The sequence below is a fragment of the Paenibacillus sp. FSL M7-0420 genome, assembly GCF_038002345.1.
Lineage (GTDB): Bacteria > Bacillota > Bacilli > Paenibacillales > Paenibacillaceae > Paenibacillus_AQ.
On record NZ_JBBOCJ010000001.1, the window covers coordinates 6,457,835 to 6,513,199 of the forward strand.

Below are 55,365 nucleotides of genomic sequence, written 5' to 3' on the forward strand. Positions count from 1 at the left end.
CAAACAAACGCATGAAGCCCTTCCTCAGATTATTGATAAGCTGCGCAGCCAGGGGTATGAGTTCGTAACCGTCTCGGAACTAATCAGCCAAAGCAGTGCAAACGGCAAGGAAGTCCGCGATTCCGCCTTGCTGGATAATGGCCTGGAAGACGCTGCAGGAATGTAACTCCCTTACCTGTGTATGGCATTAGTGGCGCGGTGAGATGAGCTGTGAGATATCAGGCGTCGGTGTATTCAGCTTCGGGTAGCTCAGGTCAAGCCCCTCCAGGGTTTTGACTATAATCTTGAGGGCCAGATAGTTACGGTACCAGCGGTGATTCGCCGGAATCCAGTACCACGGAGCCTTATCTATACTGCTCTCCTGGAAAACATCCTCATACGCCTTTTGATAATCGTCCCAGTATTCGCGTTCCTGCAGATCACTGGCATCGAATTTCCAGTGCTTCGCCGGATCTTCAAGCCGCTCCTTAATCTTCTCCAGCTGCTTCTCCTTGGAGATATGCAGAAAGAGCTTAATGACCGTCGTTCCCTCTTCCGCCAGCATTTCCTCGAACTGGCGGATGTAGCGGAACCGCCGCTTGGCATCCTCCTTGCTAAGACTGCCATGCACGCGGGGCACCAGTACATCCTCATAATGCGAACGGTTGAATGCGGCTATATAGCCTTTGGGCGGGGTCTTCATATGAACTCTCCACAGGAAATCGTGCGCTTCCTCCTCCAGTGAGGGCTTCTTGAAGCTGGTTACGATGAACCCCTGCGGATTAATGCCGGAGAATATATGTTTGACGGTTCCGTCCTTACCGCTTGAATCCATTCCTTGCAGGATGACCAGCAGCGAATGCTTTTTCTGTGCAAAAAGGATATCCTGCAGCTTAACCAGCCGTTCCTTCAGCTTCTCCATTTTGGCTTCGGCTTCTTCTTTGGATTTGAAGTCTCCCCGTTCATCAGGATCGAGGTCCTTCAGGCGTGTTTCACTTGTGTCTTTTATCATATAGCGCTTGATGTTCATATATTCCCTCCTCCACTCTGTTCTTTAAGATTAACCTCTTCATCTTCATTCTAACCGCTCCCCACAGGCAATGCCAAAACCCCGCCTCCCTGGTTGTATACAGAGGGGCGGGGTTTGGAGCATGATTGCTATGGTCAGATTGTGGCCGGCTTCAATACACGGTGCAGCATCAGAATCTGGAAGGCATTACAGGCGATAAGCGGTACAAGAATAAAGATGGTGGCGCTGTCCACGCCGATCCGCAGCACACCGATAATCTCCACTATAGTGATTGCTGTCATGAAGAAAAAGGTCGGGACCCAGGCCGATGAGTTCGTGCTGCGCATTTTGAGCCAAGATACAATAAGTGCAATGAACAGAATAGCCACGCCTAGCGTCAAATCCGTCCGGGCGCTCTGGTCTCCGCTGACAAAGGTGCGCAGGAACATCAGCTCAAACAACGCCAGCACGGCCAGCACCAGCTGTATGTAACGCCACGCCTTGCGCGGGAACACCCCGATGCCCGTATAGTTGAGGATCAGATATGCAAAAAATCCGAGCTGGGCGTATACGCTTACAAGCACTCCGTAGCCCAAAAGAATCAGGGAGTACAGGAGAAGATCGGCAGTGCCTTTAAACTCTATACCGCCATTCACTATCTGCAGAGCAAGTCCGGCAATGACAGCCCCGCCTGCACCGATCAAAAGCGTGGTCCAAAACAAATAAAACCATTTTCTCAAGCTCAGCGCTTTCACCTCCCCGTGTCAGATTTATTTTACCAAGGTTACCGTCAAAAAACCATTCCGCTTCAACATAAATGTTCCCTCGCGCGGCATACTACAAGCAGTAATTCTATAAAGGAGGGCAGCGCCAATGAAATGGAGGGCTATCTGGTCTGGAGGCTTGGCACTTGGCTTGATAATCACCTTGACGGCCTGCGGGGGCGAACAGAGCAGTTCTTCTTCGGGACAAGGCGGATATAAGGAAATGAAGACGATGGTTGTCGATATATTGAAAAGTGATGAAGGGAAAAAGGCTGTAGAGGAAGCCTTGTCGACTCCAAGCTCAGAAGAGGGCAGCGCCGTCAGCGGCTTAAGCATGAAAATGATGCCTATGCAAACGACGGAACAGATTCGGATCGCGGTTAAGGATACCCTCACCGCACCCGAGTATCAGAAGGAAATCGAAAAAATCATGACCGACCCGCAATTTGCCGGGGATTTTGCCAAAGCGATTAATAAAGAGAGCAAGGAACTTCATCTTCAATTGATCAAGGACCCCACTTATCAGAAGTCGGTTGGCGAAATTATGAAGTCGCCGGAAATGACGAAAATGTTCCTCGATCTTACGAAGACTCCGGATTACCGCAAGCAGTCCATGACGATTATGCAGGAGGCTATGCAGAACCCGCTATTCCGTATGGAAGTACTTACGCTTCTCAAATCCGTGGTCCAGGATGAACTGCAGCCTAAGGTTGAGAAAAAGGATGGTGGTAAAGGCGAAGGCAGCGGCGGAGAGGACAAGCAGGGCGGTGACAGCCAGAAGCAGGAAGGCGGAGACGATTCCGGTTCGGGTTCTTAATTAAAATAAGGCCTTGCCCCGTGAATGGGACATGGCCTTATTTGTTTATGTGTGTGCAAGGTCAAGGGGTGATTATTGCTCGTACTTGGCAATCAGCTTGTCTGCAATGTCTGCGAACAATACTCCGGTAGCCGTATCCGCCTTATATACTGATGGTGAGAAGTCCGGCTCGGAAATATGGTTGTCCGGGGCACCCAGCGGCACCTGGGCCAGCAGCTCTGTATGCAGCGTTTCCGCCAGACGGGCTCCGCCCCCTCTGCCGAAAATGTAATCCTTTTTGCCGCAGGAGGAGCATTCGTAATATGCCATATTCTCAATGACGCCAAGAATCTCATGCTCGGTCTGCAGAGCCATAGAGCCCGCTCTCGCCGCCACAAAGGCAGCCGTAGCATGAGGGGTAGTGACAATGATCTCCTTGCTGTGCGGCAGCATCTGGTGGACATCAAGGGCCACATCGCCCGTACCTGGAGGCAAATCCAGCAGCAGGTAATCCAATTCCCCCCAGCCGACATCACTGAAGAACTGGCGCAGCATTTTGCCAAGCATTGGTCCTCTCCAGATGACTGGACTATTCTCCCTTATGAAGAAGCCCATCGACATGACCTTCACACCGAAGCGCTCTACCGGGATAATCGTTCCTTCTTCCACAATCGGCCCTTCTTCAATTCCCATCATGTCCGGGATACTGAAGCCGTAAATATCTGCATCAATCAGGCCAACTCTCTTACCCTTGCGGGCCAGCGCCACAGCCAGATTCACGGTTACGGTTGATTTCCCGACTCCGCCCTTGCCGCTGGCGATTGCAATGAAGTTCACCCCTGAATTCTCATTGATCAGCTCATGCCCCTCAAGACCCGCTGCGTGTCCTTTGAGCTTCCCCTCTTGATCTGAATCCGGCTCGTCCCCGCCGCCTTCTCCGCGAAGCGTAGCCCGTTCATAATCGGTGGCATCACGCAGGCGGATATGAATCTGTTCTGCCCCGCCCTCCGTAAGCAGGTCGCGTACCTGCTGCTCCAGCTCCATCCGCTTCTTCTCATCCGAATCCAGACATACGATGGATAACGAAATACGGTCTTCCTTGATCATGATATCGCGGATTAACTGTAGTTCGATCAGGCTTTTTCCGGATTCCGGGTCTGTAAGCGGCTGTAAAAGTTCCTGAATTTGTTCCCTGGTCTGCATGGAAAGCACCTCTGTTCCTATCCGGCGGTAAGCCCCGGTATTTGTACCCATTATAGCATTACCCCCGGAGGGAAGAGTAGTCCCACCCTTTGCCGCTATCGCTGCTCGGAGCTGTACCGCAGGATGCCCCGGTAGATGCTGGTTGCCACCTTCCGCTGGTACAGATCATCTCCAAGGAGCAAGGACTCCTGAGGATGTGACAGAAAGCCTACCTCAACGAGCACGGACGGCATTTTCAACACTTTTAACAAATAAATGGTATTCGCTGTCTTCGCCACGCGGTCCGTATTCTCAAGTGTAGCTCTCAGCTCATCCTGAACCAGCCCGGCCAAGGCCTTATTCCTCTCGCTGCTTGGATAATAGAAGGTCTGCGCCCCGCTCCAGCGGTTGGAGGGAATACTGTTCATATGTACGCTGACAAACAGATCGGCGCCCTTCTCTTCAATGCTCCGCACCCGCTGCTTCAGATCCTCCGTCTTGCGTCTTGCGTACCCCTTGGTGCTGTCCTGGGCCAGATCATAGTCCCCTTCACGGGTCATCACCACAATCGCCCCAGCCTGCTGCAGATAATCGCGCAAGTACAGCGACACGGAGAGATTGATATCCTTCTCAATCAGGCCTGTGCGGCTCACCGCTCCCCCGTCCGCCCCCCCGTGACCTGCATCAATGGCAATCACCTTGCCGGAGAGCGGCAGGCTCCAATAATTGACCGTCTTGGCAGTCGGCATGTCATAGGCGATGATTCCGATCATTATAGTGAGCAGCACAGCGCCCAGGATACCTTTTTTGATGCCGCGCCAAGAGATCCAGACCGAGACTTTATGCTTCTGCCCTCCAGACATAACAAAGACCCCCTCGTCCCGATAGATTCTACTCATCTATATGGGACAAGAGGGCCAAATAGTACTGGCTATGCTCCCTATTCGATTAGGACTTCACAGCGGCTTCCGGTGACATGCCTTCAATCAGGATCTGCGCCACCTCAGGGCGTGTGAATTCAGGAGGCGGACACTGTCCATCACGCAGCAGCGCACGTACCTTCGTACCGGAGAGCGTCAAGTGCTGGTCAGACGGATGCGGACAGGTTTTGCTGGAAGCCATATTGCCGCATTTCACGCAGAAGAAGCTGTGCTCGAAGAACAGAGGCGTGATGCCCAGCTCCTCGGCGGTGAAGTTCGCAAAGATCTCTTGAGCTTCATACGTACCATAGTAATCCCCCACACCGGCGTGATCACGACCCACAATAAAATGGGTACAGCCGTAATTCTTGCGCACCATGGCATGGAAAATGGCTTCACGGGGGCCCGCATAACGCATCGCTGCCGGGAAGACGCCAAGGAAGGTACGGTTCTCCGGATAATAATTCTCCAGTAAAGCCAGATAACTCTTCATCCGCACGTTGGCCGGAACATCATCCGACTTGGTCTCACCAACCAGGGGATTGAGGAACAGAGCGTCCACAACCTCCATAGCGCATTTCTGGATATACTCATGGGCACGATGTACCGGGTTACGCGTCTGGAAGCCTACAACCGTTCTCCAGCCCTTATCGGCGAAGATCCGGCGGGTCTCGGCGGGGTCAAAATAGAATTCAGCGAACTTCTCCGGCTGCGGGCGGTTCAGCACCGTTATAGGTCCGCCTACATAGGTTGCCGGCCGGGACAGCAGCTTACTGACTCCGGGATGCGCGGGATCAGTGGTTTTGAATACATTGTGCGCCTCCACCTGCTGATCTACTGCGTAGATGCTCTCGATATCCAGCAGACCGTAGACAACACCGTCGTCTTCACCGATTAGTGAAACCCTGTCGCCTGTCTTAAGAGTTGCTGCAAGCTCATCACCTACAGCCAGCGTAACCGGTATACTCCATACGGTTCCGTTAGCCAAGCGCATATTGCTTACTACCGAGTGATAATCCTCTTCGTTCAGGAATCCGGTGAGCGGTGAGAAGGCGCCTACACCAATTAAATCCAAGTCAGATAAGGTCCATGTATTGAGGGCAATCGATTGATGGCCTGAAGCTTGCTTCAGCAGTTCTTCTCTCTCTGCTCCGTCTGCGATGCGCCGGATCAGTTTTCCTCCGTGAGGAAGTATTGAAGTCATCCCTGTTCTCTCCTCCTGTGCAATGCCTGTGTAGTGCGGTATAGAGTGCTGGTAGCTTAGTGCGTGCGGGTAAATTAATGATTAAGTGATTATGTCTGAGCGATACTTATTTAGGCGTATCTTATTTGTGTTTATTTATGCAGTCCGCACTCTGTCTTGTCCGAACCGGACCATCTGCCGGCACGCGGATCTTCACCAGGCATTACAGCTCGGGTGCATTGCTCGCAGCCGATACTCGGGAAATTGCGGTCATGCAGCGGATTGTAGACTACATCATTCTCGCGGATATAATTCCACACATCCTCCGTAGTCCAGTTGGCAATCGGATTGAACTTGACCAGCCCGAACTTATTATCATATTCTATCTTCTTCGCATTGGCCCGGGTAGGGGCCTGATCCCGGCGAATCCCGGTAATCCAGGCGTCGTATTGCGAGAGAATACGGGTCAAAGGTTCCACCTTACGGATCGCGCAGCACTGGTTAGGGTCAGTATTCCATAGCGCCTCCCCATACTGCAAGGCCTGCTCCTCTACCGTAATCTGCGGAGACACCCGGACGAACTCCATCCCGTACTTGTCAGCCATAATATCTCTAGTCTCATAGGTTTCCTTGAAATGATAATCCGTATCCAAGTAGAACACATCTGTCGAAGGACTCACCTTCTGGATCATATCCACCAGCACTACATCCTCCGCCCCGAAGCTGCAGGCAAAGGTTATATTCGGAAAGGTCTCCACCGCCCAGCGGATAATCTCCTCCGGAGCCGCATGCTCCAGCTCTTCCGCTTTCACTTTGATTAAATCCTCTTTCTCGAGCAGGTTCATCTTAGTTTCCTCCATCCGGATATCGTCAAGATCGAAACCTACGAGGTTAATCCCGACTAATTCTATAAGATATAGTATATCCGTTTATCCGGCGAAGTCAATGGGTTTTGTTCAATTTGGAATAAAGTCTTGTGAACATTAGTATTCTGGAGAAAAACAAAAAAGCTCCCAGCCATAAAGGCCAGGAGCTTCCATTCCTTGATAACAAGGGAATCTTAACGTTTCGAGAACTGAGGAGCACGACGAGCAGCTTTGAGGCCGTATTTCTTACGTTCCTTCATACGTGGGTCACGTGTCAGGAAGCCGGCTTTCTTCAGCGTACCGCGATATTCAGGGTCTACTTTGAGCAATGCACGGGAGATCCCGTGACGGATTGCGCCAGCTTGACCGGAAATGCCGCCACCATGTGCAAGCACGATTACATCGTAGCTGCCCAGAGTTTCAGTCAGGTTCAAAGGTTGTCTTACGATCATCTTCAGTGTTTCAACACCGAAATATTCGTCCATCTCACGTTTGTTAATGACAATGCGTCCTTCACCCGGTACAAGGCGAACACGTGCTACCGAATGTTTACGACGACCTGTCCCATAGTATTGTACTTGTGCCATGAAACTGTCCTCCTTTATTCTTATCCGCGAAGTTCGTAAACTTCAGGTTTTTGTGCTGCATGTGGATGTTCAGCGCCTGCATATACTTTGAGTCTCAGCTTCATGTGATTACCTTGACGAGTCTTAGGAATCATGCCATGAACTGCGAATTCAATCATACGCTCAGGTTTGGTCTTGAGCAGTTCTTCCGCAACGGTAACTTTCAAGCCACCTGGGTGCATCGAGTGACGGTAGTATTTCTTGTTTTGCATTTTCTTACCTGTGAGGTGAATCTTCTCAGCGTTGATAACAATTACGAAATCACCAGTATCAACGTGTGGAGTGAATTGCGGTTTGTGTTTGCCGCGGATCAGGGCAGCGGCTTCGCTTGCCAAACGGCCAAGTGTTTTGCCTTCGGCATCAATGATGTGCCAATTGCGTTCAACTTCGTTCGGCTTCGCCATGTAGGTGGTACGCATGAATGTTTCCTCCTTGTTCTCGTACGAAAATCATCTGTTTCGTATATCTTGTTTCGCGATTGAATTACAATTTAGTGAGTTAAAAAACTTATTTGTTGGCATTTCCTTGATCGGGGCTGTGGGATAGCCATCAAGAAAACACAACTTTTATATTACAGTATAAACATGACAAGCGCAAGCGATTTTTAAACAATCAGTACTTATTTTCATAAAAAATATAGTATCGGCCGTTTAGTCGTCTATCTCGTCATATTCCACACTCCAGAGTGCCAGCCCCTTAGACACAGCCGTAGGTCCGGCCGATGCACGATCACAAGCCGCAAGAATGACAGGCATTCTATCTGCGCTGATTTTACCTTGCCCCACCTGCATCAGCGTGCCCATAATAATGCGTACCATATGCTGCAAAAAGCCACTGCCTGTAATATAGGTATGGATCACTCCCTGGTCAGGAGAGCCCGGGCGGCACATGCTGCGGTCTACTTCAAGATAAGCCTCATAAATGGTCCGCACATGCGAAGTCTTGGTAGACTTCCTGGACGCAAACGAGGTGTAATCATGGGTACCCAGCAGCGCGCTTAGCCCCAGCTCCATCGCAGGAATGTTCAGCTTCATCGGATGATGATGCTGCCAGCGCCGCTGGAACGGGTCCGGGAACCGGTTGCCGTTAATTGTATAGCGGTAGGTTTTACGCTTCGCCCCTCTACGGGAGTGGAACGAGAGCGGAACCTCAGCAGCCTCAGTAACAACGATATCCTGCGGCAGCCTGGCATTCAGCGCCAGACACCAGCGCTCCAGCGGAATCTGTGAGGAGGTTATGAAGTTAAAAGGTTGGCCATAAGCATGCACCCCTGCATCAGTCCGTCCTGAGCCCGTGATTTTGAGCGTCTCACCGGTCAGATGCTGAATAGCATGCTCCAGCTTGTCCTGAATCGTATTGCCCTGAGGCTGGGTCTGAAAGCCATCATAATGGGTACCGTCATAATTGACTTTCATCAATAGATTGCGCATTTCATTCTCCTGTTGGTCCATATACTTAATTTATTCTCAAAAAAAAGAGCCCCGGCGGGAGCTCCTTCTACTCTATACAAGGTGATTCCCGCGGTTATTTGCACGGCAGGGTACTATGCCCTGCAGTACAATAACGTTAAATACGTAAAGCGTACATCCGGAAATCATGGCTTGTGAAACTACGCGCGGTCTACCAGTTCAAGATAAACCATAGGCGCAGCATCGCCACGGCGAGGTCCCAGCTTCAGGATACGAGTGTATCCGCCTGGACGCTCTGTGTAACGTGGAGCAATGTCAGAGAACAATTTTTGGATTGCATCTTGTTCACCATCTACAGTCTCACGACGAACAAATGCAGCTACTTGACGGCGAGCATGAAGATCGCCCTTTTTCGCTTTAGTGATCAGTTTCTCAGCGATGGAACGAACTTCCTTCGCTTTGGCTTCTGTTGTCTGAATACGTTCGTATAGGAACAGATCCGTTACCATATCGCGGAACAAAGCTTTACGCGCGCTGGAATCACGGCCCAATTTTTGGTATGCCATTTGTTTTCCCTCCTTCACTCAAGTCTCAAGAACTCCGGGGTCCTATTCTTCTGTACGAAGTCCCAAACCAAGTTCCTCAAGCTTCTCTTGAACCTCTTCCAAAGATTTGCGGCCCAGGTTACGAACCTTCATCATATCTTCTTCAGTTTTCGTAGTCAGCTCTTGCACAGTATTAATACCGGCACGTTTGAGGCAGTTGTAGGAACGGACAGAAAGATCAAGCTCCTCGATCGTCATCTCAAGTACTTTTTCTTTTTTGTCTTCTTCTTTTTCAACCATAATTTCGGCGTCTTTCGCTTCATCCGTAAGACCTACGAACAGAACGAGGTGCTCGTTCAAAATTTTGGCTCCAAGGCTAACGGCTTCTTCCGGTCGGATACTGCCATCTGTCCAAATTTCCAGCGTCAACTTGTCGTAGTTAGTCACTTGACCAACACGGGTATTATCAATACCGTAATTCACACGTGAAATAGGAGTGTAGATAGAGTCAACTGGAATTACACCAATTGGCTGATCGTCGCGTTTGTTCCGGTCCGCTTGGACGTAGCCGCGACCACGGCCTGCAAAAATGCGCATGTGCAGTCTCGCGCCAGGTCCCAGCGTTGCAATATGAAGATCCGGGTTCAGGATCTCAACATCGCTGTCCGCACGGATATCACCCGCAGTAACGATGCCTTCTCCTTCAGCATCAATCTCGAACACTTTCTCTTCATCCGAATGAATCTTCAGAGACAGAGCTTTAAGGTTCAGGATGATTTCCGTCACATCTTCCATTACGCCGGGAACGGTCGAGAACTCATGCAGAACGCCGTCAATTTGGACCGAAGTCACTGCGGCTCCCGGAAGGGAGGAAAGCAGGATCCGGCGAAGCGAGTTCCCCAGAGTCGTGCCATATCCACGTTCCAGCGGTTCAACTACGAATTTCCCATAGGTCCCATCATCATTGGCTTCTACGGTCTCAATCTTCGGCTTTTCGATTTCTATCACGAGTGTACCCCTCCTTCAAACGTCGCTCCTATATGAAACAGTCACCCCATCAGGTGTATCATGTAGTATGCCTAAACACCTATTATTAGCAGATGCGTCAGAATTATACCACAATCACAATTCTGATTGAATTATACGCGGCGACGCTTCGGCGGACGGCATCCATTGTGAGGAACCGGAGTAACGTCTTTAATGAGGTTTACTTCAAGGCCAGCGGCCTGAAGGGAACGGATGGCTGCTTCGCGGCCCGCGCCCGGTCCTTTAACCATAACTTCAACGGACTTCATGCCGTGTTCCATAGCTGCCTTAGCAGCTGTTTCGGCTGCCATTTGCGCTGCAAATGGAGTCGATTTACGGGAACCTTTGAATCCTTGACCGCCGGAGCTTGCCCAGGAAATTGCATTTCCGTGGGGATCCGTGATCGTAACGATAGTGTTATTGAACGTGGAACGGATATGTGCCACGCCAGACTCGATATTTTTCCGGTCGCGACGTTTCGTACGTACGACTTTTTTCGGTTTAGCCATTGTCTCTTATCACCTCTTCTTATTTCTTTTTGTTTGCTACAGTACGACGCGGGCCTTTACGGGTACGAGCATTGGTTTTGGTACGTTGACCGCGAACAGGCAATCCACGACGGTGACGAACACCGCGGTAACAGCCGATCTCAGTAAGACGCTTAATATTCAAGGAAATTTCACGACGAAGGTCACCTTCAACCTTAACCTCTTTGTCGATCGTTTCACGCAGTTTGCTGACTTCATCTTCCGTCAAATCACGGACACGTGTGTTAACGTCAATGCCTGTTTCATTAAGAATTTTCTGGGAAGTCGTTTTACCGATTCCGAAAATATAAGTCAAGGCGATCTCAACGCGCTTATCACGTGGCAAATCCACTCCAGCTATACGAGCCATTTTACGCTACACCCCCTTCTTAACCTTGTTTTTGTTTGTGTTTCGGATTTTCGCAAATTACCATAACAGTCCCTTTGCGGCGGATGACTTTGCATTTTTCGCAAATGGGCTTTACAGAAGGTCTTACCTTCATGTTAATTACCTCCTCAAAGTTTTGCGAAGCAAAACTTTTGTTGTAGTTCCCATCTATTTACGGTAAGTTATACGGCCTTTTGATAAATCATAAGGCGATAACTGCACGACCACTTTGTCTCCGGTTAGGATACGGATAAAGTGCATCCGCAATTTCCCGGACACATGGGCAAGTATTTGATGACCGTTCTCAAGCTCAACCTTAAAAGTTGCGTTAGGCAACGGCTCAATAACCGTTCCTTCTACCTCAATGACGTCTTCCTTAGCCACAGTTAGTCTCCTTTCTCATTAGCACTTTTTCCAGCGGGCTGGCCATACTTCATCACTGCAAACCGCAGCTTTCCGTTGGTGACCCGGCCGGTTTCTTCCAAACTGTCTACAATCTCACTGCTGATGAAGGGTATGAGCTCCAGATGCTGAATATTCTTCTTCTTTGGGCTGTCAAACTTACGTTTGTCTCCATCAGCAATATATACAAATCTGCTATCCACAACTGCGATAACAACGGCAGCCTCTCCGGCTTCCTTGCCTTTGAGAATTCTCACGATTTGACCAACCTGCGGGCTGCTCCCAGTATTCACGTGAAGATCACCTACGCATTCAGTTTTGTGAAAATTTCCATGCCGTCCGGTGTAACTGCTACTGTATGCTCGAAGTGAGCGCACAGTGAACCGTCTACCGTAACGACCGTCCAGTTATCATCCAGCGTTCTGACATAACGTTCTCCAGCGTTAACCATCGGCTCAATGGCGAGTACCATACCCGGCTTCAAACGTGGTCCGCGGTCCGCTATGCCATAGTTCGGAATTTGCGGTTCTTCATGCAGTTCTGCCCCAATGCCATGACCAACATACTCGCGGACAACGGAGAATCCGGCGTCTTCAATGTATGACTGAATTGCATGGGAGATTGTAAACAAGCGCACATCCGGTTTGACTAACGCCAGTCCAGCGTACAGGGAGCCTTCCGTGACGTCCAGCAGACGCTGAGCCTCTTCGGAAATGCTGCCCACCCCGTATGTCCAGGCGGAATCACCGTGATAACCACGGTACTCTGCACCGATATCCAGCGTAACGATATCGCCTTCTACCAGTTTGCGTTTCCCTGGAAATCCGTGCACCAATTGTTCGTTGACTGAAGCGCAAATGCTGGCAGGAAAACCGTTGTAGCCTTTGAAAGACGGCACAGCACCCTGACTGCGAATGTACCCATCGGCGATTCTGTCGAGCTCACCGGTAGTAATGCCTGGCTGGATAGCTTCAGCAATAAGACGGTGACTCTCGGCAACAATTCGACCAGCTTCCCTCATAAAGACAAGTTCCTGTTCGGATTTGCAAATGATCATTACATTAACCCCGCAGCATAGATACGATTTCAGAAGAAACGACATTGATTTCGTTTTCTCCGTTTACCTGACGCACAAGACCTTTATCGTCATAAAATGCAAGCAGAGGCGCTGTCTTGTTATCATACTCATCCAGACGCTTGCCTACACTTTCTTCGTTGTCGTCCGGACGCTGATACAATTCTCCGCCATCAATGTCGCAGACGCCTTCTTGCTTCGGCGGGTTGAAAATTAAATGGTAGGATGTTCCGCATACGGAGCAGATCCGGCGTCCGGTAAGACGTGCCATCAGCAGTCCGCGGTCCACATTCAAGTTAACAACGTGATCCAGTGAAGTTCCAAGCCGGCTGAGGATTTCTCCCAGCGCTTCCGCTTGCGAAAGGGTTCTTGGAAAGCCATCCAATAAAAAACCTTTTTCGCAATCGGACTGCTGCAGCCGTTCTTCGACGATTCCAATAGTCACATCATCAGGTACAAGCAACCCTTGATCAATATAAGATTTGGCCTTAAGTCCAACCGGTGTGCCTTGCTTAATAGCCAAGCGGAATGCATCACCAGTCGAAATATGAGGAATACCCAACTCTTTTACAACAACAGCGGCTTGTGTTCCCTTGCCTGCCCCAGGAGGGCCCATGAATAAAATGTTCACGATTCTCTTCTCCCCCCGAAAGTTCGCCACCAAGCAAGAAACAGCACAATAGGTACCGGGAAGTTTAAAGCCTTAGGTACTTCTCCGGAACCTATCGCCTATTTATTGATGAAGCCTTTGTAATGGCGTTTGATCAATTGGCTCTCGATCTGCTTCATGGTATCCAGTGCAACACCGATAACGATAAGCAGTGCCGTACCACCAATCTGCACTTGCTTCGGTAACCCAGACAACGATCCAAATAATACTGGCAGTACAGAGATTAATGACAGGAACAGCGCACCGGACATGGTCAGACGCGACATTACTCTAGTCAGATATTTCTCAGTAGCCTTACCTGGACGTATACCTGGAATGTATCCGCCATTCTTTTTCATATTGTCAGCCATTTGCTGCGGGTTCATCTGAACAAACGTATAGAAGAACGTGAATCCGATGATCATGACTACATACAGCAGCATGCCGAGCGGCTTGGTATGATCCAGATTGGCCGAGACCCATTTAGCCCAAGCGTGGGTGGACCAGAAGCTCGATAAAACGACCGGGAATTGAAGCAGCGAAACGGCGAAGATAACAGGAATTACACCAGCCGCATTAATTTTAAGCGGAATGTGCGTATTCTGTCCACCGTACATTTTGTTACCGACTACGCGCTTGGCATATTGTACAGGGATTTTACGGATACCTTGTTGAACAAAGATCACCCCGACAATAATCGCAACAACCACGATCAGTACAATAACGACTTTAAGAATATTCAGGAACATCTGACCCGGCTGAATGAAGCTTGATTGCGCCGTAGTGGTGATATATCCCGGAAAGGCGGCGACGATTCCCGCAAAAATCAGGATCGAAATCCCGTTTCCTATACCCTTTTCAGTGATCTGCTCACCTAACCACATCAAGAACGATGTACCCGCCGTCAATATGATCGCAATAAGCAGGTAATCCGCAAAGGTTGCATTTGGAATCATCTCAGTGCCATAAATCCGGTTAAACCCGATAGATGTGGCAAACGCTTGGATCAAACCTAGCACTACTGTGCCGTAACGCGTAATTTGCGCCAGCTGCTTTTTCCCGTGTTCCCCTTGCTTAGCCCATTCGGCAAACTTAGGGACAACATCCATCGAAAGCAATTGAACTATGATGGATGCTGTGATATACGGGTAAATGCTGATCGCAAAAATCGAGAAGTTTTTGAGCGCTCCGCCCGAGAAGGTGTTCAAAAGACCCATCAAAGCGTCTCCGCCCTGATTTGTTGATTCCAGTACTTCTTTGTTCACACCGGGAACCGGTACAAACGAACCGATGCGGTAAATGATCAGAACGAACAGGGTAAACAGGATCTTTTTGCGCAAATCTTCAACATGCCATATATTCTTAAGCGTCTTGAACATTAGATCACCTCGGTTTTACCGCCGGCAGCTTCGATTTTCTCTACCGCAGATTGAGAGAACTTATTTGCTTTGACAGTCAATTTAACAGCCAGTTCACCGTTGCCGAGAATCTTGATGCCGCTCTTAGTGTTGCTGACAACACCAGTTTCAAGCAAAAGCTCAGGAGTTACTTCTGTTCCTTCTGCAAAGCTATTCAGATCTTCCAGGTTCACAATCGCGTACTCTTTACGGGTAGGATTGACGAAACCACGTTTAGGCAGACGACGATAGAGTGGGTTTTGTCCACCCTCGAAGCCTGGACGTACACCACCGCCGGAACGGGAGTTTTGACCTTTGTGTCCACGGCCCGAAGTTTTACCGTTACCGCTACTTGGTCCACGACCAACGCGGTTGCGTTCTTTCCGTGATCCAGGAGCTGGAGCAAGTTCATGTAACTTCATCGTTTGCACCTCCTTATGTTTGTTAATTTATGCGAGGCTGTTTAGCCTTCAATTTCAGTAACGGACAGCAAGTGGCTCACTTTGTTGATCATCCCGCGAATTGCAGGAGTGTCGTTGTGAACCACGGACGAGTTGGTTTTGCGCAGGCCGAGCGTCTTAACAGTAACACGTTGTGTTTCTGGACGTCCAATTACACTGCGTACGAGGGTAATTTGCAATTTAGCCATTGACGTTCCCCTCCTTAACCGCGTAATTCTTCGACAGATTTGCCGCGAAGCTTCGCGACCTCTTCAATACGCTTCAGACGGGAAAGACCCTCTAAAGTAGCATTGACCATATTCATGGAATTCGAAGAACCCAAAGATTTTGTCAAGATATCGCCAACGCCTGCCAATTCAAGCACCGCACGAACCGGTCCACCAGCGATAACGCCGGTACCTTCGGATGCTGGTTTCAGCAGAACGCGTCCTGCGCCGAAATGTCCAGTAACCAGGTGAGGAATCGAAGTTCCTACGATTGGAATGTGGATCAGGTTTTTCTTGGCGTCTTCAATGCCTTTACGGATGGCATCCGGAACTTCGCCGGCTTTACCGATACCAGCACCAACGTAGCCGTTGCCGTCGCCCACAACAACAAGTGCACTAAAGCTGAAACGGCGTCCGCCTTTTACAACTTTTGCAACACGGTTGATGTGTACAACTCTTTCTGTCAGTTCTAAACTGTTCGGATCTACACGCAAGTCGTTAACCTCCTTTTAGAAATATTCTAGAATTCAAGACCAGCTTCGCGAGCTGCGCTAGCCAGAGCCTGAATCCGTCCATGGTACAAGTATCCACCGCGGTCAAATACAACCACTGCATAACCCTTTTCTTTGGCACGCTCAGCGATCAATTGACCCACTTTGCTTGCAGCTTCAACGCTGCCGCCATTTCCGATTGTAGCACTCAATTCCTTATCAAGTGTGGAGGCCGATACGATAGTAACGCCAGTCACATCATCGATCAGTTGAGCGTAGATGTGTTTCGAAGAACGGAACACATTCAAACGTGGACGCTCAGTAGTACCCTGGATCTTCTTACGAACACGCAGGTGTCTTTTGAGACGAGCCTTGTTTTTATCCTCTTTTGTAATCATGACTTCCCTTTCACTCCCTTCAGTTTGCCGTAAACAGCTTCACTTTAAGATGCACGGGGTATCTTACAATTAAGGTAGAGCTGGTTATTTCTTCTTACCAGCTTTACCTTCCTTGCGGATGATACGCTCGCCTTCATATTTGATACCTTTACCTTTGTATGGTTCAGGTTCACGTACGGAACGGATTTTGGCAGCATAAGCGCCAACGCGTTCTTTGTCAATCCCTCTAACGATGATCTTCGTGTTCGCAGGAACATCGAACTCGATACCCGCTTCCGGTGTAATTTCAACCGGGTGGGAGTAACCAACGTTCAATACAATTTTATCTCCGGATTTGCTTGCACGATATCCGACCCCAACCAGTTCCAGAGATTTCGAGAAACCTTCAGTCACACCACTCACCATGTTGTTGACAACGGAGCGGGTTGTGCCGTGAAGTGAACGATGCAATTTGTTGTCCGACGGGCGAACAACAGTGATTTCGTTATTTTCAACTGTAATCTTCATGTCTTTATGAAGCTCACGAGTCAAAGTGCCTTTAGGACCTTTTACTGTAATAACGGCGTTGTCCAAAGTGACATCTACACCGCTAGGTACTGCGATTGGTTTGCGACCAATACGAGACATGTGTTGCACCTCCTTATCTTGTGACGTTTATTACCAAATGTAGCAGACAACTTCTCCGCCGGATTTAGATTGACGAGCTTCTTTGTCGGTCATAACTCCCTTAGATGTGGAGATAATCGCGATTCCAAGGCCACCGAGTACACGAGGCACTTCATTGCTCTTCGTGTATACGCGAAGACCTGGTTTACTGATTCTTTTCAGACCAGTGATAACGCGCTCCTGGCTTGGGCCGTACTTCAGGAAAATACGGATAATCCCTTGTTTGCTATCTTCAACGAATTCAGCATCACGGATGAAGCCCTCACGCTTCAAGATGTCCGCGATTTGTTTTTTCATAGTAGAAGCAGGCATTTCTACTGTCTCGTGACGCACAGTGTTGGCGTTACGAATACGAGTAAGCATATCTGCAATAGGATCAGACATAGTCATGTGTGTAAACCTCCTTCCCGTTTATAAACTTCTTACCAACTTGCTTTTTTCACGCCAGGAATCTGGCCTTTATAAGCTAATTCACGGAAACAAATTCTGCAAATTTTGAACTTTTGCAGTACCGAATGTGGACGACCGCAACGCTCGCAACGTGTGTATGCACGTACTTTGAACTTAGGCTCGCGTTGTTGTTTAACTTTCATTGAAGTCTTTGCCACTTAGACTGACACCTCCTAAACATTTTCGGAGAAATGGATGATTCTTATTTTGTGAAAGGCATTCCCAGCTGATTCAGCAGCTCACGGGATTCCTCGTCCGTCTTAGCAGTCGTTACAATAACGATGTCCATACCGCGAACCTTATCCACTTTGTCATACTCGATTTCCGGGAAGATCAATTGCTCTTTAAGACCCAGTGTGTAGTTACCGCGGCCATCAAAGGCTTTGCTGGAAATACCACGGAAGTCACGAACGCGTGGAAGCGTTACGTTGATCAATTTATCCAGGAAGTAATACATACGCTCGCCGCGCAGTGTTACTTTAACCCCGATCGGCATATTCTCGCGCAGTTTGAAACCGGCGATGGATTTCTTAGCTTTAGTGATAACCGGCTTTTGACCAGAAATCAGTTGCATATCGTTAACTGCAGCGTCAAGTACTTTGGAGTTTTGAACAGCGTCACCTACACCCATGTTGATGACGATCTTCTCGATCTTAGGCACTTGCATAACTGTTGTGTAGTTAAACTTCTGCATCAAAGATGGTGTGATTTCATTCAGATAACGTTCTTTCATTCTTGCTGCCATGAAGATTTACCTCCTTTCATTAGGACTGTATTAGTCGATAATCTCTCCGGATCTTTTTGCTACCCGAACCTTCTTACCGTTATCTAGTACTTTATAGCCGATACGCGTAACTTTCCCGCTCTTCGGATCAATGTGCATTACGTTGGACACATGGATCGAAGCTTCCTGCTCGATGATTCCGCCTTGCGGATTCAACTGGTTAGGCTTCTGGTGTTTCTTCACCATGTTCACGCCTTCTACCAGGACGCGGTTTTCACGAGGATAAGCAGCGATGACACGGCCTTTTTTACCTTTGTCTTTCCCGCTGATCACAAGCACCACATCATCTTTTTTCACGTGCAGTTTATTGTTATGGGATTCCAGAACTTTTTTAACTCTAGGCATTGATTACACCTCCTATAACTGACCTTTTCAAGTACAACCGAGCATCACTCGGATTTTTAGATTACTTCCGGTGCCAAGGAAACGATCTTCATGTAGTCCTTGTCGCGAAGTTCGCGAGCAACTGGTCCGAAGATACGTGTTCCGCGCGGGCTTCTGTCGTCTTTGACAACAACAGCTGCATTTTCGTCGAATGCGATGTAAGATCCATCTTTACGGCGTACCGAACGTTTTGTACGAACAACTACCGCTCTAACAACATCGCCCTTTTTGACAACGCCGCCTGGTGTTGCTTGTTTAACGGAACAAACGATCAAATCGCCGATTGCTGCTGTACGGCGTCCAGTACCACCCAGTACGCGGATACACATCAGTTCCTTCGCACCAGAGTTGTCAGCCACATGCAAACGTGTAAATGGTTGAATCATTATTATTTTCCTCCTTCCGGAAAGGGATCAGCTTCATGTCTTAGATGATTACCGCTTTTTCTACCACTTCAACCAGTCTCCACCGTTTGTCCTTCGACAATGGACGAGTTTCCATGACTTTCACGACATCACCAATTTTAGCTACATTCTCTTCATCATGTGCCTTGAATTTCTTCGTGGACTTGATGCGTTTGTGATACAGATTGTGCTTTTTATAGGTTTCAACAGCAATTACGATGGTTTTATCCATTTTGTCGCTGACTACTTTACCGATCAGCACTTTACGTGCATTACGCTCTTCGCTCATAATTAGCCTCCTTCCTGATTACGGATTATGCATCCGCCGTCACTTAACTAATCCCAAGTACTCTTTGATGGATAACGGTTTTAGCACGAGCTATTTCCTTACGCACATCACGAATCCGAGTCGGGTTGTCCAGTTGGCCTGTTGCCAATTGGAAACGGAGATTGAAAAGTTCTTCCTTAAATCCGGCGATTTTCTGTTCAATCTCAGCAGTGGTTAAGTTGCGAAGTTCATTAGCTTTCATTTGCTTCACCACCCAATTCTTCACGTTTCACAAACTTAGTCTTTACAGGCAGCTTGTGAGCGGCAAGACGCATCGCTTCACGAGCGATTTCTTCCGACACGCCTCCGAGTTCGAACATAATCTTACCCGGTTTAACTACAGCTACCCACTTCTCAACGTTACCTTTACCACTACCCATACGAACCTCGAGAGGCTTCTGAGTGATTGGCTTATCCGGGAAAATCTTGATCCAAACCTGACCGCCACGTTTGATGTAACGTGTCATTGCGATACGAGCAGCTTCGATCTGACGGTTAGTGATCCAAGATGGCTCCAGTGCCTGCAAACCGAATTCGCCGAAGTTAAGTTCAGTTCCGCCTTTTGCCATACCCTTCATGTGACCGCGTTGTTGCTTGCGGTGTTTAACGCGCTTTGGTACCAACATGATTAGTTGCCTCCTTCCTGAGCAGCTTGTTTCTTAGCTGGGGGAAGAACTTCTCCACGATAAATCCATACTTTTACGCCGATACGGCCGTAAGTTGTATGTGCTTCAGCTGTTCCGTAATCGATATCAGCACGAAGCGTATGAAGTGGAACTGTTCCTTCGCTATAACCTTCTGAACGGGCAATCTCAGCGCCGCCAAGACGTCCGCCAACCTGAGTTTTAATTCCCTTTGCGCCGGAACGCATAGTTCTTTGAATCGCTTGTTTCAGAGCACGACGGAACGATACGCGACGTTCCAGCTGTTGTGCAATGCTTTCAGCAACAAGAATAGCATCCAGTTCAGGGTGTTTGATTTCATTGATGTTGATGTGTACTTTCTTACCGCCGGCGATAGTTGTAACTGCGCTGCGAAGTACTTCTACTTCTGCTCCGCCTTTACCAATTACCATACCTGGCTTGGCAGTGTGAATTGTAACGTTCACTCGGCTTGCCGCTCTTTCGATCTCGATGCGGGAAACAGAGGAATCTTTCAACTTGCCTTTAAGGTATTCCCGGATTTTGACGTCTTCCATTAAAAGAGTACCGAAATCTTTGCCTGCATACCATTTTGATTCCCAATCGCGAATAATACCGACTCGGAGTCCGACTGGATTTACCTTTTGACCCACGTGTTATCCCTCCTTATTTCTCAGATACCACCAAAGTAATGTGGCTGGTACGTTTATTGATCCGGCTTGCGCGGCCCATGGCGCGCGGACGGAAACGTTTCATTGTAGGACCCTGGTTAACGAAAACTTCGCTTACGAATAAGCTGTTAACGTCCATAGAGTAGTTATGCTCAGCGTTCGCAATCGCCGAGTTCAGTAGCTTCTCAACAACCGGAGAAGCGGACTTCGGAGTGTGGCGAAGAATTGCAATTGCTTCCCCCACTTGCTTGCCGCGAATCAAGTCAACAACCAGTTTCGCTTTACGAGCGGAAATCCGCACCGATCTTGCATGTGCTTTTGCTTCCATTGTTTTCCCTCCTCTCAAACGAAGACGTTAATTATCTTCTGGTTTTCTTATCGTCACCCGCGTGGCCTTTGTAAGTACGTGTTGGCGCGAACTCGCCCAACTTGTGACCTACCATATCTTCCGTTACGTATACAGGCACGTGTTTGCGGCCGTCATATACACCAAACGTATGTCCGATAAACTGAGGGAAAATGGTTGAGCGACGGGACCAGGTTTTTACTACGACTTTCTTGTCTGTCTCGTTCAAATCCTCAACTTTTTTCAGCAGGTAGCCATCGATGAACGGCCCCTTCTTTAAACTGCGACCCATGTGTGAATCCTCCCTTCATCCGGTTCTTCAAAACCGCGAATCGACGCTTCGCGCTTAACTAACTTGCCTGAAGCGTCTTATTTTGTGCGGCGACGAACGATATATTTATCAGATGCTTTGTTTTTCTTACGCGTTTTGTAGCCGAGGGTTGGTTTGCCCCAAGGTGACATTGGCGATTTCCGTCCGATAGGAGCGCGGCCTTCACCACCACCGTGTGGGTGATCGTTAGGGTTCATGACAACACCGCGTACTTCAGGACGACGTCCGAGCCAGCGGCTGCGTCCGGCTTTACCAATCTTGATCAGTTCGTGATCTCCGTTACCTACGGCTCCGATAGTCGCACGGCAAACGCTGAGGATTCTGCGAACCTCACCCGAGTTCAAACGAACAGATACGTATTTATCTTCTTTACCCAGCAGCTGAGCTTCAGTACCGGCAGCACGAACCAATTGTCCGCCTTTGCCTGGTTTCAACTCGATGTTGTGGATAACTGTACCTACCGGGATGTTGATCAACGGAAGGCTGTTACCAATTTTGATGTCCGCAGCAGGGCCGGACTCAACTTTGTCCCCAACTTTAAGGCCTTTAGGAGCGATGATATAACGTTTCTCTCCATCAGCATAGTGGATCAAAGCAATATTGGAAGTACGGTTCGGGTCATACTCGATTGTAGCAACGCTACCTGGTATGCCGTCTTTAGTCCGCTTGAAGTCGATGATACGGTATTTACGTTTGTGTCCGCCGCCATGGTGACGAACCGTAATTTTACCTTGGTTGTTGCGTCCGGCATGCTTGAACAGCGGGGACAGCAACGATTTCTCTGGCTGGTTTGTTGTAATTTCTTCAAACGTAGACACAGACATGTTGCGTCTTGCCGGAGAGGTCGGTTTGTACTTTTTGATTGGCACTATAGTTTCCTCCTTACTTTAAGAGTATTATTCTACCGCTTCAAAGAACTCAAGCGGCTTGCTGTCCGGGCTAAGCTTCACGATGGCTTTTTTCCACTCTGGAGTATAACCGGAGTATTTGCCGTAACGTTTCAGTTTACCAGGTACGCGCATTGTGTTCACACTAACGACTTTTACTTTAAAAATAGCCTCGACAGCTTTTTTGATTTCGGTCTTGTTAGCACGGATATCCACTTCAAAAGCGTACTTCAGTTCGCTCATGTATTCGGATGTGCGTTCCGTAATCACTGGACGCTTAATTATATCACGAGGATCTTTCATTACGCGAACACCTCCTCTACCTTCAGAACTGCTTCTTTAGTGATGATCAGTTTGTCGTACGTCAGTACGTCAAGAACATTGATGCCGTCAGCCGCTACGAATTTCACCCCAGGGATGTTACGAGCGGAAAGTGCTACATTGTCATCATAGCTCGGTGCTACGATCAGGGCTTTGCTGCCCACTTTAAGGTTGTTCAGAATCGCTGCGAATTCTTTCGTCTTCGGAGCATTCAGAGTCAGGCTATCCAATACGATGATGTCATTCTCAAGCACTTTTGAGGACAACGCGGATTTGATGGCCAACCGGCGAACCTTCTTAGGCAATTTCCAGGAATAGCTGCGTGGTGTTGGTCCGAAGACTACGCCGCCGCCTTTCCATTGCGGAGAACGAATGGAGCCTTGACGAGCACGACCTGTACCTTTTTGTTTCCAAGGCTTACGTCCGCCGCCACGCACTTCAGAGCGTCCTTTTACTTTGTGTGTACCGCGACGAAGGGAAGCTCTTTGCATAAGTGCAGCTTCATGCAGCACATGTACATTCGGTTCGATACCGAAAACTGAATCACTCAGTTCAACTTCGCCAACTTCGTTACCACTAGTATTGAAAAGTGTTACTTTTGGCATTTCATGTTCCTCCTTTCTTCAGTAATTATTTCTTAACGGTTTGTTTAACTTTCACGAAGCTGTTTTTAGGGCCCGGAATAGCGCCTTTAACCAGCAGTACATTACGTTCTACGTCAACCCGGATGATTTCAAGCTTTTGAACCGTTACAGTCGTGTGACCCATATGTCCTGGCAGGCGTTTGCCCTTAGGAACACGGTTAGCCTGGATGGAACCCATCGAGCCCGGTCTTCTGTGGTAACGCGATCCGTGTGCCATTGGTCCGCGACTTTGTCCCCAGCGTTTGATGTTACCCTGGAAGCCTTTACCCTTCGAAGTACCTGTTACGTCAACAAACTCGCCTTCAGCGAAGATGTCAGCCTTAAGCTCTTGTCCAACCTCGAGTGACCCGAGGTCAACACCACGAATTTCGCGAACGTAGCGCTTAGGTGTTGCATTTGCCTTTTTGGCGTGACCCTGTTCAGGCTTGTTGGAGCGACTTTCCTTTTTATCGGAAAAGCCCAACTGCACTGCTTCATATCCGTCGATATTCAGGTCTTTCTTTTGCAGTACCACACAAGGTCCAGCTTCGATAACAGAAACCGCAATTACGTTACCTTCTGGAGTAAACACTTGAGTCATACCGAGTTTTTTTCCTAAGATACCTTTCAATGTTGACACCTCTTTTCTTTTCCTGGTTACTTAATGAATTACAATTTGATTTCGATATCTACACCGGACGGTAGATCCAAGCGCATCAAGGCATCCACAGTTTGTGGTGTTGGGTTCACAATATCGATCAAACGTTTGTGAGTCCGTTGCTCAAACTGTTCACGGGAATCCTTGTACTTGTGTACCGCACGGAGAATGGTAATGATTTGCTTCTCAGTTGGCAGCGGAATCGGCCCGGATACACCAGCACCCGAACGTTTTGCTGTTTCAACGATTTTCTCTGCGGATTGATCAAGAATTCTGTGGTCGTATGCTTTCAAGCGAATACGAATTTTTTGCTTTGCCATTTTAGTCCCTCCTTCTATCGCCCAATTTATTATCGGACATACTCCGTGAAAATTTTCCGACGTCGACCTCATGGCAAAGGGGCCGGGTGTGTCAGTAACCTCTCACATCATCGCAACGTCTCAGAACAACATTTATTATTATATCTAATAGGCGGCTATATTGCAAGAGCCTTTGCAAAACAAATCACCTTTTCCAGAAAAAAAGTTAAAAAACACACGGTTTTATCTGAAAATTGTTAATTACTGATTTCAGCAAGCTGAATTAGAGCCTCCATCTCCAGAATATTCACGGTTCTCTTATGCATAGCGATGATCTTCAGCGCTTCCAGCTTGTTCAGCTTACGGCTTAAGGTCTCGGCAGTCGTGCCGATCATCGCTGCCACTTCTTTTTGCGCCGATGGGAGATCCACGGAATGTCGCAAAGCTTGCATTGTCAGTGCTGATTCTGGCAGATTCCTCGTGTACAAGTAGACTAGAAGTCGGGCTAACCGTTTTTCCACTTCAAACATATGCAGTGCCCCTGCTGTTTCTTCCGCCAGATGCAGCTGCTCACTAACAGACATCAGAAAGCTAAACGCCAGGCCCGCATTCTGCTCCAAGAGGGGAATGAAATCCTTCCGGTGCATCCGGCAGACCACTCCACTTTCAATAATCTCCGCCGTTACATCATTATTTTTATTGTGAAGCAGGGCAAACTGTCCGAAATAATCACCGGGGAAAAGAAAGCGTACAATATGCTGCTTGCCTTCTTTACTGTTCTTCGTCAGTTTGATAAGACCGCTCTTCACCACATATAAGGCTTCAGACGGCTCTCCTTCTCGGCAGACCTGGCTACCCTTTTTATATGAATGGGATTCTGTGATTGATTCTATGATAACCAATTCTTCATCGGACAAGCTCCTGAATACCGGAACCTGGCGCACACAGGCATGAGAACTGCACGTATTGCATTCCATACATCATTCCTCCTCTACTGTCGCTTATCCCACCATATCAATGATCGAAGCGCTGCCGGGTGACTGGACGCACAAATTTTCATAAAACTTGATCTATATCAAGGATTAACGCGCCGGCTGTCTATACAATAGGTTCATAGAGAGAAAAGGAGTTGATGGGCTTGCAGCAATACACTTTTGAGGATATGCGGCAGATGAATAGAACAACTCTGGGCAAGATGGTACCCCTTGAACTATTCCGGACCATCCGTCTAATTGGAATGAACCAGGGATTGCCGTTAGGCGGAAAGGGAACGACTGTGACCATTGGCAGAAAGATCGGCGAGAGCCTGCCTGTCCATTCCGTGGAAGAGCTGCTGCAGATCTTTGAGGAGCTCAAAATCGGGATTCCCCGAATTGTTCATTCCGATGAGCGCAAAATTAATATCGCTGTTGACGATTGCTTCTGCAAAGGACTACCTTCCCTTGAAGATGAAAGAATGGTCTGTGATCTGGAGGGAGCTATCATTGAAGGTGCTCTGTGCCGAATTCTCGGCCGCAAGGTTTCAGTGAAAGAGATCAAATGTAATGTCACCGGTCATGAGCACTGCGAGTACGAAGTTAAGCTTTAAATAATACTAATATAATGAAAGCAGGGATTTATAATGGAAAAGAAAACACTAGCTGAGGCCGTACAGTATCAAGAGGAACGCTTTACCAAAAAGATCATTTTCCAAAAAGGCGATAGCGTAGTATTTGTGCTTAATTTCATGCCTGGGCAAAAGCTGCCCGTTCACAAGCACCCCGGAGCAGATGTCTATATCCTCGCCTTACACGGTGACGGTACCATTCATGTTAATGAGGAAGAGTTCTCCTTCATCCAAGGAGAGACTATCTACATTGCCGGTGACGAGTCGTTCGCTTATACGAATAATAGTTCATCGCCGTCCAGCCTGCATGTCGTTCTGTCCAAGCTGCCAAGCGTGGAATACGCGAAGGAAATCTAATTCTCAATCTTATCTATAAAATAAAACAGGCCCCCTTCAAATGAAGGGGGCCTGACTTATTTTCAGTCTATCCTAACGGATAGAGCCTGAATTATTTCTGGATAGAAGCTACGGAACCGGCACCAACTGTACGTCCGCCTTCGCGAATGGAGAATTTAGTACCTTCTTCAATAGCGATTGGGGAGATCAGCTGAACAGTTACGGTGATGTTGTCACCAGGCATAACCATTTCAGTACCTTCTGGCAGGTTGATGATGCCAGTTACGTCAGTTGTACGGAAGTAGAACTGTGGACGGTAACCAGTGAAGAATGGTTTGTGACGTCCGCCTTCTTCTTTAGTCAGAACGTAGATCTGAGCAGTGAACTCAGTGTGTGGCTTAACGGAGTTCGGCTTAGCCAATACTTGGCCACGCTCGATGTTGTTACGGTCAACACCACGCAGCAATGCGCCGATGTTGTCGCCAGCTTGAGCGGAATCAAGCAATTTGCGGAACATTTCCACGCCAGTAACTACAGACTTCTTAGTTTCTTCGTGAATACCAACGATTTCGATTTCTTCTCCGACTTTAACTGTTCCGCGTTCTACGCGACCAGTTGCCACAGTACCGCGGCCAGTGATGGAGAATACATCTTCGACAGGCATCAAGAAAGGCTTGTCAGTCTGACGTTCTGGAAGCGGGATGTATGTGTCGATCGTTTCGAACATTTCAACGATCTTCTGTGCATACTCGCCATCAGGGTTCTGCAGAGCTTCACGAGCAGATCCACGAACGATTGGAGTGTCATCGCCTGGGAAGTCGTATTCGCTAAGCAGATCGCGAACTTCCATTTCAACCAATTCAAGCAACTCTTCGTCCTCAACCATGTCGCATTTGTTCAGGAATACAACGATGTAAGGAACGCCTACTTGACGGGACAGCAGGATGTGTTCACGAGTCTGTGGCATAGGGCCGTCAGCTGCGGATACAACCAGGATTGCTCCGTCCATTTGCGCTGCGCCAGTGATCATGTTTTTAACATAGTCGGCGTGTCCAGGGCAGTCTACGTGAGCGTAGTGACGGTTAGGAGTTTCATATTCAACGTGAGCGGTGGAGATAGTGATACCGCGTTCGCGTTCTTCAGGAGCCTTATCAATTTGGTCGAATGCTACAGCAGCACCACCGTATTTTTTGGACAATACAGTTGTGATTGCAGCAGTCAGAGTTGTTTTACCATGGTCAACGTGACCGATAGTACCGATGTTAACGTGCGGTTTGTTACGTTCAAACTTTGCCTTTGCCATTTGAACAGTTCCTCCTTATTGTGGGGTCCATATATTTGAGCCGTCCGCCTATTTGCAGTTCTAAGGTGACTTATGTGTTATACCCGGACGGCAAGTTAAAAATCAAGCTTATTCTCCGCCTTTGTTCTTGGCTACGATTTCTTCAGCAATGGATTTAGGTACTTCTTCATAGTGAGAAAGCTCCATTGAGAATACGCCGCGTCCTTGAGTACCGGAACGGAGTGTTGTGGAGTATCCGAACATTTCGGACAAAGGCACCTTCGCACGGATAATTTGCGCTCCACCACGGGAATCCATACCTTCGATTCTACCGCGACGGGAGTTCAGCATACCCATTACATCGCCCATGTATTCCTCAGGAACAGTTACTTCCACTTTCATGATTGGCTCAAGCAATGCAGGTTGACATTTGTCTTTTGCAGCTTTAAGCGCCATCGAACCGGCAATTTTGAACGCCATTTCGTTGGAGTCAACATCATGGTAAGAACCATCTACGATGGTAGCTTTAACGTCAACAAGCGGGAAGCCTGCAATAACGCCGTTCTTCATTTGCTCTTCAATACCGGCAAGTGCAGGAGCGATGTATTCTCTAGGTACAGAACCACCGACAACTTTACTTTCGAATTGGCTGCCAGTACCTGGCTCGAGAGGTTCAAATTCAACCCATACGTGACCGTACTGACCGCGACCGCCGGATTGGCGAACAAACTTGCCTTCTACGCGGGCAGATGCCTTGAACGTTTCGCGGTAAGCAACCTGCGGTTTACCCACATTGGTTTCTACTTTGAATTCACGACGCATACGGTCGATGATGATGTCCAAGTGAAGCTCACCCATACCTGCCAGGATGGTTTGGCCTGTTTCTTCATCAGTGTGAGCACGAAGAGTAGGATCCTCTTCAGTCAACTTTCCGAGAGCAACACCCAGTTTATCTTGGTCAGCTTTGGTTTTTGGCTCGACTGCGATTTCGATAACCGGATCTGGAAAGTTCATGGATTCCAGAATGATCGGATGTTTCTCGTCGCAGAGTGTATCGCCTGTGCTAGTGTCCTTCAGACCAACGGCTGCCGCGATATCACCAGCGTAAACGATGGAGATTTCTTGACGGCTGTTCGCATGCATCTGCAGGATACGCCCAATACGTTCACGTTTGCCCTTAGTAGCGTTAATTACATAAGAACCTGATTCCAGGATACCGGAGTATACACGGAAGAACGTGAGTTTACCAACATAAGGGTCTGTCATGATCTTAAATGCCAAGGCACCGAATGGCTCTTCATCCGAAGGATGACGTTCCGCTTCTGTTCCATCCTCCAGATGACCCGTAATAGCCGGTACATCCAAAGGTGAAGGCAAGTAATCAACAACAGCATCCAGCATAAGCTGAATCCCTTTGTTCCGGTAGGAAGAGCCGCAAATTACTGGGAAAATTTTAACTTCAACTACGCCTTTGCGCAGAGCAGCTTTGATTTCCGGAATAGTAATTTCTTCGCCTTCCAGGTACTTCATAGTCAGATCTTCATCAAGTTCAGCAACTTTCTCGATCAGCTCGAGACGCAGTTCCTCAACCTTTGCCAAATATTCTTCCGGAATATCCGTAACTTCAATATTTTGGCCCAAATCATCTCTGAACATATGTGCTTTTTGCTCAACGAGGTCGATGATACCTGCGAAATCATTTTCTGCACCGATTGGCAGTTGAATAGCAACTGCATTGGCTTGAAGACGATCACGCATAGTTTCGATTACGTTAAGGAAATCCGCACCGATAATGTCCATTTTGTTCACATATGCGATCCGTGGTACGTTATAACGGTCAGCCTGTCTCCATACGGTTTCAGACTGAGGCTCTACGCCCTCTTTCGCACTAAATACACCAACTGCCCCATCCAATACACGCAGGGAACGTTCAACTTCAACGGTGAAGTCAACGTGTCCTGGGGTATCAATGATATTGATGCGGTGACCTTTCCATGCAGCAGTTGTAGCAGCGGAAGTAATCGTGATTCCGCGCTCTTGTTCTTGTTCCATCCAGTCCATTGTAGCAGCACCCTCGTGAACTTCACCGATTTTGTGCGTACGGCCTGTGTAGAATAGAATCCGCTCAGTGGTAGTAGTCTTACCAGCATCAATATGTGCCATGATCCCGATATTACGTGTATTTTTTAAGGAGAACTCTCTTGCCATGAAATGGATCTCCTTTCAAAATAGAAGTTATTTGAACGACTGCAATCCTACCAGCGGTAGTGAGCAAACGCTTTGTTCGCTTCAGCCATCTTGTGTGTATCTTCACGTTTCTTAACGGAAGCACCTGTGTTGTTGGAAGCATCGATAATCTCAGCCGCCAAACGCTCTTCCATAGTCTTCTCACCGCGGTTGCGCGAGTAGTTTACAAGCCAACGTAATCCCAAAGCAGTACGTCTTTCAGGTTTAACCTCAATAGGTACTTGGTAGTTAGCACCGCCGACACGACGAGCTTTAACTTCCAATACAGGCATGATATTCTTGATGGCAGCTTCGAAAACTTCCATCGGCTCTTTACCTGTACGTTCTTGAATCAACTTGAACGAATTGTACAAAATGCTTTGAGCGACACCTCTTTTACCACCCAGCATAATACGGTTGATCAAACGAGTAACCAACTTGCTATTATACAATGGATCTGGCAATACATCTCTTTTAGTAACTGGACCTTTGCGTGGCATGGATATCCCCCTTTCTTATATGGTTATTATGCTGATAAGCTCATCTTATTTCTTGACTTTAGGACGTTTCGCACCATACTTGGAGCGAGCCTGCATCCGGTTAGCAACACCTGCAGTATCCAGTGCGCCACGAACGATGTGGTAACGAACTCCTGCAAGGTCCTTAACTTTACCTCCGCGCAGCAATACTACACTGTGCTCTTGAAGGTTGTGTCCGATACCCGGAATGTAAGCAGTCACCTCAAGACGGTTCGTCAGACGAACACGGGCATACTTACGAAGTGCTGAGTTTGGTTTACGTGGAGTCATTGTGCCTACACGAGTGCATACACCGCGTTTCTGCGGAGCGCTCAAATTTGTAGCCTCACGCTTGAGGGCGTTGAACCCTTTTTGAAGAGCGGGAGATTTGGATTTTTCGATTTTGGCTTGACGGCCTTTACGAACCAATTGATTGATAGTTGGCATGTTGTGCCACCCCCTTCCTGAAATGATAGTCAATTTACAAACATTAAGTCCACAGACCCAGGTGGTTCATAAAAAGACAAATGAAAAGTCCTTGCTGCCGAAGTGTACCCCGGTACAAAAACGTTCTCTTGCTGCTATTGTTTTAAGACGGCTGCCATCGCAGCACCAACTTCTATACCGCAGGCCTTGCCCAAATTCAGCATCGTGTCCACATAAGTGACCTTCACACCTTGTTTGTTGCAAAGCATTACAATTCTGGAAGTAAGCCGTTGATCTCCGTCCTCTGCCACATAGACTTCTGCGGCTTGGCCCAACTCCACCGCCTTGACGGTTTGCTTGGAACCGATCTTGACCTGAGCATCCTGTAACCCTCTGTCATCAGTCATGAAAATCATTACCTCCACTGAATAAGAATGACAAGACTACTCACGCACCTTAGACATATTAGCATCCTCAGCACATGATGTCAAGAAAAACGACAATAAATTTATTAATAATCACAGCAGACAGCCGCGTCACACCAGATTTCTGCGTCACGCGGATACTGCTTGCCATGAGTATTCAATTATTCAGCGGGTACCGGCTCTAAAGCTTCTTCATTGCTTTCAGCATTCGGATCGCTCAGCTTCACATTACGGTAACGATTCATGCCTGTACCTGCAGGAATCAGCTTACCGATGATTACATTCTCTTTCAGACCGAGCAATTTATCCACTTTACCCTTAATAGCTGCATCTGTTAAGACGCGCGTAGTTTCCTGGAAGGATGCCGCAGACAGGAATGAATCAGTTTCCAGGGAGGCCTTGGTGATCCCGAGCAGAACCGGTTTGGCGACTGCTGGTTCATTTCCGGCAAGAATGGCTTCCTTGTTGGCTGCTTCATATTCATGAATATCCGCAAATGCACCCGGCAGGAGACTGGTATCTCCAGCATCGATAATGCGGATTTTGCGCAGCATCTGCTTGATCATAACTTCAATGTGCTTATCATTGATTTCAACGCCCTGGTTACGGTATACACGCTGTACTTCTTGCAGAATGTAGTTCTGTACCCCGCGGATCCCTTTGATACGCAGCATTTCTTTAGGGTCAATTGAACCGTCTGTTAATTCATCGCCGGCCTCAATCTCCTGGCCTTCGCTGACACGCAGACGGGAGCCGTAAGTGATGGAATACGTTTTGGACTCTGCTTCACCCTGGACTTCGATTTCGCGGCGGTCCTTGGTTTCACGGATTTCCTTAACTACCCCGTCAATCTCACTGATTGTAGCCTGACCTTTAGGGTTACGGGCTTCAAACAGCTCGTGGATACGCGGCAAACCTTGCGTAATATCGTCTCCGGCTACACCACCGGTATGGAACGTACGCATGGTAAGCTGTGTTCCCGGTTCACCGATGGATTGTGCGGCAATAATACCGACAGCTTCCCCGATTTCCACGAATTTACCTGTTGCCAGGTTACGTCCGTAGCACTTCTTGCAGACACCGTGACGGGCACGGCAGCTGAGTACAGAGCGGATCTGCAGCTTGGTAACGCCAGCATTCACGATTTCTTCAGCCTTGTCCGAGTCAATCAGATCGTTACGGTGAACGATGATCTCCTTCGTCTCAGGATGACGGACGGTCTCGAAGGAATAACGGCCTTCAATACGGTCGTAGAGATCCTCAATGACTTCCTTGCCATCCTGAATCCGGCTAACCATGAAGCCTTTATCAGTACCACAATCTTCTTCACGGACAATAACATCCTGCGCTACGTCAACCAGACGGCGTGTCAGGTACCCGGAATCCGCTGTACGCAGCGCTGTATCGGCCAGACCTTTACGCGCTCCGTGAGTGGAGATAAAGTACTCGAGGACGGTTAGGCCTTCGCGGAAGTTCGCTTTGATTGGCAATTCAAAGATTCGGCCCGAAGGTGTTGCCATCAGACCACGCATCCCACCGAGCTGGGTGATCTGCGATTTGTTACCACGCGCCTTGGAGTCGACCATGAGCATGATGGAGTTGAAGCGGTCCATTGATTTAAGCAATACGTTAGTCAGATCATCCTTGGTCTTCGACCAAATCTCGATAACGCGGTCATACCGCTCATCATTGGTAATCAGACCACGGCGGTATTGATTCGCAACCACATCAACCTTAGCTTCGGATTCCTTAAGAATGGTAGCTTTTTCCTCAGGCACGATAACATCCGATACGGCAACCGTAACACCGGAACGTGTAGAGTACGTAAAGCCGAGTTGCTTAATTTTATCCAGAATCACTGAAGTCTTGGTGGTGTGATACGTCTCAAAGCAGCGGGCGATAATGAGGCCCAGATATTCTTTACCTACAGCACTGGCTTCCGGAGCTGCCATGATCAGTTCGCGGACATCCGCACCCTTTTCATAGATGAAGTACTTCTCGGGAGTTCCCTGCAGCAGGTTAGTTTTGGTAGCTTCGTTGATATACGGGAAGCTGCTTGGATAGATTTCGTTGAAGATAATCTTACCCACAGTAGTGATCAGCAGAGCATTCTGCTGCGCTTCTGTGAAGCTGGTTTTACCCAGAGCCTTAACAGGAATAGCAACACGTGCATGCAGACCTGCAGTTCCGCGCTGATAAGCAGAGACCGCTTCATTCACGTTACGCAGGATCATCCCGGTACCCTTTTCTTCCTTGTTGTCCATGGTCAGGTAGAACGTACCAAGGACCATATCCTGGGAAGGGGTAACGACCGGCTTGCCGTCCTTAGGGTTCAGGATGTTACCGGACGCCAGCATGAGAATACGGGCTTCAGCTTGAGCCTCAGCGGACAGAGGAACGTGTACCGCCATCTGGTCACCGTCAAAGTCGGCATTGTAAGCCGTACATACGAGCGGGTGAAGACGGATTGCGTGACCTTCTACCAGAATCGGTTCGAACGCCTGGATACCCAGTCTATGCAGCGTAGGGGCACGGTTCAGCAGAACCGGATGCTCTCTGATTACCTCTTCAAGCACATCCCATACTTCAGGACTTACGCGCTCAACCTTACGCTTCGCGCTCTTTATGTTGTGGGCTAACCCTTTGTTAACCAGTTCTTTCATTACAAACGGTTTGAACAGCTCCAGTGCCATCTTCTTAGGAAGACCGCATTGGTACATCTTCAGGTAAGGTCCTACGACGATAACCGAACGGCCGGAATAGTCAACACGTTTACCGAGCAAGTTCTGGCGGAAACGTCCCTGTTTACCTTTCAGCATATGGCTGAGCGATTTGAGCGGACGGTTACCTGGTCCTGTTACAGGACGGCCGCGGCGGCCGTTGTCAATCAGCGCATCTACAGCTTCCTGTAGCATCCGTTTCTCATTCTGAACGATAATGTCAGGCGCGCCGAGGTCCAGCAGTCTTTTCAGACGGTTGTTCCGGTTAATTACACGGCGGTACAGGTCATTAAGGTCAGACGTAGCGAAACGGCCGCCATCCAGCTGAACCATTGGACGAAGCTCCGGAGGGATAACCGGGAGTACATCCATGATCATCCAGTCAGGCTTGTTGCCGGAGTTACGGAAGGCCTCAATGACTTCCAGACGTTTGATTGCCCGGTTGCGGCGCTGGCCTTGAGCGGTACGCAGCTCTTCTTTGAGGAATTCCAGTTCTTTATCGATGTCGATATCCTGAAGCAGCTTTTTGACAGCTTCTGCACCCATGCCGGCCTGGAATCCGTAGCCATATTTCTCACGGTAGCTGCGGTATTCTTTCTCGGACAACAGCTGCTTCTTCTCCAGCGGAGTTTCCCCTGGATCAGTTACAACATAAGATGCAAAGTAGATAATCTCTTCGAGCGATCTAGGAGACATATCCAGCGCCAGACCCATACGGCTTGGAATACCTTTGAAATACCAGATATGAGATACAGGAGCTGCCAGTTCGATGTGGCCCATACGTTCGCGGCGGACTTTAGCGCGGGTAACTTCCACGCCGCAGCGGTCGCACACTACGCCCTTATAACGGACGCGTTTGTATTTACCACAGTGGCATTCCCAGTCCTTTTGCGGTCCAAAAATACGTTCGCAAAAGAGACCCTCTTTTTCCGGTTTCAATGTACGATAGTTAATGGTTTCCGGTTTTTTAACTTCTCCGCGGGACCAAGAACGAATTTTTTCCGGGGAAGCGAGCCCGATTTTCATAAATTCAAAATTGTTAACGTCCAACAAGGAGCAACCCTCCTTAACCTATATCCTGATTTAGTACCACTGCCCTCTCTTGACGCTGAAGTCAACAGAGGGCATGGTCCTTTGTGTAATGAAATTAGTGGCTTGCTGATGAACTACTCTATGCCGACTTCTGCGCCTTCCAAATTGAGGCTCAGCTTATCGCCTGACGTCTCGTCCTCATCGTCCAGTTCCTTCATCTCGATCTCCTGCTCGTCACCGCTGAGGATTTTGACATCCATCCCGAGCGACTGCAGTTCCTTGATCAATACCTTGAACGATTCCGGTACACCCGGTTCTGGAACATTTTCACCTTTGACAATGGATTCGTACGTTTTCACACGGCCGACCACATCATCGGATTTCACGGTCAAAATCTCTTGCAGTGTATACGCCGCGCCGTAAGCTTCAAGCGCCCACACTTCCATCTCCCCGAAACGCTGTCCGCCGAACTGAGCTTTACCGCCCAGTGGCTGTTGTGTAACGAGTGAGTAAGGACCTGTAGAACGGGCATGAATCTTATCGTCAACCATGTGCGCGAGCTTGATCATGTGCATGACGCCGACAGTAACCTCACGCTCGAAGCGCTCGCCTGTACGTCCGTCATACAGCACAGTCTTACCATTACGCTGCATACCGGCTTCTTCCATCGTATCGAACACGTCATACTCGCGGGCTCCGTCGAATACCGGAGTAGCCACGTGGATACCCAGACGCAGTGCAGCCATACCAATATGGACTTCAAGCACCTGTCCGATGTTCATACGCGAAGGAACGCCCAGCGGGTTCAGGACAACTTGTACCGGCGTACCGTCAGGAAGGAACGGCATATCTTCTTCTGGCAGGATACGGGCAACGACACCCTTGTTACCGTGACGTCCGGCCATCTTGTCACCTTCAGAAATTTTACGCTTCTGGGCGATGTAGACACGAACCAGCTGATTCACGCCAGGAGGCAGCTCATCGCCGTTCTCGCGTGTGAATACTTTGACGTCAACGATAATACCATCACTACCATGCGGAACGCGCAGGGAGGTATCACGAACTTCACGGGCCTTCTCACCGAAGATCGCATGCAGCAGGCGTTCCTCGGCAGTCAGCTCAGTTACACCCTTCGGAGTAACCTTACCTACCAGAATATCCCCGGCATTGATTTCCGCACCGATACGGATAATTCCGCGCTCATCCAGATTGCGGAGCGCCTCTTCACCGACGTTAGGAATATCACGTGTGATCTCTTCAGGTCCGAGCTTCGTATCACGGGCTTCGGATTCGTATTCCTCGATGTGGATCGAAGTGTATACATCTTCCTTCACCAGCTTTTCACTCAGCAGGATCGCATCCTCGTAGTTGTAGCCTTCCCAAGTCATGAACGCAACGACTACGTTGCGGCCAAGCGCAAGTTCGCCCATTTCTGTGGAAGGTCCATCTGCCAGGATGTCACCTTTTTTGACGATATCCCCACGTTTAGCCAGTGGACGCTGGTTAATACAGGTACCCTGGTTCGAACGCATGAATTTGTGTAATTTATATTTAACGATATCGCCTTTGACTTCCTTGCCCTCAACTGCCTCAACACGGCGCAGCCAGATTTCATTGGCAGAGGAGCGTTCGATAATACCGTCATATTTGGAGACAATACATACGCCGGAGTCTTTAGCAGACTTATGCTCCATCCCTGTCCCTACAAGCGGAGCCTTAGGAATAAGAAGCGGAACGGCCTGACGCTGCATGTTCGATCCCATCAGTGCGCGGTTGGAGTCATCGTTCTCAAGGAACGGAATGAGCGCCGTTGCGACCGATACGACCTGTTTTGGCGAAACGTCCATATAGTCTACACGGTTGCTAGGCATAGTAGTGATGTTGTCTGAATCCTTGTTGTAACGAACGATAACCTGGTCTTCCTTAAAGGAGCCATCCTCATCGATCAGTACATTCGCCTGTGCAACTACATAGTTATCTTCTTCATCGGCAGTCAGATAATCGATTTGCTCAGTTACCTTACCTGTCTTTGGATCTACCCAACGATACGGAGCTTCGATAAAGCCGTATTCATTGATGCGGGCGAAGGTGGACAAGGAGTTGATCAGACCGATATTCGGACCTTCCGGAGTCTCGATAGGACACATACGGCCATAGTGACTGTGATGGACGTCGCGGACTTCAAAGCCTGCGCGTTCACGAGTCAGACCGCCGGGTCCGAGTGCAGACAGACGGCGCTTATGCGTAAGCTCGGCAAGCGGGTTCGTCTGATCCATGAACTGGGACAGCTGCGAACTGCCGAAGAACTCTTTGATGGATGCGATAACCGGACGGATGTTGATCAGCGCCTGCGGTGTAATCGCATTGGCATCCTGAATCGACATTCTCTCGCGGACTACGCGCTCCATACGGGACAGACCGATCCGGAACTGATTCTGCAGAAGCTCACCTACAGAACGCAGACGGCGGTTACCCAGATGGTCAATATCATCCGTGTTGCCGATACCATGCAGCAAATTAATAAAGTAGCTGATTGAGGATATAATATCAGCCTGAGTAATATGCTTAACCGATTTATCAATGTTGCCATTGGCGATCAGTTTGATAATACGGCCTTCTTCGATTGGCGAGAATACGTCAATGGTCTGAAGCGGAATATCTTCGCTGTCCATTACACCGCCGGTTACACGGTAGTTTTTGGCAGCCATACTCTTCTCGAAATAAGGAATCAGCTCATCAAGCAGGCGGCGGTCCACCATTTGGCCGGATTCTGCCAGAATTTCTCCGGTAGATTCATCAACCAAAGGCTGTGCCAGACGCTGATTGAACAGACGATTCTTAATATGCAGCTTTTTATTGATTTTGTAACGGCCTACATTGGCCAAATCATAACGTTTCGGGTCAAAGAAACGTGCGACGAGCAAGCTCTTGGCATTATCAAGTGTAGGCGGTTCGCCCGGACGCAGACGCTCGTAGATTTCAATAAGCGCCTTCTCCGTGGAATCCGTGTTGTCTTTATCCAGCGTGTTGCGAATATATTCATCATTGCCAAGCAGTTCCAGAATTTCAGCATCACTGCCGAAGCCCAGAGCACGCAAGAGCACTGTTACCGGGATCTTACGAGTCCGGTCGATACGGACATACATGATGTCCTTAGCGTCGGTCTCAAGCTCCAGCCAGGCTCCGCGATTCGGAATTACTGTGGCGGTGTAAGTTTTTTTGCCGTTCTTATCCACTTTTGTGCTGAAATAGACGCTTGGAGAGCGAACCAACTGGCTGACAATAACCCGTTCCGCACCATTGATAATAAAAGTGCCGGTTTCCGTCATCAGAGGGAAATCTCCCATGAACACTTCCTGCTCTTTTACCTCACCGGTCTCCTTATTGATGAGACGCACCTTCACACGCAGAGGTGCTGCATATGTTACGTCCCGCTCTTTAGCGTCGTCAACCGTGTACTTCGGTTCACCCAGGCTGTAATCAATGAACTCTAGTACCAAATTCCCTGTGAAATCCTGGATCGGCGAGATGTCCTGGAACATTTCCCGCAATCCTTCCTCCAAAAACCAATCATAAGATTTTTGTTGGATCTCGATCAGGTTCGGGACCTCGAGTACCTCTTTAATTCTCGCATAGCTCCGCCGAGTGCGTCGACCATACTGAACAAGATGTCCTGCCAACTTTACTCACCCCTCATGTCTACTCACTTAAAAATTGATTGCGAACCCTTGTTTGGACCCGTATAATGGAACCATAACACAAGGACTCAGCCATAAATACAGAAAAGCCCCTTATCGAAATCTTTCGAAAAAAGAGCACATCTATCCACGGCCAAAATACTCCTTATCCAGTAGATTTGCCCAAAACGTGCGTATTATACGTCACCAGGCTACAGTTCATGCGCTATTATCTATTGCCCCGGCGACCTTCGCCGTGACAGGAACATAGAGAACGGAATTCGCAGAAACCTGCCGTGCGGCATGCGCTTACCGGGCAACAATATATCACTTGACATTTCAGCAAACTAAAGACATGGAGCCTAGCTTAATACTGACATTTTATAATAATACCACTACGGACATCGCATGTCAATGAGTATTATTATTTATTTCTGAGCTTTTAAGATTCTATAGCCCTTGTCTTTCCCTACTTCTTCTACCACCGCAAACATACTCTCCAGCTTGGCAACCGCCGACGGCGCACCCTGCTTCTTCTGAATGACAACCCACAGACAACCGCCCTCATTCAAATGATCATACGCCTGTTCAAAAATCGCATGCACTACGGCCTTCCCGGCACGAATCGGCGGGTTGGTTAGGATCACATCGAAGGCCTGCCCCTCTACTGCCGATAGCACATCACTTTCCATCACCGTAACATTGCGGATTCCATTATGCTGCGCATTCTCGCGGGCAAGCTCGACCGCACGGCTGTTGATATCAATCATCGTCACATGTCCCTTAGAAGCGAGATGCGCCGCACTAATCCCTATAGGCCCGTAACCACAACCCACATCCAGTACCTTCGCACCCTCCGGAATCTCCATCGCCTCAATCAGAACACGGCTGCCATGATCAATATCTCCTTTAGAAAAAACACCGGCGTCGCTGGTAAAGCGGAGGCGTTTGCCTCTCAGCTCCGTATCGATGCTGCGTCTGTCATGACGCGCTTCCGGCTGCTGCGAGTAATAATGCTGCGACATACCATCCTCCCTTTCACGTTGAACTACATATACCTGCAAGGCTCCCTTATAGAGCAACCCCCTTGAACAAGTTCAAGGGGGTTGCGGAAACCGGAGAGAATGACTTCTGCTCCGGGGCAGTACCTATTGAATCAACTTATTTTACTTCTACAGCTGCGCCTGCTTCTTCCAATTTTGCTTTGGTAGCTTCGGCTTCTTCTTTGCTTACTTTTTCTTTGATTGCTTTTGGAGCGTTGTCTACAACTTCTTTAGCTTCTTTCAAGCCAAGACCTGTGATTTCGCGAACGATTTTGATAACGTTGATTTTGGAAGCGCCAGCGCTTGTCAAAATTACGTCGAATTCGGACTGTTCAGCTTCAACAGCTGCTACAGCGCCGCCAGCTGCTACTGGAGCTGCTGCAGTTACGCCGAATTCTTCTTCGATTGCTTTTACCAGGTCGTTCAGTTCCAGTACGCTCATGCCTTTAATTTCTTCTAAGATTGTTTCTTTGCTCATGATTGAACCTCCATTATATTTGAATTGGTTTGTGGTCTTGATTATGAAGCCAGAAGCAAAGGCTTACGCGCTTTGTTCTTCTTTCTCAGCAACAGCTTTAACTGCAAGCGCGAAGTTGCGCATTGGAGCTTGAAGCACGCTAAGCAGCATGGAGAGCAAACCATCGCGGGATGGCAGTTCAGCCAGTGCTTTCAGTTGGTCCGCATCGATAACTTTACCTTCTACAACGCCGCCTTTCAGTTTCAAAGCGTCGTTCTTCTTAGCGAAGTCATTTAGAATCTTAGCTGCTGCTACCGCATCAGTCTCGCTGAATGCGATCGCTGTAGGACCCGTCAGGACAGCGTCCAGATCAGTCAGCTCAGCTGCCGCAGTTGCACGGCGAAGCAATGTGTTCTTCAGGACTTGAAACTCAACGCCAGCTTCACGAAGCTGCTTACGTAGTTCAGTCACTTGCGATACGTTCAATCCGCGGTAGTCTGCAACAACAGTGGAGACACTGTTCTGCAGTTTGCTAGTAACAACATCAACCGCATCCTGTTTAGCTTGGATTACTTTTGCATTTGCCAATTATATACACCTCCTGAAAATTTATGTCACGGCGGTTATTCCGGAGAAACCCCGCCGTTCCTACGCAGGCATTAGAAAAGCCTCCGCAGATTCACGAAGGCTTGATAAAACGGAAAGTTAATCAGGCGAGCCTGGCACTTTTTGTTTCTATCACAACACCTCGGTAGGAAATTAAGCCCTACGGCACCTACTGTCTACGGTAAGCATATTCACATTTAAGATTGATCACCTTAATGTTCACAACTGTTATAGATTATCAAAGATAACTCTAGGAGTCAACCTTTAATTATCTGAAAGCAGCTGCATTCACACGAGCGCTAGGTCCCATTGTGGACGAAATAGCAATGCCTTTAAGGTATACACCTTTGGCAGCAGCCGGTTTCGCACGGTTCAGAGCGTCCATAAGAGCTTTAAGGTTCTCGTTCAGTTGTTCAGCGTTGAAAGACACTTTGCCGATTGGCGCGTGAATTTGGCCCGCTTTGTCAAGACGGTATTCGATCTTACCGGCTTTGATTTCTTGAACAGCCTTGGTAACGTCGAAAGTAACTGTACCTGCTTTAGGGTTAGGCATGAGGCCTTTACCACCGAGCAGACGACCCAGTTTACCGACTTCACTCATCATATCAGGTGTAGCTACGCAGACGTCGAATTCGAACCAGCCCTGTTGAATCTTGTTGATCATGTCAGCATCACCAACAAAATCAGCGCCAGCCGCTTCCGCTTCCTTCGCTTTTTCACCTTTTGCAAATACAAGCACGCGTTGTGTTTTGCCTGTGCCGTGAGGCAGGACAACAACACCACGAACTGCCTGGTCTTGTTTACGCGGGTCTACACCCAGACGAACTGCTGCTTCAACGGTTTCGTCGAATTTGGCAGTTGCTGCCTTTTTCACAAGCTCTACAGCTTCTGAAGGCTCGTAAGTCGCTTCGCTGTTGATCAGCTTAGCAGATTCCATGTATTTCTTACCATGTTTAGCCATGAAAATGTTCCTCCTTTGTGGTGTTAGCGGAAATTCCTCCCACATATTGCGGTCATGAATGACCGGTTCATCGAATACATATTAGTCTTCGATTGTGATTCCCATACTGCGGGCAGTACCTTCAACCATACGCATTGCAGCTTCAACAGATGCAGCGTTCAGATCGGGCATTTTGGTTTCAGCGATTTCACGAACCGCTGCGCGGCCCAGCTTCGCTACTTTTTTCTTGTTTGGTTCACCGGAGCCTTTTTCTACTTTTGCAGCGATGCGAAGCAGAACAGCAGCCGGAGGAGTTTTGGTGATGAAGGTAAACGAACGGTCTTCAAATACTGTAATTTCAACCGGGATGATCAGACCAGCCTGGTCGGCAGTACGAGCGTTGAATTCCTTACAGAATGCCATGATGTTGACACCCGCTTGACCTAACGCCGGACCTACTGGAGGCGCTGGATTCGCTTTCCCTGCAGGAATCTGCAGTTTCACCATTTTAATAACTTTTTTAGCCATGAGTGACACCTCCTTGCGTAAATAGTGGTATTCGAATGCTAAACAGCATTCTCCCACAAGAAACCCTTGTGCTTGTTATATCTTCTCCACTTGAGTGAAATCCAACTCCAGCGGGGTTTCCCGTCCAAACATGTTGACATGTACCTTGATCTTGCTTTTGTCTGCCAAAATTTCTTCCACGGAGCCCACAAAATTCGCAAATGGACCGACCATAATACGTACGGATTCCTTAATTTCGAAATCAATCTTCGCTTTAGGTTCAACCATGCCCATATGCTTCAGAATCTGTTCAACCTCTTCGGGTAGCAGAGCGGTAGGCTTAGAGCCCGAACCAGTTGAACCGACAAATCCGGTAACGCCCGGCGTATTGCGGACAACATACCATGAATCATCAGTCTGAACCATTTCGACCAAAACGTAACCAGGGTAAACTTTGCGCATGACAGTTTTTTTCTTGCCATCCTTGTTTACCAGCTCTTCTTCCATAGGAACAAGAACGCGGAATATTTTGTCTTCCATGCCCATGGACTCAACGCGTTTTTCCAAATTGGCCTTGACCTTATTCTCATACCCGGAATAGGTATGAACAACGTACCATCTTTTTTCCATATCAAGCCACCTGGGACCTCTCTAAATAATCGCTTCAATCACAGCGGAAATACCGATGTCCAGAACCCAGAAGTAAAGCGAAATAACTACAATTGTACCGAGAACGATCAATGTATAGTTCTTCAGTTCTTTACGGCTAGGCCAGCGAACCTTTTTGAGTTCACTCCAGCTCTCAGTGAAAAAGGAAAACAAAGACTTGAAACTACGTTTCACGCCGACTACACCTCCAAAAGACTATCTGGTTTCGCGATGAGGAGTTTGCTCGTTACAGAACTTGCAAAATTTCTTCATCTCCAAGCGGTCGGGGTGATTTCGCTTGTTTTTGGTTGTTGCATAGTTTCTTTGTTTGCAACTTGTACAAGCCAAAGTGATAATTACCCGCATGATGTGCACCTCCCGAAGACGTACTTCTAATCATCAAATTAGAAGACGTAGATATTGATTCAAAAAAAAGCCGCGAATTTAGGCCTACCTAAAACACTTTAGCATAATATCAATGTCTGTGTCAACGAAAGTTTCCCCCATCGCACTGGGTAATTCCGGGTGCTGTAGCCTTATGCCATAAGTCATCTTTGATCCTGCTTCTTCTTTTACCGCTAGCTGTCTTCCATAATCATTATGCTGCAATTCGCTTGTGTATAAACCTGCCATCCTCCGACGCTTCACCCATCGCAAATTCGCCGTATCCAAATCTAGCGGACACTAAAAAAAGACTCGAGTCCCGAGCCTTCCTAGTCATTATATCATTAATTGTCACGCACTTCCAGATATCTTTCCAATTTACGTTTCACTCGCTGCAAGGCATTGTCAATGGACTTCACATGCCGCTTCAAATCCTCGGCAATCTCCTGATAGGACCGTCCGTCCAGATAGAGCATCAGAACCTTGCGCTCCAGATCACTCAGAATCTCGGCCATCTTATCTTCCAGTCCGATGAACTCCTCCTGGTTGATAATCAGCTCTTCCGGGTCCAGTACCTGACTTCCGCATATCACATCCATCAATGTCCGGTCGGAGTCCTCATCATAGATGGGCTTGTCTAACGAGACATATGAATTAAGCGGAATATGCTTCTGGCGGGTAGCGGTCTTAATGGCGGTTATAATCTGACGGGTGATGCACAGCTCGGCAAAGGCCTTGAACGATGACAGCTTGTCACCCTTGAAGTCACGGATGGCCTTGTATAAGCCAATCATGCCTTCCTGCACAATATCTTCACGATCTGCCCCGATCAAAAAATAGGAACGGGCCTTGGCACGCACAAAATTACGGTACTTGTTAATTAAATGCTCCAATGCGCCACTGTCGCCACCACGGAAGATCTCGACAATTTCTTCATCACTTATGAAATCATACTCGGACAGCATTAATTCCTTGAGGTCGACACTCACCAAGAATCCCCCCGGCTGCAACGCAAGACACATCGTTACTTCTCGAAATATAGGAACAGTATATATTATGTTACCTTACACCGTCAACCGGATTTGTCCAAAAACAATCTTCAATAACATATTATGTCATTTTCTCGTGAGGGGCAACTCCTATTTCTGTCCTATTGTCTGCGCCAGTCCTCCAGCCGTTTACGCGTCTCCGGCGGCAGCTTGTCTTCAAGCGAATGACGGGTCCCGCTCACGCTTCCCGGCTCGATCGCCTTCTTCACCTGCTTCTGGTTCTCCTCAATCTCAAGTCTCAGTTCCCTGGCTGAAATCCGGAGTGCGCCCTGGGCAAAAACGACATGCTGCTCCACAAAATCGCTGGTGGCTACCGAGATCTGTCTGCGGCGGTGCGTGAATTCCCCAACCAGCCGTTCGATGCATTCATCTGCCGTTTCCTTCTCCTTGGTGAAGAAGACCTGGATCTTCCCTTGTTCAAACGACCTGCCCAGTCCCGGCACACGGTAGGCATCGAATACGGCAATGACGCGCAGCCCGGAGAACGCCTGATAATCGGCCAGCATATCGAGCAGCCGGTCGCGTGCCCCCTGCATACCGGTCTGCGACAATGCCGCAAGCTCCGGCCAGCCGCCGATCATGTTGTATCCGTCCACGAGCAGGATATCGCGCCAGTCTGCCATAGTTATCCCTGTTCTTGGCGGCGGCGGAGTACCTCGTACATGATTACGCCCGCTGCTACTGAAGCATTCAGAGAGTTGATTCTTCCGGCCATCGGCAGCTTAAGCAGCACATCGCATTTCTCACGGATCAGGCGGCCCATCCCCTTGTTCTCATTGCCGATCACCACTGCTACCGGCCCGGTGACAATATCAGATCCGAACAGATTCTGATCGGTATCCACATCCGTGCCGACTACCCAGACTCCCAGCTCCTTCAGCCGGTCAATGGTCTGTCCAAGATTCGTTACGCGGGCCACAGGCACATATTCGACTGCACCAGCCGAGGTCTTGGATACGGTAGCTGTAATCTGCGCAGAGCGGCGCTTCGGCACAATGACTCCGTGCACCCCTGTGCAGTCAGCCGTACGCAGGATAGACCCGAGGTTATGCGGATCTTCAATTTCGTCCAGCAGGAGCAGAAACGGCGGTTCTCCCTTAGCTTCAGCTATCGCCAGAATATCAGCAACCTCTGTATAGGCAAAAGGCGCCGCTTGCGCAACCACTCCCTGATGCTGGACGCCCGGTGCGAGCTGATCCAGCTTGCGCTTGTCCACATGCTGAATGACAATACCCGCCTTGCGCGCTTCGGCAACGATAGGTGCGGTCAGGTGCTTTTGCGCGGTCTCAGCGATCCAGATTTTGTTGAGTGTCCGTCCCGCTCTAAGGGCTTCAAGCACCGAATGCTTGCCTGCCAGTATTTCCTCTTCAGTTCTCAATTCTTCCATTGTTTTATCTCCTGTTCTATATACTCACTTGGGGCGGTGCATCATATATTCGATACTGCTGTGAACAAGCTCCTGGATTCTCGTCTGCTGTCCTGTGTAATATAAATAGCCGATCATGCATTCAAAAGCAGTGGCGTGGCGGTATTCCAGCACATCCGCATTTTTGGGAATGCTGCCGGATTTGGCATTGCGTCCCCTTCTGACCACATCCTTCTCATCCTCGGTAAGCACCGGGTCCAGATAAGCAAGAATGTTGCTCTGAGCTCTGGCGGAGACCAGTCCGGTCGCTGACCGGTGCAGATGCTGGGGGCGCAAATTAGGCAGCGAGATCAGATACTGCCGGACTGCAACTTCGTAGATAGCGTCACCTGCATAAGCCAGGACGATAGGAGGCAGCAGATGGGCCGGCTTGGAGGGTTCATACGGGAACCAGGCGCGGTTCAGATCAAACAGCCCGTTCATTTGCGCCGCCACCGCATTCCCTGTGGAGTATCTTCCAGCAGAATCCCCAGCGCATTCAGCTCATCGCGGATTTCATCCGACCGGCTCCAGTTCTTGTTCTTGCGCGCTTCCGCACGCTCTGCAATCAGGCGTTCCACCTCTTCGCTTGCCACTTCTTCCTCAGCCTCTACCGTGAGGCGAAGCACCGCATTCATCTCGGCAAAAGCCTTCAGCAGCGCGGCGAAGTCAGCCGGATTCGCCTCAGGATCAGCAAGCGTAAGGTTCGCCAGGCTCACCCAGTCGAACACTGCCGTAATAGCGTCCGGCGTATTGAAATCATCCTGCATCCGCGCATGGAAGTTGCTTAGGGTAGCGGCCAGCCGCTCCGTAACCTGCGGACTTGCTTCACCCTCTGCCCCCTCTGCTGCCAGTTCAAGGCGATGCTTCACATTGCCTTCAGCCAGAGCGATCCGCTCTACGCTTTTCTCGGCAGACAGCAGTGCTTCCTCGGTGAAGTTCAGCGGATTGCGGTAATGGCTGGACAGCATGAAGTAACGGATAGCCCCCTGCTTGAAGCGCGCGCGGATATCCTTCACGAGGAGGCCATTCCCCAGCGACTTTGACATTTTCTCGTCACCGATATTCAGAAAAGCATTATGCATCCAGTAATTCGACAGCGGTTGACCCGTCAGCGCTTCGGTCTGGGCACATTCGCATTCATGATGCGGGAATTTCAAATCCTCTCCGCCGCCGTGAATATCGATCGTCGTGCCCAAATATTCGCGCACCATCGCCGAGCATTCAATATGCCAGCCTGGACGTCCCTCTCCCCATGGACTGGACCAGTGCACTTCGCCCGGCTTGGCTGCCTTCCAGAGAACGAAATCCTCCTGGTTCTCCTTGCGCGAATCCACCTCGACACGGATACCGAAGCGCAGCTCCTCCAGATTCTGGCGGGACAGCTTGCCGTAGTTGGCAAATTTGCCGGTACGGTAATACACATCTCCGCCGTTCTCATACGCATAGCCCTTGTCTTCAAGCTCCTTAATGAATTCGATAATCGTGTCCATACTCTCCGTAACGCGCGGATTCATCGTCGCCGGCTTCACGCCCAGCCCGGCCAGATCCTCCTGGTAGGCGGCAATGAACATTTCGGCAACCTCGGCTACGGTGATGTTCAGCTCCTCCGCCTTGCGGATCATTTTATCATCCACATCGGTGAAATTTGTCAGATAGCGGACTTCATTCCCAAGCGCCTCCAGGTAGTTGCGCACCATGTCAAAAACAATGACCGGTCTTGCATTCCCGATATGCATATAGCCGTAGACCGTGGGTCCGCAGACGTACATCTTCACCTTATCCGGCTCCTGCGGTACAAATTCTTCCTTCGTGCGCGTCATTGTGTTGTAAATGTGCAAAGCCATTCTTGTCCCAACCCTTTCTATTGTCCCCGGATTTCTGAAATGCCGGTACGCTTAAATTTCATAATCGCCGATATATTGCTGGCTTTCGAGCCGCCGCTGTTCCTTCTTCTGCTTATCTTCAGCACCCATCTGTTCTCTTAGCTCCTCGATCTCCTTCTGCAGGAATTTGAGGGAATCGACCAGCGGGTCAGGCATCTTGGTATGATCCAGCCGGTCGGATACACGTTCGCCGTTACGCTTGACTACACGCCCGGGATTGCCGACTACCGTGCTGTTGTTAGGCACTTCACGCAGCACGACTGCGTTAGAGCCGATATTAGAATTATCGCCGATCCGGAAGGAACCCAGTACTTTGGCGCCAGAGCCAATGACTACATTGTTGCCGACGGTAGGGTGACGCTTGCCCTTCTCTTTGCCGGTTCCCCCAAGTGTAACGCCCTGATAGATAATAACATCATCGCCAATCTCGCAGGTCTCACCAATGACAATACCCATTCCGTGGTCAATAAACAACCGGCTGCCGATGACCGCGCCCGGATGAATCTCCACTCCCGTCATGAACCGGCTGATCTGCGAGACCATGCGTGCCAGGGTAAACCAGCGGCGTTTGTAAAAAGAGTGGGCCATCCGGTGTGCCCAGATCGCGTGAAGCCCGGCGTAGGTGAAGACGACCTCGAACCTGCTGCGGGCAGCGGGATCATTGTCGAATACTGCCCGAATGTCCGACTTAATATGCTTAAACATCGCGGTTCCCCTCTTCTTTGAGATGCACATTCTCTTATATTTCAACAAAAAACGCCCCTGCAGCATGATAGCTGCAGAGACGTTTAACCGCGGTCCCACTCTGCTAGAACATTCTTATATGCCAGAGCTGTTAAACTTCGCAGCCGCTGTATCCGGTGTTCCTCTTGGTGTCTGTAACGGCGACAGCCCGGCACAGTCTACAGCCCCGCACAGGGACATTCAACCATGCAGCTCACAGGTGCATCTTCAGCGGCAGACAAATGAATAACTCCCAGCCTGCAAGGGCATTCGCCCTTAAGCGGTTATTCTCTCTGGCAATTGCCCTTATACGCCTACTTTTCCTGATCCCAGCTATTCTTATATTCTTCTATCTTAGCGAAAAGCCGCAGAACTGACAAGTGTCTTCTACCCTCGCCTGTCCCTGCCCTAAGCGCCTTTGATTTGTGATTTCAGGCGTTCAATCACCCGGCTGCGGCCGAGCAGCGCAATCGTTGCATTCAAATCACGGCCATGCATCTGTCCGGTAAGAGCGACACGAATCGGCATAAACAGCGCTTTGCCTTTGTGTCCGGTCTCCTTCTGCACTTCCTTGATCAGAACAGCCATATGGGAAGCGCTGAAATCTTCGGCAGCCTCCACTTTGGCCAGAAATGCAGACAGCACTTCAGAAACCTGGGCTTCGGCAAGCACCCCTGCCGCTTCGGTCTCCAGCTCCAGGTGGCTGCGGAAGAACAGCTCGGAGAGGGCGACAATATCCGACGCGGCTGTCATTTGCTCCTGGTACAGCGCAACCAGGCTCTCCGCCCAGCTCTGCTGCTCCTCACTGAGTACCTCAGGCAAGCGGCCCGCCTTCTGCAAATGAGGAATGGCAAGTGCCGCTATCCGCTTAGGATCGGCATGCTTGATATAGTGATTGTTCAGATGAGCCAGCTTGTTCGTATCGAACACTGCCGGACTCTTCGACAGGCGGTCTGCCGTAAAGATCGAGATCAGCTCTTCCTTGGTGAAGATCTCCTCTTCGCCCTCAGGCGACCAGCCCAGCAGGGTGATGAAGTTGAATAGAGCTTCCGGCAGGTAGCCCAGCTGATCGTACTGTTCAATAAACTGAATGATCGATTCATTCCGTTTGCTCAGCTTCTTATGGTCATCGCCGACAATCAGCGTCATATGCCCGAAGAGCGGAGCTTCCCAGCCCAGTGCCTCATAAATCATGAGCTGGCGCGGGGTATTGGAGATATGATCTTCTCCGCGCAGCACATGGGAGATAGCCATCAGATGGTCGTCCACCGCTACAGCGAAGTTATAGGTCGGAATACCGTCTTTCTTTACGATGACGAAGTCGCCCATTTCTTTGCTGTTGAACGAAATGCTGCCTTTTACGATATCATTGAAGGTATAAGTGCGGTCTTCCGGAACAAGGAAACGGATGCTGGCCACGCGTCCCTCTGCCTCAAAGGCCAGCCGCTGCTCCTCGGTCAGATTACGGTGTTTGCCGGAATAACGCGGGGTTTCGCCGCGTGCCGTCTGCTCCTCGCGTTCAGCCTCCAGCTCTTCCTCTGTGCAATAGCAGCGGTAAGCCAGGCCGCGGTCCAGCAGATCCTGCCAGTAGACACGGTACAGATCCAGACGTTCAGTCTGGCGGTAAGGCCCGTATTCGCCGCCTACATCCACGCTTTCATCCCAATCGATTCCCAGCCACTTCAAATACTTCAGCTGGCTCTCTTCACCTTCTGCAATGTTGCGCTTAAGATCCGTATCTTCGATCCGGATAATGAATTTGCCGCCCAGATTGCGGGCAAACAGATAGTTAAACAAGGCTGTTCTGGCATTTCCGATATGTAAATGTCCCGTAGGGCTCGGTGCGTAACGCACCCGAACTTGATCCGCCATGGGTTTCCCTCCGCTTCATATTGGTTGAAATCAGGCCTTTACTTACGCTAAAGCCATCTCACGATGATATCACATCTTGCAGCAGACAGACAATAGATTGAGCGGCAATTCCCTCTCCGCGCCCCGCGAAGCCCAGCTGCTCAGTCGTTGTTGCTTTTACATTCACCTTCGATACGTCAGCGTTCAGCGTGCGGGCAATAATCTCCGTCATCTGCGGAATATAAGGTGCCATCTTCGGTTGTTGCGCGATGATGGTTGAATCGATATTCCCCAGCCGGTATCCGCGCTCACGTGCAAGTGCCCATACCTGCTCCAGCAGCTTCAGGCTGTCTGCATCCTTGAAGGCCGGATCGGTATCGGGAAAATGTCTGCCGATATCCCCAAGACCCAGCGCTCCCAGTATAGCGTCGCTTACAGCATGCAGCAGCACATCCGCATCGGAATGCCCCAGCAGCCCCTTCTCATAAGGAATCGTTACTCCGCCGATAATACACGGCCTTCCCTCGACCAGCTGGTGTACGTCAAATCCTTGTCCTACAGCAATCATCTGTGTTCCTCTCCCCTGCTTCTTACTGTGAATTCAGCGAAATCCAAGTCCTCCGGCGTCGTGATCTTAATATTCATGTAGCTTCCTTCTACAACTGACACGGTAATGCCGCTGCGTTCCGCCAGACTGGAATCATCTGTCCCGAGAAAACCGTCCCGCTCTGCCTCCTCATAGGCGGACAGCAGATCGGACAAACGAAAAGTCTGCGGGGTCTGAATCGCCCACAGACTTCGCCGATCCGGCGTTGACAGCACCTTGCCTTCACTGTCGACCTGCTTGATCGTATCCTTAACCGGTACTGCAAGCACCGACGCTCCGGCTGACTTCGCACGCTCGTAGCAAGCTTCTATCTCGCTGTCCTGTACGAACGGCCTTACCCCGTCATGAACCATGACCCAATGGGTCTTAAGTTCATCCAGTCCGCGGCGTACCGAATGCTGGCGCTCCGTTCCCCCGGGAATGACCGCAGCCACTTTATCCAGCTTGAAGGCTTGTACCCACTGCTTACAGCGCTGCACATCCTCTTCCCCGGTGACAAGCACAATCTCGGAGATCAGCTTATGCCGCTGGAATACCTCCAGGGTATGCACGAGTATCGGCTTGCCCTGCAGCAGCAAATATTGCTTGCTCTCTGCTGTTCCCATCCGGGTTCCTCTGCCTGCCGCTACGATAACGACGCCAACACTGTTTGACATGCTTTCGGCTCCTGTCTTTCTTTCACGTATACTCCCATCATAACGTGTTTGGCTGGCATTTCCAAGCCCGAAAGGGTGCTGCCGGAGAGGTGGGCTGAACTTATTGTGCTTTTTCCAGAAGCTTCGGTTTGGCAAAAATCATCCGTCCTGCCGATGTCTGCAGCACGCTCGTCACCAGAACCTCCATCGTAGTGCCGATATAATCCCGGCCGCCCTCCACCACAATCATCGTGCCATCGTCCAGATAGGCTACGCCTTGTCCATGTTCTTTGCCGTCCTTAATCACCTGAACAATGATCTCTTCGCCCGGCAGAACCACCGGCTTCACTGCATTCGCCAAATCATTAATATTCAGCACCGACACTCCCTGCAGCTCGCAAACCTTGTTAAGGTTAAAGTCGTTGGTGACGACCTTGCCGTGCAGTACTTTCGCCAGCTTGACCAGCTTGCTGTCCACTTCTGAGATCTCCTCGAAATCCCCTTCATAGATCAGCACCTTAACGTCCAGCTCTTTCTGAATCTTATTCAGAATATCAAGCCCTCTGCGTCCGCGGTTACGCTTCAGCAGATCCGATGAATCCGCAATATGCTGCAGCTCCTCCAGCACGAACTCAGGAATAACAATCGTGCCTTCGATGAAGCCCGTTTTACAGATGTCAGCAATCCTTCCGTCAATAATCACGCTGGTATCGAGAATTTTATGCTCCTGAGTTCCACGCTCCTCCGGTTCAGCAGAGCGTGCCCAGCGTCCGGTATTCCAGAGCGAAGCCAGCTCCTCCTGCTTCTCCAGCCCGATCCGCAGGCCCATATAGCCCAGAGCAAGCGTGGCAGCTACCTGCAGCAGCTCCCCTGCTTTACCCAGCCAGGACATAGCGGGATACAGCAGCAGGGACAGCAGCAGACCTCCCGTAAGCCCTGCTGCGCCTGCAGCAAGCTCATTCATCGGGATACGCGAGCAATACGCAACCATCTCCCGCAGCTTTGAACTTGCCCATTCCGCGCATAAAGTCCCCGCAATCAGAAAAATAATGGCACCCAGCACCGCAAACAAAATGCTTCCTTCCATAGGCAAGCTATCCTCCAGTTTCCCAAGGCCTACCGGGAACCCTCTTTCTGCCGCGTGATATAGCGAATAACCGGACCAGGCTCCACAACACCCGGCAAGTATCAAAACAGACTTTTTCCACATAACCTCGCACCTCCTTTTATTCATCCATCAATCCTCTATACCTCACCAGTATGTTCCAATTTTTAGGACAATAATCCGGGGGCGCGTTATTTTTTCTGCAAGCCCCGAATTTCGTCCGGCTCTGTTGCCGTAAACTGCTATTCCTGGTTGAAAATGAGGGAGGCCCTGGCATATAATGAATTCAATTCGAACCCAGGGGTGAATGGAAAATGAGCGCACCAAGTTTACAGGCCTTCCAGGATCAAGTCTCCGAACTGCTGCTCCGTCACCGTAGTCTTCTGGATGTAATGTCCAAGAACGGACAGAGCAGTGCTTCCGTCAACCGGGCTGTCGTCAAAGCCATTACCGAATGCGGCTGCATTCAGCTGCATGCTACCAAGCAGGTCTTCGAGCCCACTCTAGGCCTTGAGCAAGCCAAGGAGCTTGCCGGAACCCATCTGGCAGGGGAGCTGTGTGAGAACTGCCGGGAGGTCATTGGCTCCGAGCTGGGCCGCGAGCTGTTCTACATGTCTGCACTCTGCAATTTGCTTGCTATCAATATGGACGAGGTTGTCGCCAAGGAATCGCAGAAATGCGCAACACTCGGGTTGTTCAACTTGTCCTGAGCAGACCGTCCGCGCTCTCCTTCATCCATTCCGCCAGCTCCGGGGGAACCGTATACCGTATACTCCCCTTCCCGCAGGCAGCAAAAAGGCATTGCACTCTCCTGATATTCAGGAAAGGCAATGCCTTTTGTATATAGCGGTCTATGAATGAAATAAGTTCTGAAGAAGGGCTAACCGTTCTTAGAATGATATACCTTATCCTCCGAGCGTCTTCTGCGGCGGCGTTGCCGGCGGACCTTAAACAGCCCTAAGCTCTGTCTGAAGCCATATAAGGCGTACAGCGCCAGAAGTCCAAAGATCAGCTTGGCAATCTGTTCAGGGAAGACCACCGCAACAGCTACAGCGATCACGATAACTACAGGTGCGCCTATAACCGCTTTTTTGGGAAAACCGATCTTCTTGAAGTTGGGGTACTTGACTGTGCTGACCATCAGATACGACAGCAGCAGGGTAGCCATAATCATGAATGGTGCAGATACATCCTTATGGAAAAGTGCAAGCGTGGCCAGAACCCCGCCCGCAGCAGGAATCGGCAATCCTACGAAATATCCCGGAATCCCCGGGCGGACATTGAACCGGGCCAGACGCAAGGCTCCGAATACAGGGAAGATCGCTGTGATCGTCCACCCCAGTGCAGGGTTCAGCTCCTGCAGACTTGTCAAATACATAATCAGCGCCGGCGCTACTCCGAACGAAACTACATCGGATAGAGAATCCAGCTCCTTGCCGAATTCACTCTCACATTTCAGCGCACGGGCCATCCGGCCATCCAGCCCATCGAGCAGCATCGCGATAATCACCATGATAGCGGCCATGCTCAGCTTGCCGTCAAACGCCATCATGATACCAAACATTCCAAGCATCAGATTACCAATCGTAAAAAGACTTGGAATTGATTTTTGTATCATTTCTTCACCTCAATTTTCCTACTTGTACTGCATGGGACTGCAACATTACGTGATTGTATGGTATTTACATTTGTCTGTCAATAAGAACTTGTTTCTGGAGCCGCTTCAGCCCGTCCTGAATATTGCGTGCGCGGACCTCGCCAATGCCGTCCACTTCATCAAGCTCAGCTATGCTTGCCTTCATCAGGTTAGGCAGCATTCCGAAGCGTTCCACCAAATTGTGGATGATTACATTCGGCAGCCGTGGAATCTTGTTCAGCAGGCGGTAACCACGCGGAGTTACAGCTTCTTCGGAGGAAATGGCTGTTGAGGAATAGCCCAGCAGGCGGGCAATATGGTTGTCATCCATCAGTTCATCATCGCTGCTGCGCTTCAGCCCGGCAATGATCTCACGGATCTTCTCCTCCTGCTCTTCTCTGGCATAGTCTCTGTACAGCAGCCATGCTTCTTCCTCTGTATTTCCAACCAATTCTTCCATCTGCATACTGATCAGCCGGCCTTCATTGCCAAGCTCGTTGATGTAACGCTTAATTTCCATTTTGATTCTCAGCACCATCTCTACGCGCTGGATCACACCGACGACCTCGGCCACCGTCACAATCCCTTCATATTCGGAAGCAGACAGGTTGGTCAGCCCTTGTGTCAGAACGGCTCTGTACTTCTCCAGGGTCTGGATCGCCTGGTTGGCTTTGGCCAGAATCGAACCGATTTCCTTGAGTGCGTAACGGATGGAACCCTGATACAGCGTAATAATATTACGGCGCTGGGAAATGGAAACGACCAGCTTGCCGGTCTGCTTCGCTACCCGTTCTGCCGTCCGGTGCCGGATTCCTGTCTCGATCGAAGAGATGGAGGAATCGGGGATCAGCTGCGTATTGGCGTACAGAATCCGCTTCAGATCCTCGCTCAGAATAATCGCTCCGTCCATTTTGGCCAGCTCGTATAAATAGTTTGGTGAAAAATCGCAGTTAATGGAGAAGCCGCCATCGACAACCTCCATGACCTCCGGACTATATCCGACAACAATCAGTGCCCCGGTCTTCGCGCGAAGCACATTCTCCAGCCCTTCCCGGAAGGGTGTTCCGGGTGCAGCCATTCTAAGCAGATCATTCATATTATCTGATGGATTATATTCTTTCATGTCCCTGTGCCCCCTAATCTAACGCGACCGCTAGTGCCTGTGCTACTGTGCTGACGCCTATAATCTGGATATCCTGCGGATGCTTCCAGCCCTTCAGACTCTTCTCGGGCATAATGACCCGCCGGAAGCCAAGCTTGGCCGCCTCTTTCACCCGCATCTCTGCGCGTGATACCCCTCTCACCTCACCGGTAAGCCCTACCTCCCCGAAAAACACATCATACGGCTTGGTCGGAAAATCACGGAAGCTGGAGGCAATGCTGATAGCGACAGCCAAATCCACCGCCGGCTCATCCAGCTTCACCCCTCCCGCAACGTTGAGGTAAGCGTCCTGATTCTGCAGGAACATGCCCATCCGCTTCTCCAGCACAGCAATGATCAGCGCCATCCGTTGATGATCCATACCTGTGCACATTCTGCGGG

At 49.5% G+C, this 55,365-nt stretch carries 74 protein-coding genes and 1 other annotated feature (2 of these 75 only partly in view); of the genes, 5 read left to right on the top strand and 69 right to left on the bottom strand.

The annotated features are described in order from the left end of the window. Positions 1–166: the final stretch of a polysaccharide deacetylase family sporulation protein PdaB gene (gene pdaB / locus MKX51_RS27680; protein ID WP_036692446.1), read on the top strand. The gene continues 638 nt to the left of window position 1, outside the view; the window shows 166 of its 804 coding nt (coding positions 639–804); the start codon falls outside the window, past its left edge; it ends in the stop codon at positions 164–166. Between the two features lie 21 nt (positions 167–187). On the opposite strand, the gene MKX51_RS27685 is transcribed toward pdaB, so the two are convergent. Both MKX51_RS27685 and MKX51_RS27690 read right to left on the bottom strand, forming a co-directional pair. Further along, positions 188–1,009 (bottom strand): PPK2 family polyphosphate kinase, encoded by an 822-nt coding sequence (locus MKX51_RS27685; protein ID WP_340994611.1) that lies wholly within the window; start codon positions 1,007–1,009, stop codon positions 188–190. 134 nt (positions 1,010–1,143) lie between these two features. Further along, positions 1,144–1,734, bottom strand: coding sequence for a KinB-signaling pathway activation protein (locus MKX51_RS27690; protein ID WP_340995725.1), 591 nt, complete (start codon positions 1,732–1,734; stop codon positions 1,144–1,146). A gap of 127 nt (positions 1,735–1,861) precedes the next feature. Here MKX51_RS27690 and gerD point away from each other — a divergent pair, with 127 nt between their 5' ends. Continuing rightward, positions 1,862–2,569, top strand: a complete 708-nt coding sequence (gerD, locus tag MKX51_RS27695; protein WP_340937752.1) for a spore germination lipoprotein GerD — start codon at positions 1,862–1,864, stop codon at positions 2,567–2,569. A 72-nt stretch (positions 2,570–2,641) separates the two neighbouring features. Here the strand turns inward: gerD and MKX51_RS27700 are convergent, their stop codons facing one another. The 39 genes from MKX51_RS27700 to MKX51_RS27890 form a co-directional block, all read right to left on the bottom strand. Then, on the bottom strand, positions 2,642–3,751 hold the full coding sequence (locus MKX51_RS27700) for an Mrp/NBP35 family ATP-binding protein (protein ID WP_340995727.1): 1,110 nt from the start codon (positions 3,749–3,751) through the stop codon (positions 2,642–2,644). Positions 3,752–3,846: 95 nt separating this feature from the next. Next, complete coding sequence (gene cwlD / locus MKX51_RS27705) at positions 3,847–4,593, bottom strand: N-acetylmuramoyl-L-alanine amidase CwlD (RefSeq protein WP_340994613.1); 747 nt, start codon at positions 4,591–4,593, stop codon at positions 3,847–3,849. A gap of 85 nt (positions 4,594–4,678) precedes the next feature. Further along, a complete protein-coding gene (gene sat / locus MKX51_RS27710; RefSeq protein ID WP_340994615.1) occupies positions 4,679–5,854 on the bottom strand; it encodes a sulfate adenylyltransferase in 1,176 nt (391 codons plus the stop codon). Between the two features lie 131 nt (positions 5,855–5,985). Next, entirely contained in the window at positions 5,986–6,678 is a 693-nt protein-coding gene (locus tag MKX51_RS27715; RefSeq protein ID WP_340937748.1) for a phosphoadenylyl-sulfate reductase, read from the bottom strand. A gap of 215 nt (positions 6,679–6,893) precedes the next feature. Then, entirely contained in the window at positions 6,894–7,286 is a 393-nt protein-coding gene (gene rpsI / locus MKX51_RS27720; RefSeq protein WP_036692433.1) for a 30S ribosomal protein S9, read from the bottom strand. Between the two features lie 20 nt (positions 7,287–7,306). Then, positions 7,307–7,744 (bottom strand): 50S ribosomal protein L13, encoded by a 438-nt coding sequence (rplM, locus tag MKX51_RS27725; protein WP_036721811.1) that lies wholly within the window; start codon positions 7,742–7,744, stop codon positions 7,307–7,309. Between the two features lie 231 nt (positions 7,745–7,975). After that, positions 7,976–8,755, bottom strand: coding sequence for a tRNA pseudouridine(38-40) synthase TruA (gene truA, locus MKX51_RS27730; RefSeq protein WP_340994616.1), 780 nt, complete (start codon positions 8,753–8,755; stop codon positions 7,976–7,978). Positions 8,756–8,934: 179 nt separating this feature from the next. Further along, entirely contained in the window at positions 8,935–9,300 is a 366-nt protein-coding gene (rplQ, locus tag MKX51_RS27735) for a 50S ribosomal protein L17 (RefSeq protein ID WP_019908254.1), read from the bottom strand. Between the two features lie 42 nt (positions 9,301–9,342). After that, a complete protein-coding gene (locus MKX51_RS27740; protein ID WP_036692422.1) occupies positions 9,343–10,287 on the bottom strand; it encodes a DNA-directed RNA polymerase subunit alpha in 945 nt (314 codons plus the stop codon). Positions 10,288–10,418: 131 nt separating this feature from the next. Further along, positions 10,419–10,814 carry a 30S ribosomal protein S11 gene (gene rpsK / locus MKX51_RS27745; protein WP_020427052.1) on the bottom strand — a complete coding sequence of 132 codons (396 nt, stop codon included), beginning with the start codon at positions 10,812–10,814 and terminating at the stop codon, positions 10,419–10,421. A 19-nt stretch (positions 10,815–10,833) separates the two neighbouring features. Then, the gene (gene rpsM, locus MKX51_RS27750) at positions 10,834–11,202 is read right to left on the bottom strand and encodes a 30S ribosomal protein S13 (protein WP_036721817.1); all 369 of its coding nucleotides are present in this window, start codon (positions 11,200–11,202) and stop codon (positions 10,834–10,836) included. A 19-nt stretch (positions 11,203–11,221) separates the two neighbouring features. Continuing rightward, positions 11,222–11,335, bottom strand: coding sequence for a 50S ribosomal protein L36 (gene rpmJ / locus MKX51_RS27755; protein WP_003322638.1), 114 nt, complete (start codon positions 11,333–11,335; stop codon positions 11,222–11,224). 53 nt (positions 11,336–11,388) lie between these two features. After that, positions 11,389–11,604 (bottom strand): translation initiation factor IF-1, encoded by a 216-nt coding sequence (gene infA / locus MKX51_RS27760; RefSeq protein ID WP_018753971.1) that lies wholly within the window; start codon positions 11,602–11,604, stop codon positions 11,389–11,391. A 2-nt stretch (positions 11,605–11,606) separates the two neighbouring features. Next, positions 11,607–11,915 (bottom strand): KOW domain-containing RNA-binding protein, encoded by a 309-nt coding sequence (locus tag MKX51_RS27765; RefSeq protein ID WP_340994617.1) that lies wholly within the window; start codon positions 11,913–11,915, stop codon positions 11,607–11,609. Between the two features lie 11 nt (positions 11,916–11,926). Then, positions 11,927–12,679, bottom strand: a complete 753-nt coding sequence (gene map, locus MKX51_RS27770) for a type I methionyl aminopeptidase (protein WP_036721822.1) — start codon at positions 12,677–12,679, stop codon at positions 11,927–11,929. Between the two features lie 4 nt (positions 12,680–12,683). After that, complete coding sequence (locus MKX51_RS27775; RefSeq protein WP_036721823.1) at positions 12,684–13,328, bottom strand: adenylate kinase; 645 nt, start codon at positions 13,326–13,328, stop codon at positions 12,684–12,686. Between the two features lie 98 nt (positions 13,329–13,426). Continuing rightward, the gene (secY, locus tag MKX51_RS27780) at positions 13,427–14,725 is read right to left on the bottom strand and encodes a preprotein translocase subunit SecY (protein WP_036721825.1); all 1,299 of its coding nucleotides are present in this window, start codon (positions 14,723–14,725) and stop codon (positions 13,427–13,429) included. Beyond that, complete coding sequence (gene rplO / locus MKX51_RS27785) at positions 14,725–15,165, bottom strand: 50S ribosomal protein L15 (RefSeq protein WP_036692409.1); 441 nt, start codon at positions 15,163–15,165, stop codon at positions 14,725–14,727. The genes secY and rplO overlap by 1 nt, the downstream gene beginning before the upstream one ends. Before the next feature lie 41 nt (positions 15,166–15,206). After that, a complete protein-coding gene (gene rpmD / locus MKX51_RS27790) occupies positions 15,207–15,392 on the bottom strand; it encodes a 50S ribosomal protein L30 (protein WP_019908243.1) in 186 nt (61 codons plus the stop codon). A gap of 14 nt (positions 15,393–15,406) precedes the next feature. Further along, entirely contained in the window at positions 15,407–15,904 is a 498-nt protein-coding gene (rpsE, locus tag MKX51_RS27795) for a 30S ribosomal protein S5 (RefSeq protein WP_036652980.1), read from the bottom strand. Between the two features lie 26 nt (positions 15,905–15,930). After that, positions 15,931–16,299 (bottom strand): 50S ribosomal protein L18, encoded by a 369-nt coding sequence (gene rplR, locus MKX51_RS27800; RefSeq protein ID WP_036692407.1) that lies wholly within the window; start codon positions 16,297–16,299, stop codon positions 15,931–15,933. Positions 16,300–16,383: 84 nt separating this feature from the next. Then, the gene (rplF, locus tag MKX51_RS27805; RefSeq protein WP_036721827.1) at positions 16,384–16,926 is read right to left on the bottom strand and encodes a 50S ribosomal protein L6; all 543 of its coding nucleotides are present in this window, start codon (positions 16,924–16,926) and stop codon (positions 16,384–16,386) included. A 30-nt stretch (positions 16,927–16,956) separates the two neighbouring features. After that, positions 16,957–17,355, bottom strand: a complete 399-nt coding sequence (rpsH, locus tag MKX51_RS27810; RefSeq protein WP_036692403.1) for a 30S ribosomal protein S8 — start codon at positions 17,353–17,355, stop codon at positions 16,957–16,959. A gap of 32 nt (positions 17,356–17,387) precedes the next feature. After that, positions 17,388–17,573, bottom strand: a complete 186-nt coding sequence (locus MKX51_RS27815) for a type Z 30S ribosomal protein S14 (RefSeq protein WP_036589425.1) — start codon at positions 17,571–17,573, stop codon at positions 17,388–17,390. A gap of 44 nt (positions 17,574–17,617) precedes the next feature. After that, entirely contained in the window at positions 17,618–18,160 is a 543-nt protein-coding gene (rplE, locus tag MKX51_RS27820; RefSeq protein ID WP_036721829.1) for a 50S ribosomal protein L5, read from the bottom strand. A 30-nt stretch (positions 18,161–18,190) separates the two neighbouring features. Next, positions 18,191–18,544: a 50S ribosomal protein L24 gene (gene rplX / locus MKX51_RS27825; RefSeq protein ID WP_019908235.1), complete on the bottom strand. Its 354-nt coding sequence runs from the start codon at positions 18,542–18,544 to the stop codon at positions 18,191–18,193. 56 nt (positions 18,545–18,600) lie between these two features. After that, positions 18,601–18,969 (bottom strand): 50S ribosomal protein L14, encoded by a 369-nt coding sequence (gene rplN, locus MKX51_RS27830; RefSeq protein WP_036680556.1) that lies wholly within the window; start codon positions 18,967–18,969, stop codon positions 18,601–18,603. A 40-nt stretch (positions 18,970–19,009) separates the two neighbouring features. Then, positions 19,010–19,276 (bottom strand): 30S ribosomal protein S17, encoded by a 267-nt coding sequence (gene rpsQ, locus MKX51_RS27835; RefSeq protein WP_036692400.1) that lies wholly within the window; start codon positions 19,274–19,276, stop codon positions 19,010–19,012. 43 nt (positions 19,277–19,319) lie between these two features. Next, positions 19,320–19,517 carry a 50S ribosomal protein L29 gene (gene rpmC, locus MKX51_RS27840; RefSeq protein WP_019908232.1) on the bottom strand — a complete coding sequence of 66 codons (198 nt, stop codon included), beginning with the start codon at positions 19,515–19,517 and terminating at the stop codon, positions 19,320–19,322. Continuing rightward, a complete protein-coding gene (gene rplP, locus MKX51_RS27845; RefSeq protein ID WP_020427064.1) occupies positions 19,507–19,941 on the bottom strand; it encodes a 50S ribosomal protein L16 in 435 nt (144 codons plus the stop codon). Before rplP ends, rpmC begins: the two co-directional genes overlap by 11 nt. 2 nt (positions 19,942–19,943) lie before the next feature. After that, entirely contained in the window at positions 19,944–20,609 is a 666-nt protein-coding gene (rpsC, locus tag MKX51_RS27850) for a 30S ribosomal protein S3 (RefSeq protein ID WP_036721832.1), read from the bottom strand. Between the two features lie 13 nt (positions 20,610–20,622). Then, entirely contained in the window at positions 20,623–20,955 is a 333-nt protein-coding gene (gene rplV, locus MKX51_RS27855; protein ID WP_019908228.1) for a 50S ribosomal protein L22, read from the bottom strand. A 31-nt stretch (positions 20,956–20,986) separates the two neighbouring features. Then, positions 20,987–21,265: a 30S ribosomal protein S19 gene (gene rpsS, locus MKX51_RS27860; RefSeq protein WP_036692395.1), complete on the bottom strand. Its 279-nt coding sequence runs from the start codon at positions 21,263–21,265 to the stop codon at positions 20,987–20,989. 77 nt (positions 21,266–21,342) lie between these two features. Further along, positions 21,343–22,173, bottom strand: coding sequence for a 50S ribosomal protein L2 (gene rplB, locus MKX51_RS27865; RefSeq protein ID WP_036692392.1), 831 nt, complete (start codon positions 22,171–22,173; stop codon positions 21,343–21,345). A 27-nt stretch (positions 22,174–22,200) separates the two neighbouring features. After that, positions 22,201–22,494 (bottom strand): 50S ribosomal protein L23, encoded by a 294-nt coding sequence (gene rplW, locus MKX51_RS27870; protein ID WP_019908225.1) that lies wholly within the window; start codon positions 22,492–22,494, stop codon positions 22,201–22,203. After that, entirely contained in the window at positions 22,494–23,117 is a 624-nt protein-coding gene (rplD, locus tag MKX51_RS27875; protein ID WP_036721837.1) for a 50S ribosomal protein L4, read from the bottom strand. Before rplD ends, rplW begins: the two co-directional genes overlap by 1 nt. Positions 23,118–23,142: 25 nt before the next feature. After that, positions 23,143–23,766, bottom strand: a complete 624-nt coding sequence (gene rplC, locus MKX51_RS27880; RefSeq protein WP_036721840.1) for a 50S ribosomal protein L3 — start codon at positions 23,764–23,766, stop codon at positions 23,143–23,145. 38 nt (positions 23,767–23,804) lie between these two features. Beyond that, on the bottom strand, positions 23,805–24,113 hold the full coding sequence (rpsJ, locus tag MKX51_RS27885) for a 30S ribosomal protein S10 (RefSeq protein ID WP_017692074.1): 309 nt from the start codon (positions 24,111–24,113) through the stop codon (positions 23,805–23,807). A gap of 236 nt (positions 24,114–24,349) precedes the next feature. Continuing rightward, positions 24,350–25,009: a Crp/Fnr family transcriptional regulator gene (locus MKX51_RS27890; RefSeq protein WP_340994619.1), complete on the bottom strand. Its 660-nt coding sequence runs from the start codon at positions 25,007–25,009 to the stop codon at positions 24,350–24,352. 254 nt (positions 25,010–25,263) lie between these two features. On the opposite strand from MKX51_RS27890, the gene MKX51_RS27895 reads away from it, so the two are divergent. Beyond that, entirely contained in the window at positions 25,264–25,680 is a 417-nt protein-coding gene (locus MKX51_RS27895; protein ID WP_340946740.1) for a V4R domain-containing protein, read from the top strand. 33 nt (positions 25,681–25,713) lie between these two features. After that, positions 25,714–26,055, top strand: coding sequence for a cupin domain-containing protein (locus MKX51_RS27900; protein ID WP_340994620.1), 342 nt, complete (start codon positions 25,714–25,716; stop codon positions 26,053–26,055). A gap of 91 nt (positions 26,056–26,146) precedes the next feature. On the opposite strand, the gene tuf is transcribed toward MKX51_RS27900, so the two are convergent. The 25 genes from tuf to MKX51_RS28025 form a co-directional block, all read right to left on the bottom strand. Beyond that, positions 26,147–27,337 (bottom strand): elongation factor Tu, encoded by a 1,191-nt coding sequence (gene tuf / locus MKX51_RS27905; RefSeq protein WP_036721850.1) that lies wholly within the window; start codon positions 27,335–27,337, stop codon positions 26,147–26,149. A 108-nt stretch (positions 27,338–27,445) separates the two neighbouring features. Continuing rightward, positions 27,446–29,524, bottom strand: coding sequence for an elongation factor G (gene fusA / locus MKX51_RS27910; protein WP_076081734.1), 2,079 nt, complete (start codon positions 29,522–29,524; stop codon positions 27,446–27,448). Positions 29,525–29,571: 47 nt separating this feature from the next. Then, a complete protein-coding gene (gene rpsG, locus MKX51_RS27915; RefSeq protein WP_020427074.1) occupies positions 29,572–30,042 on the bottom strand; it encodes a 30S ribosomal protein S7 in 471 nt (156 codons plus the stop codon). A 45-nt stretch (positions 30,043–30,087) separates the two neighbouring features. After that, positions 30,088–30,507 (bottom strand): 30S ribosomal protein S12, encoded by a 420-nt coding sequence (rpsL, locus tag MKX51_RS27920; RefSeq protein WP_036721853.1) that lies wholly within the window; start codon positions 30,505–30,507, stop codon positions 30,088–30,090. Positions 30,508–30,641: 134 nt separating this feature from the next. Further along, positions 30,642–30,893: a ribosomal L7Ae/L30e/S12e/Gadd45 family protein gene (locus MKX51_RS27925; RefSeq protein WP_036692367.1), complete on the bottom strand. Its 252-nt coding sequence runs from the start codon at positions 30,891–30,893 to the stop codon at positions 30,642–30,644. 179 nt (positions 30,894–31,072) lie between these two features. Further along, entirely contained in the window at positions 31,073–34,684 is a 3,612-nt protein-coding gene (gene rpoC / locus MKX51_RS27930; RefSeq protein ID WP_340994621.1) for a DNA-directed RNA polymerase subunit beta', read from the bottom strand. A gap of 113 nt (positions 34,685–34,797) precedes the next feature. After that, positions 34,798–38,343 carry a DNA-directed RNA polymerase subunit beta gene (rpoB, locus tag MKX51_RS27935; RefSeq protein ID WP_340994622.1) on the bottom strand — a complete coding sequence of 1,182 codons (3,546 nt, stop codon included), beginning with the start codon at positions 38,341–38,343 and terminating at the stop codon, positions 34,798–34,800. 425 nt (positions 38,344–38,768) lie between these two features. Next, entirely contained in the window at positions 38,769–39,365 is a 597-nt protein-coding gene (locus MKX51_RS27940) for a class I SAM-dependent methyltransferase (RefSeq protein ID WP_340994623.1), read from the bottom strand. Between the two features lie 136 nt (positions 39,366–39,501). Further along, complete coding sequence (gene rplL, locus MKX51_RS27945) at positions 39,502–39,861, bottom strand: 50S ribosomal protein L7/L12 (RefSeq protein WP_036721862.1); 360 nt, start codon at positions 39,859–39,861, stop codon at positions 39,502–39,504. Between the two features lie 63 nt (positions 39,862–39,924). Then, complete coding sequence (rplJ, locus tag MKX51_RS27950; RefSeq protein WP_340946733.1) at positions 39,925–40,428, bottom strand: 50S ribosomal protein L10; 504 nt, start codon at positions 40,426–40,428, stop codon at positions 39,925–39,927. A gap of 64 nt (positions 40,429–40,492) precedes the next feature. After that, positions 40,493–40,646 (bottom strand) — a sequence feature (ribosomal protein L10 leader region). A 68-nt stretch (positions 40,647–40,714) separates the two neighbouring features. Beyond that, positions 40,715–41,407, bottom strand: coding sequence for a 50S ribosomal protein L1 (gene rplA, locus MKX51_RS27955; RefSeq protein ID WP_340946731.1), 693 nt, complete (start codon positions 41,405–41,407; stop codon positions 40,715–40,717). Between the two features lie 81 nt (positions 41,408–41,488). Beyond that, positions 41,489–41,914 carry a 50S ribosomal protein L11 gene (gene rplK, locus MKX51_RS27960; protein ID WP_019908208.1) on the bottom strand — a complete coding sequence of 142 codons (426 nt, stop codon included), beginning with the start codon at positions 41,912–41,914 and terminating at the stop codon, positions 41,489–41,491. A gap of 75 nt (positions 41,915–41,989) precedes the next feature. Beyond that, on the bottom strand, positions 41,990–42,523 hold the full coding sequence (nusG, locus tag MKX51_RS27965) for a transcription termination/antitermination protein NusG (protein WP_020427084.1): 534 nt from the start codon (positions 42,521–42,523) through the stop codon (positions 41,990–41,992). Between the two features lie 21 nt (positions 42,524–42,544). Continuing rightward, on the bottom strand, positions 42,545–42,736 hold the full coding sequence (gene secE, locus MKX51_RS27970) for a preprotein translocase subunit SecE (RefSeq protein ID WP_036692354.1): 192 nt from the start codon (positions 42,734–42,736) through the stop codon (positions 42,545–42,547). A gap of 21 nt (positions 42,737–42,757) precedes the next feature. Further along, on the bottom strand, positions 42,758–42,907 hold the full coding sequence (rpmG, locus tag MKX51_RS27975) for a 50S ribosomal protein L33 (RefSeq protein ID WP_074086515.1): 150 nt from the start codon (positions 42,905–42,907) through the stop codon (positions 42,758–42,760). 362 nt (positions 42,908–43,269) lie between these two features. Beyond that, entirely contained in the window at positions 43,270–43,914 is a 645-nt protein-coding gene (sigH, locus tag MKX51_RS27980; protein WP_036692348.1) for an RNA polymerase sporulation sigma factor SigH, read from the bottom strand. A 161-nt stretch (positions 43,915–44,075) separates the two neighbouring features. Continuing rightward, positions 44,076–44,597: an NYN domain-containing protein gene (locus MKX51_RS27985; protein WP_036692346.1), complete on the bottom strand. Its 522-nt coding sequence runs from the start codon at positions 44,595–44,597 to the stop codon at positions 44,076–44,078. A gap of 2 nt (positions 44,598–44,599) precedes the next feature. Next, entirely contained in the window at positions 44,600–45,361 is a 762-nt protein-coding gene (rlmB, locus tag MKX51_RS27990) for a 23S rRNA (guanosine(2251)-2'-O)-methyltransferase RlmB (RefSeq protein WP_076081731.1), read from the bottom strand. A gap of 24 nt (positions 45,362–45,385) precedes the next feature. Next, on the bottom strand, positions 45,386–45,823 hold the full coding sequence (locus tag MKX51_RS27995) for a Mini-ribonuclease 3 (protein WP_340946729.1): 438 nt from the start codon (positions 45,821–45,823) through the stop codon (positions 45,386–45,388). Next, entirely contained in the window at positions 45,820–47,226 is a 1,407-nt protein-coding gene (gene cysS, locus MKX51_RS28000) for a cysteine--tRNA ligase (protein ID WP_340994624.1), read from the bottom strand. The genes MKX51_RS27995 and cysS overlap by 4 nt, the downstream gene beginning before the upstream one ends. Before the next feature lie 51 nt (positions 47,227–47,277). Then, on the bottom strand, positions 47,278–47,970 hold the full coding sequence (gene cysE, locus MKX51_RS28005) for a serine O-acetyltransferase (RefSeq protein ID WP_076081729.1): 693 nt from the start codon (positions 47,968–47,970) through the stop codon (positions 47,278–47,280). Positions 47,971–48,396: 426 nt separating this feature from the next. Then, positions 48,397–49,860, bottom strand: a complete 1,464-nt coding sequence (gene gltX, locus MKX51_RS28010) for a glutamate--tRNA ligase (RefSeq protein ID WP_340994625.1) — start codon at positions 49,858–49,860, stop codon at positions 48,397–48,399. Between the two features lie 58 nt (positions 49,861–49,918). Continuing rightward, positions 49,919–50,407: a 2-C-methyl-D-erythritol 2,4-cyclodiphosphate synthase gene (gene ispF, locus MKX51_RS28015; RefSeq protein WP_076081728.1), complete on the bottom strand. Its 489-nt coding sequence runs from the start codon at positions 50,405–50,407 to the stop codon at positions 49,919–49,921. Beyond that, positions 50,404–51,102 carry a 2-C-methyl-D-erythritol 4-phosphate cytidylyltransferase gene (gene ispD / locus MKX51_RS28020; protein ID WP_340946722.1) on the bottom strand — a complete coding sequence of 233 codons (699 nt, stop codon included), beginning with the start codon at positions 51,100–51,102 and terminating at the stop codon, positions 50,404–50,406. Before ispD ends, ispF begins: the two co-directional genes overlap by 4 nt. A 100-nt stretch (positions 51,103–51,202) precedes the next feature. After that, positions 51,203–52,291 carry a PIN/TRAM domain-containing protein gene (locus MKX51_RS28025; RefSeq protein WP_340946720.1) on the bottom strand — a complete coding sequence of 363 codons (1,089 nt, stop codon included), beginning with the start codon at positions 52,289–52,291 and terminating at the stop codon, positions 51,203–51,205. A 209-nt stretch (positions 52,292–52,500) separates the two neighbouring features. Between MKX51_RS28025 and MKX51_RS28030 the strand changes: the two genes are divergently transcribed. Beyond that, positions 52,501–52,896, top strand: coding sequence for a hypothetical protein (locus MKX51_RS28030; RefSeq protein WP_036692322.1), 396 nt, complete (start codon positions 52,501–52,503; stop codon positions 52,894–52,896). Positions 52,897–53,066: 170 nt separating this feature from the next. Here MKX51_RS28030 and pssA read toward each other — a convergent pair whose 3' ends face one another. The 3 genes from pssA to radA form a co-directional block, all read right to left on the bottom strand. Next, entirely contained in the window at positions 53,067–53,804 is a 738-nt protein-coding gene (gene pssA / locus MKX51_RS28035; protein ID WP_340946718.1) for a CDP-diacylglycerol--serine O-phosphatidyltransferase, read from the bottom strand. A gap of 64 nt (positions 53,805–53,868) precedes the next feature. Next, on the bottom strand, positions 53,869–54,945 hold the full coding sequence (gene disA, locus MKX51_RS28040) for a DNA integrity scanning diadenylate cyclase DisA (protein WP_340946715.1): 1,077 nt from the start codon (positions 54,943–54,945) through the stop codon (positions 53,869–53,871). A gap of 13 nt (positions 54,946–54,958) precedes the next feature. Continuing rightward, positions 54,959–55,365, bottom strand: the final stretch of a protein-coding gene (radA, locus tag MKX51_RS28045; protein WP_036692317.1) for a DNA repair protein RadA. Its footprint extends 961 nt past the window's final position; the window shows 407 of its 1,368 coding nt (coding positions 962–1,368); the start codon falls outside the window, past its right edge — the gene reads right to left on this strand; the stop codon is at positions 54,959–54,961.

Bases quoted from the DNA above. Each gene is read 5' to 3' on its own strand.
- rpsM (WP_036721817.1), bottom strand. From the start codon at position 11,202: ATGGCTCGTATAGCTGGAGTGGATTTGCCACGTGATAAGCGCGTTGAG.
- MKX51_RS27700 (WP_340995727.1), bottom strand. From the start codon at position 3,751: ATGCAGACCAGGGAACAAATTCAGGAACTTTTACAGCCGCTTACAGAC.
- cysS (WP_340994624.1), bottom strand. From the start codon at position 47,226: ATGGCTTTGCACATTTACAACACAATGACGCGCACGAAGGAAGAATTT.
- truA (WP_340994616.1), bottom strand. From the start codon at position 8,755: ATGCGCAATCTATTGATGAAAGTCAATTATGACGGTACCCATTATGAT.
- fusA (WP_076081734.1), bottom strand. From the start codon at position 29,524: ATGGCAAGAGAGTTCTCCTTAAAAAATACACGTAATATCGGGATCATG.
- rplP (WP_020427064.1), bottom strand. From the start codon at position 19,941: ATGTTGGTACCAAAGCGCGTTAAACACCGCAAGCAACAACGCGGTCAC.
- rplL (WP_036721862.1), bottom strand. From the start codon at position 39,861: ATGAGCAAAGAAACAATCTTAGAAGAAATTAAAGGCATGAGCGTACTG.
- rplQ (WP_019908254.1), bottom strand. From the start codon at position 9,300: ATGGCATACCAAAAATTGGGCCGTGATTCCAGCGCGCGTAAAGCTTTG.
- disA (WP_340946715.1), bottom strand. From the start codon at position 54,945: ATGAAAGAATATAATCCATCAGATAATATGAATGATCTGCTTAGAATG.
- rplF (WP_036721827.1), bottom strand. From the start codon at position 16,926: ATGTCTCGTATTGGTCGCAAACCAATCGCAGTACCTAGCGGTGTAGAT.
- pssA (WP_340946718.1), bottom strand. From the start codon at position 53,804: ATGATACAAAAATCAATTCCAAGTCTTTTTACGATTGGTAATCTGATG.
- MKX51_RS28025 (WP_340946720.1), bottom strand. From the start codon at position 52,291: ATGTGGAAAAAGTCTGTTTTGATACTTGCCGGGTGTTGTGGAGCCTGG.
- rpmG (WP_074086515.1), bottom strand. From the start codon at position 42,907: ATGCGGGTAATTATCACTTTGGCTTGTACAAGTTGCAAACAAAGAAAC.
- rpmC (WP_019908232.1), bottom strand. From the start codon at position 19,517: ATGAAAGCTAATGAACTTCGCAACTTAACCACTGCTGAGATTGAACAG.
- rpmJ (WP_003322638.1), bottom strand. From the start codon at position 11,335: ATGAAGGTAAGACCTTCTGTAAAGCCCATTTGCGAAAAATGCAAAGTC.
- rplR (WP_036692407.1), bottom strand. From the start codon at position 16,299: ATGATTACAAAAGAGGATAAAAACAAGGCTCGTCTCAAAAGACACCTG.
- rplX (WP_019908235.1), bottom strand. From the start codon at position 18,544: ATGCCTAGAGTTAAAAAAGTTCTGGAATCCCATAACAATAAACTGCAC.
- rplA (WP_340946731.1), bottom strand. From the start codon at position 41,407: ATGGCTAAACATGGTAAGAAATACATGGAATCTGCTAAGCTGATCAAC.
- gltX (WP_340994625.1), bottom strand. From the start codon at position 49,860: ATGGCGGATCAAGTTCGGGTGCGTTACGCACCGAGCCCTACGGGACAT.
- gerD (WP_340937752.1), top strand. From the start codon at position 1,862: ATGAAATGGAGGGCTATCTGGTCTGGAGGCTTGGCACTTGGCTTGATA.
- MKX51_RS27995 (WP_340946729.1), bottom strand. From the start codon at position 45,823: ATGAACGGGCTGTTTGATCTGAACCGCGCCTGGTTCCCGTATGAACCC.
- rpsL (WP_036721853.1), bottom strand. From the start codon at position 30,507: ATGCCAACTATCAATCAATTGGTTCGTAAAGGCCGTCAAGCCAAAATC.
- MKX51_RS27715 (WP_340937748.1), bottom strand. From the start codon at position 6,678: ATGAACCTGCTCGAGAAAGAGGATTTAATCAAAGTGAAAGCGGAAGAG.
- rplE (WP_036721829.1), bottom strand. From the start codon at position 18,160: ATGGCAGCAAGAATGAAAGAACGTTATCTGAATGAAATCACACCATCT.
- rlmB (WP_076081731.1), bottom strand. From the start codon at position 45,361: ATGGAAGAATTGAGAACTGAAGAGGAAATACTGGCAGGCAAGCATTCG.
- MKX51_RS28030 (WP_036692322.1), top strand. From the start codon at position 52,501: ATGAGCGCACCAAGTTTACAGGCCTTCCAGGATCAAGTCTCCGAACTG.
- rpmD (WP_019908243.1), bottom strand. From the start codon at position 15,392: ATGGCTAAATTGCAAATTACCCTCGTACGCAGTGTAATTGGACGTCCA.
- rplW (WP_019908225.1), bottom strand. From the start codon at position 22,494: ATGAAAGATCCTCGTGATATAATTAAGCGTCCAGTGATTACGGAACGC.
- rpsK (WP_020427052.1), bottom strand. From the start codon at position 10,814: ATGGCTAAACCGAAAAAAGTCGTACGTACGAAACGTCGCGACCGGAAA.
- rpsS (WP_036692395.1), bottom strand. From the start codon at position 21,265: ATGGGTCGCAGTTTAAAGAAGGGGCCGTTCATCGATGGCTACCTGCTG.
- MKX51_RS27940 (WP_340994623.1), bottom strand. From the start codon at position 39,365: ATGTCGCAGCATTATTACTCGCAGCAGCCGGAAGCGCGTCATGACAGA.
- map (WP_036721822.1), bottom strand. From the start codon at position 12,679: ATGATCATTTGCAAATCCGAACAGGAACTTGTCTTTATGAGGGAAGCT.
- MKX51_RS27925 (WP_036692367.1), bottom strand. From the start codon at position 30,893: ATGACTGATGACAGAGGGTTACAGGATGCTCAGGTCAAGATCGGTTCC.
- MKX51_RS27900 (WP_340994620.1), top strand. From the start codon at position 25,714: ATGGAAAAGAAAACACTAGCTGAGGCCGTACAGTATCAAGAGGAACGC.
- tuf (WP_036721850.1), bottom strand. From the start codon at position 27,337: ATGGCAAAGGCAAAGTTTGAACGTAACAAACCGCACGTTAACATCGGT.
- cwlD (WP_340994613.1), bottom strand. From the start codon at position 4,593: ATGTCTGGAGGGCAGAAGCATAAAGTCTCGGTCTGGATCTCTTGGCGC.
- MKX51_RS27685 (WP_340994611.1), bottom strand. From the start codon at position 1,009: ATGAACATCAAGCGCTATATGATAAAAGACACAAGTGAAACACGCCTG.
- rpsG (WP_020427074.1), bottom strand. From the start codon at position 30,042: ATGCCACGCAAAGGTCCAGTTACTAAAAGAGATGTATTGCCAGATCCA.
- rplM (WP_036721811.1), bottom strand. From the start codon at position 7,744: ATGCGTACCACCTACATGGCGAAGCCGAACGAAGTTGAACGCAATTGG.
- sat (WP_340994615.1), bottom strand. From the start codon at position 5,854: ATGACTTCAATACTTCCTCACGGAGGAAAACTGATCCGGCGCATCGCA.
- rpsJ (WP_017692074.1), bottom strand. From the start codon at position 24,113: ATGGCAAAGCAAAAAATTCGTATTCGCTTGAAAGCATACGACCACAGA.
- MKX51_RS27895 (WP_340946740.1), top strand. From the start codon at position 25,264: ATGAATAGAACAACTCTGGGCAAGATGGTACCCCTTGAACTATTCCGG.
- rpsH (WP_036692403.1), bottom strand. From the start codon at position 17,355: ATGACTATGTCTGATCCTATTGCAGATATGCTTACTCGTATTCGTAAC.
- secY (WP_036721825.1), bottom strand. From the start codon at position 14,725: ATGTTCAAGACGCTTAAGAATATATGGCATGTTGAAGATTTGCGCAAA.
- rplK (WP_019908208.1), bottom strand. From the start codon at position 41,914: ATGGCTAAAAAAGTTATTAAAATGGTGAAACTGCAGATTCCTGCAGGG.
- rplO (WP_036692409.1), bottom strand. From the start codon at position 15,165: ATGAAGTTACATGAACTTGCTCCAGCTCCTGGATCACGGAAAGAACGC.
- rpsI (WP_036692433.1), bottom strand. From the start codon at position 7,286: ATGGCACAAGTACAATACTATGGGACAGGTCGTCGTAAACATTCGGTA.
- rplD (WP_036721837.1), bottom strand. From the start codon at position 23,117: ATGCCAAAAGTAACACTTTTCAATACTAGTGGTAACGAAGTTGGCGAA.
- nusG (WP_020427084.1), bottom strand. From the start codon at position 42,523: ATGGAAAAAAGATGGTACGTTGTTCATACCTATTCCGGGTATGAGAAT.
- MKX51_RS27985 (WP_036692346.1), bottom strand. From the start codon at position 44,597: ATGGCAGACTGGCGCGATATCCTGCTCGTGGACGGATACAACATGATC.
- ispD (WP_340946722.1), bottom strand. From the start codon at position 51,102: ATGTCAAACAGTGTTGGCGTCGTTATCGTAGCGGCAGGCAGAGGAACC.
- rplV (WP_019908228.1), bottom strand. From the start codon at position 20,955: ATGGAAGCAAAAGCACATGCAAGATCGGTGCGGATTTCCGCTCGTAAA.
- rpsQ (WP_036692400.1), bottom strand. From the start codon at position 19,276: ATGAGCGAAGAGCGTAATGCACGTAAAGTGCTGATCGGTAAAGTAGTC.
- ispF (WP_076081728.1), bottom strand. From the start codon at position 50,407: ATGATTGCTGTAGGACAAGGATTTGACGTACACCAGCTGGTCGAGGGA.
- rplN (WP_036680556.1), bottom strand. From the start codon at position 18,969: ATGATTCAACCATTTACACGTTTGCATGTGGCTGACAACTCTGGTGCG.
- cysE (WP_076081729.1), bottom strand. From the start codon at position 47,970: ATGTTTAAGCATATTAAGTCGGACATTCGGGCAGTATTCGACAATGAT.